This window comes from Streptomyces sp. NPDC004051 (assembly GCF_053604275.1).
The window spans coordinates 1-46,556 of the sequence record NZ_JBSGHG010000049.1 but is presented as its reverse complement, the minus strand read 5'-3'; the positions used below and the strand labels follow the sequence as shown (position 1 = coordinate 46,556).

The 46,556-nt window shown below is 71.5% G+C and carries 35 protein-coding genes; 20 read left to right on the top strand and 15 right to left on the bottom strand.

From position 1 onward, the window contains the following. Window positions 1-279: 279 nt before the first annotated feature. Window positions 280-1,740, top strand: coding sequence for a metallophosphoesterase family protein (locus ACWEQO_RS31870; protein ID WP_452986105.1), 1,461 nt, complete (start codon window positions 280-282; stop codon window positions 1,738-1,740). 169 nt (window positions 1,741-1,909) lie between these two features. Next, window positions 1,910-5,284, top strand: a complete 3,375-nt coding sequence (locus ACWEQO_RS31865) for a pyruvate carboxylase (RefSeq protein ID WP_452986104.1) — start codon at window positions 1,910-1,912, stop codon at window positions 5,282-5,284. Between the two features lie 80 nt (window positions 5,285-5,364). Here the strand turns inward: ACWEQO_RS31865 and ACWEQO_RS31860 are convergent, their stop codons facing one another. Next, window positions 5,365-5,862: a carboxymuconolactone decarboxylase family protein gene (locus ACWEQO_RS31860; RefSeq protein WP_361459208.1), complete on the bottom strand. Its 498-nt coding sequence runs from the start codon at window positions 5,860-5,862 to the stop codon at window positions 5,365-5,367. 69 nt (window positions 5,863-5,931) lie between these two features. Then, the gene (locus tag ACWEQO_RS31855; protein ID WP_361459210.1) at window positions 5,932-7,560 is read right to left on the bottom strand and encodes a PucR family transcriptional regulator; all 1,629 of its coding nucleotides are present in this window, start codon (window positions 7,558-7,560) and stop codon (window positions 5,932-5,934) included. A gap of 181 nt (window positions 7,561-7,741) precedes the next feature. Here ACWEQO_RS31855 and ACWEQO_RS31850 point away from each other — a divergent pair, with 181 nt between their 5' ends. Next, window positions 7,742-9,010, top strand: a complete 1,269-nt coding sequence (locus ACWEQO_RS31850; protein ID WP_361459212.1) for an NAD(P)/FAD-dependent oxidoreductase — start codon at window positions 7,742-7,744, stop codon at window positions 9,008-9,010. 42 nt (window positions 9,011-9,052) lie between these two features. Here ACWEQO_RS31850 and ACWEQO_RS31845 read toward each other — a convergent pair whose 3' ends face one another. Beyond that, a complete protein-coding gene (locus tag ACWEQO_RS31845; RefSeq protein WP_452986103.1) occupies window positions 9,053-9,967 on the bottom strand; it encodes a YceI family protein in 915 nt (304 codons plus the stop codon). A 420-nt stretch (window positions 9,968-10,387) separates the two neighbouring features. Here ACWEQO_RS31845 and ACWEQO_RS31840 point away from each other — a divergent pair, with 420 nt between their 5' ends. Beyond that, window positions 10,388-10,645, top strand: a complete 258-nt coding sequence (locus tag ACWEQO_RS31840; protein WP_361459216.1) for a hypothetical protein — start codon at window positions 10,388-10,390, stop codon at window positions 10,643-10,645. A 394-nt stretch (window positions 10,646-11,039) separates the two neighbouring features. Here the strand turns inward: ACWEQO_RS31840 and ACWEQO_RS31835 are convergent, their stop codons facing one another. Then, window positions 11,040-12,536 (bottom strand): glucose/sorbosone family PQQ-dependent dehydrogenase, encoded by a 1,497-nt coding sequence (locus ACWEQO_RS31835; RefSeq protein ID WP_452986102.1) that lies wholly within the window; start codon window positions 12,534-12,536, stop codon window positions 11,040-11,042. Between the two features lie 820 nt (window positions 12,537-13,356). Here ACWEQO_RS31835 and ACWEQO_RS31830 point away from each other — a divergent pair. The 14 genes from ACWEQO_RS31830 to ACWEQO_RS31765 all read left to right on the top strand — a co-directional run bounded on the left by ACWEQO_RS31830 (window position 13,357) and on the right by ACWEQO_RS31765 (window position 31,140). Continuing rightward, the gene (locus ACWEQO_RS31830; RefSeq protein WP_452986101.1) at window positions 13,357-14,553 is read left to right on the top strand and encodes a 4-hydroxybenzoate 3-monooxygenase; all 1,197 of its coding nucleotides are present in this window, start codon (window positions 13,357-13,359) and stop codon (window positions 14,551-14,553) included. Between the two features lie 14 nt (window positions 14,554-14,567). After that, window positions 14,568-15,281 (top strand): HD domain-containing protein, encoded by a 714-nt coding sequence (locus tag ACWEQO_RS31825; RefSeq protein WP_452986100.1) that lies wholly within the window; start codon window positions 14,568-14,570, stop codon window positions 15,279-15,281. A gap of 139 nt (window positions 15,282-15,420) precedes the next feature. Next, window positions 15,421-16,206, top strand: a complete 786-nt coding sequence (locus ACWEQO_RS31820; RefSeq protein WP_361459224.1) for an IclR family transcriptional regulator — start codon at window positions 15,421-15,423, stop codon at window positions 16,204-16,206. A gap of 127 nt (window positions 16,207-16,333) precedes the next feature. Then, a complete protein-coding gene (locus tag ACWEQO_RS31815; RefSeq protein ID WP_361459226.1) occupies window positions 16,334-17,593 on the top strand; it encodes a cytochrome P450 in 1,260 nt (419 codons plus the stop codon). Window positions 17,594-17,596: 3 nt separating this feature from the next. After that, the gene (locus ACWEQO_RS31810) at window positions 17,597-18,667 is read left to right on the top strand and encodes a PEP/pyruvate-binding domain-containing protein (protein WP_452986099.1); all 1,071 of its coding nucleotides are present in this window, start codon (window positions 17,597-17,599) and stop codon (window positions 18,665-18,667) included. A 23-nt stretch (window positions 18,668-18,690) separates the two neighbouring features. After that, window positions 18,691-20,511, top strand: a complete 1,821-nt coding sequence (locus ACWEQO_RS31805; RefSeq protein ID WP_452986098.1) for a PEP-utilizing enzyme — start codon at window positions 18,691-18,693, stop codon at window positions 20,509-20,511. A gap of 6 nt (window positions 20,512-20,517) precedes the next feature. Beyond that, entirely contained in the window at window positions 20,518-21,282 is a 765-nt protein-coding gene (locus ACWEQO_RS31800; RefSeq protein WP_452986097.1) for an SDR family NAD(P)-dependent oxidoreductase, read from the top strand. 21 nt (window positions 21,283-21,303) lie between these two features. Then, window positions 21,304-21,624, top strand: a complete 321-nt coding sequence (locus ACWEQO_RS31795) for a 2Fe-2S iron-sulfur cluster-binding protein (RefSeq protein WP_361459234.1) — start codon at window positions 21,304-21,306, stop codon at window positions 21,622-21,624. Between the two features lie 6 nt (window positions 21,625-21,630). Further along, window positions 21,631-22,899, top strand: coding sequence for an NAD(P)/FAD-dependent oxidoreductase (locus ACWEQO_RS31790; protein WP_452986096.1), 1,269 nt, complete (start codon window positions 21,631-21,633; stop codon window positions 22,897-22,899). A gap of 12 nt (window positions 22,900-22,911) precedes the next feature. Beyond that, window positions 22,912-23,583, top strand: a complete 672-nt coding sequence (locus tag ACWEQO_RS31785; RefSeq protein ID WP_361459238.1) for an HD domain-containing protein — start codon at window positions 22,912-22,914, stop codon at window positions 23,581-23,583. After that, the gene (locus ACWEQO_RS31780; RefSeq protein ID WP_361459240.1) at window positions 23,580-25,082 is read left to right on the top strand and encodes an aldehyde dehydrogenase family protein; all 1,503 of its coding nucleotides are present in this window, start codon (window positions 23,580-23,582) and stop codon (window positions 25,080-25,082) included. Before ACWEQO_RS31785 ends, ACWEQO_RS31780 begins: the two co-directional genes overlap by 4 nt. A 162-nt stretch (window positions 25,083-25,244) precedes the next feature. Continuing rightward, window positions 25,245-26,873 (top strand): hypothetical protein, encoded by a 1,629-nt coding sequence (locus ACWEQO_RS31775; RefSeq protein ID WP_452986095.1) that lies wholly within the window; start codon window positions 25,245-25,247, stop codon window positions 26,871-26,873. A 71-nt stretch (window positions 26,874-26,944) separates the two neighbouring features. After that, entirely contained in the window at window positions 26,945-27,589 is a 645-nt protein-coding gene (locus ACWEQO_RS31770) for a DinB family protein (RefSeq protein ID WP_452986094.1), read from the top strand. Window positions 27,590-27,864: 275 nt separating this feature from the next. Continuing rightward, window positions 27,865-31,140 (top strand): LamG-like jellyroll fold domain-containing protein, encoded by a 3,276-nt coding sequence (locus ACWEQO_RS31765; protein WP_452986093.1) that lies wholly within the window; start codon window positions 27,865-27,867, stop codon window positions 31,138-31,140. 162 nt (window positions 31,141-31,302) lie between these two features. Here ACWEQO_RS31765 and ACWEQO_RS31760 read toward each other — a convergent pair whose 3' ends face one another. The 9 genes from ACWEQO_RS31760 to ACWEQO_RS31720 form a co-directional block, all read right to left on the bottom strand. Then, entirely contained in the window at window positions 31,303-33,666 is a 2,364-nt protein-coding gene (locus tag ACWEQO_RS31760; protein WP_452986092.1) for an AbfB domain-containing protein, read from the bottom strand. Between the two features lie 147 nt (window positions 33,667-33,813). Then, window positions 33,814-34,848 (bottom strand): ABC transporter permease, encoded by a 1,035-nt coding sequence (locus ACWEQO_RS31755; protein ID WP_361459248.1) that lies wholly within the window; start codon window positions 34,846-34,848, stop codon window positions 33,814-33,816. After that, entirely contained in the window at window positions 34,845-35,807 is a 963-nt protein-coding gene (locus tag ACWEQO_RS31750; RefSeq protein ID WP_361459250.1) for an ABC transporter permease, read from the bottom strand. Before ACWEQO_RS31750 ends, ACWEQO_RS31755 begins: the two co-directional genes overlap by 4 nt. Continuing rightward, window positions 35,800-37,371 (bottom strand): sugar ABC transporter ATP-binding protein, encoded by a 1,572-nt coding sequence (locus tag ACWEQO_RS31745; protein WP_452986091.1) that lies wholly within the window; start codon window positions 37,369-37,371, stop codon window positions 35,800-35,802. The genes ACWEQO_RS31750 and ACWEQO_RS31745 overlap by 8 nt, the downstream gene beginning before the upstream one ends. Before the next feature lie 65 nt (window positions 37,372-37,436). Then, entirely contained in the window at window positions 37,437-38,534 is a 1,098-nt protein-coding gene (locus ACWEQO_RS31740) for an ABC transporter substrate-binding protein (protein WP_452986090.1), read from the bottom strand. Between the two features lie 277 nt (window positions 38,535-38,811). Beyond that, window positions 38,812-39,843, bottom strand: coding sequence for a LacI family DNA-binding transcriptional regulator (locus tag ACWEQO_RS31735; RefSeq protein WP_452986089.1), 1,032 nt, complete (start codon window positions 39,841-39,843; stop codon window positions 38,812-38,814). Between the two features lie 217 nt (window positions 39,844-40,060). Further along, on the bottom strand, window positions 40,061-40,876 hold the full coding sequence (locus ACWEQO_RS31730; protein WP_361459258.1) for an ABC transporter ATP-binding protein: 816 nt from the start codon (window positions 40,874-40,876) through the stop codon (window positions 40,061-40,063). Continuing rightward, the gene (locus tag ACWEQO_RS31725) at window positions 40,873-41,976 is read right to left on the bottom strand and encodes a FecCD family ABC transporter permease (RefSeq protein WP_361459260.1); all 1,104 of its coding nucleotides are present in this window, start codon (window positions 41,974-41,976) and stop codon (window positions 40,873-40,875) included. The genes ACWEQO_RS31730 and ACWEQO_RS31725 overlap by 4 nt, the downstream gene beginning before the upstream one ends. Next, window positions 41,973-42,971, bottom strand: coding sequence for a FecCD family ABC transporter permease (locus ACWEQO_RS31720; RefSeq protein ID WP_452986088.1), 999 nt, complete (start codon window positions 42,969-42,971; stop codon window positions 41,973-41,975). The genes ACWEQO_RS31725 and ACWEQO_RS31720 overlap by 4 nt, the downstream gene beginning before the upstream one ends. Before the next feature lie 85 nt (window positions 42,972-43,056). Here ACWEQO_RS31720 and ACWEQO_RS31715 point away from each other — a divergent pair, with 85 nt between their 5' ends. Beyond that, complete coding sequence (locus tag ACWEQO_RS31715) at window positions 43,057-44,016, top strand: ABC transporter substrate-binding protein (RefSeq protein ID WP_361459264.1); 960 nt, start codon at window positions 43,057-43,059, stop codon at window positions 44,014-44,016. 39 nt (window positions 44,017-44,055) lie between these two features. Here the strand turns inward: ACWEQO_RS31715 and ACWEQO_RS31710 are convergent, their stop codons facing one another. Beyond that, window positions 44,056-44,871 (bottom strand): SAM-dependent methyltransferase, encoded by an 816-nt coding sequence (locus tag ACWEQO_RS31710; protein WP_452986087.1) that lies wholly within the window; start codon window positions 44,869-44,871, stop codon window positions 44,056-44,058. Window positions 44,872-44,993: 122 nt separating this feature from the next. On the opposite strand from ACWEQO_RS31710, the gene ACWEQO_RS31705 reads away from it, so the two are divergent. Then, window positions 44,994-45,881, top strand: a complete 888-nt coding sequence (locus ACWEQO_RS31705; protein ID WP_452986086.1) for an endonuclease/exonuclease/phosphatase family protein — start codon at window positions 44,994-44,996, stop codon at window positions 45,879-45,881. Between the two features lie 78 nt (window positions 45,882-45,959). Here the strand turns inward: ACWEQO_RS31705 and ACWEQO_RS31700 are convergent, their stop codons facing one another. Next, window positions 45,960-46,292, bottom strand: a complete 333-nt coding sequence (locus ACWEQO_RS31700; RefSeq protein ID WP_361459270.1) for a putative quinol monooxygenase — start codon at window positions 46,290-46,292, stop codon at window positions 45,960-45,962. Between the last annotated feature and the right edge of the window lie 264 nt (window positions 46,293-46,556).

The window sequence follows — 46,556 nt, the reverse complement described above, 5'->3', positions numbered from 1 at the left end:
AGCCGACGTGCTCTTCGCGATGCTCCGCGACGGCACCTTCTACGAACCCCAACCCGCCCCCACGGGTTGACGAAACCCATAGGGGCACCCCCCCCGCGTTCCGGCGCCGCGCCCCGCGCCGACCGTGCCGGCGAGGAAGCGGCGGCGCCACGGGTACGCCGTTCGCTTCGGTCACCGTGCGCCGGCCGAAGGCCTCGGTGAGCATCTCCGGTATGACGGTATGACCCTCGGCCACGGGGCGGGCCGGCGTCCAGGGCTCTCGAACGGAGAAACGCGAACATGATGCACCGGACGGTCGTCCTCGCCCTGATGAGCGTGCTGACCGCAGCGCTCTCGGCCGGGGCGGCCCTCGCGGGGACCGCACCCCACGACGGAGGGCCGAAGCCGCCCCCTCCACCGGGGGCCGGCCCCAGCGGCGAGGCATGGGCATGGACCCAACTGACCAGTCGCGGCACCCAGATCCGCTACGTGACCACCGACACCACCCTCACCTGCCCCACCGTGCGCTACACCGTGGGCACGGTCAGGGGGCCCTTCCCGATGCACCGGGTGAGCACCCCGGGGTCGTCGCAGTTCCCCACCACCGTGTGCGAGTTGGGCGTGCCCCTCGGAGCCTTTGACGCGGTGCTCCAGCAGTCGACGGTCCAGGCGGCCGTGGTGCACCCCGCCAACCGTCGGCTCCCCCTGCCGAACTGGACCGACACCACACGCCCCGGCACCATCGGCGTCATCGGCGACACCGGCTGCCGGGTCACGACGGCGGGTCCCGACCAGGACTGCGCGAACCACCAGACCGGCTGGCCGTTCCCGCAGATCGCGGACAGCGCCGCCACGGTGACGCGACCGGACCTCGTGATCCATGTCGGCGACTACCTCTACCGTGAGGACCCGAGCCGGGCGAACGACACGGCGGCCAATCCGGGCTGCACCACGCAGGCGGACAGATTCAGCTGGCCGTGCGTCGTCGCCGACTTCTTCCGGCCGGCGGAAACGCTGCTGGCCACGGCACCGGTCGCACTGACCCGAGGCAACCACGAGGACTGCAACCCCGCGCAGCAGGGCGGCGCGGGCGGCGCGTGGTTCCGCTACCTCGCCGACGACCTCCGCGCCGACGGATCGTGCAGTCCCTACACCGCCCCCGTGGAGATCCGCGCGGGCACTCTGAACCTCCTCTCCGTGGACTCCTCCTTCGCGGACCCGGCCGACAACGGAAGCACGGCGCAGCGGGCGGTCTACACCGCGCAGTTCGACACCGTGAACCAGGCCGCGCGGCAGCACCCCACCCACGATTACTTCGTGTTCACCCACAAGCCGCTGTGGATGGTGCGATCGGCCGGCCCCCCGGCCCGATCGGTGACCCGGGTCCTCGACGAAGCCGTCGCCGACACGGCCCTGGGCCGGCTGGAGGACAACATCCGCATGGTGCTCTCGGGCCACGTCCACCTCTACCAGATGATCGATTTCGACACCGTCCGCCCGCCCCAGGTGACCGTGGGCTTCTCGGGCGGAACACCACTGGACCAGGGCCCGAACGACGCAGGTGTCGTCGGACAGCCGGTCGGTACGCCGCCGCAGCCCGTCCACCAGTCGATCACCCAGGGAGGAGTCTTCGGGTACGGGCTCCTGCGCGACAACGGCGCGACCTGGGACCTCACCTCCCACGACACGGCCGGCGCCGTCCGCGGTCAGACCTGCACGCTGAGCACGAGCACCACCAACAAGGCCTTCACCTGCCACTGAGGGCGCGAACGATGGCGGAGATGCCTCACGGCACCTCCGCCATCGGCGCGACGTCCCTCTCGGTTCCGGGGGCGCCGGAGGCGCCGGGGAGTGGCCCGGCTCACATGGCGTAGTGGGCGCGGCACCGACACCATGGTCTTCGTCACCCGGCAGGCTGAAGGGATCAAGAATGTTCCGCAAGGTGCTGGTAGCCAACCGTGGTGAGATCGCGATCCGGGCGTTTCGCGCAGGCTACGAGCTGGGCGCCCGAACCGTCGCGGTCTTTCCGCACGAGGACCGCAACTCGCTGCACCGGCTCAAGGCGGACGAGGCGTACGAGATCGGGCAGCAGGGGCATCCGGTGCGCGCCTACCTCTCCGTAGAGGAGATCATCGGCGCGGCGCGCCGGGCGGGAGCCGACGCCGTCTACCCGGGGTACGGATTCCTGTCCGAGAATCCCGAGCTGGCCCGCGCCTGCGAGGACGCGGGCATCACGTTCGTCGGACCGAACGCACAGATCCTCGAACTGACCGGGAACAAGGCCCGCGCGGTGGCCGCGGCCCGTGAGGCGGGCGTACCTGTACTGGGATCCTCGGCGCCCTCCACCGACGTGGACGAGCTCGTCCGTGCCGCCGACGACATCGGCTTCCCCGTGTTCGTCAAGGCGGTCGCCGGGGGCGGCGGGCGCGGAATGCGCCGCGTGGAGGACCCCGCCCAGCTGCGGGAGGCCGTCGAGGCCGCCTCCCGGGAGGCGGAGTCCGCGTTCGGCGACCCCACGGTCTTCCTGGAGAAGGCCGTCGTCGAACCCCGCCACATCGAGGTGCAGATCCTCGCCGACGGCGAGGGCAACGTCATCCACCTGTACGAGCGCGACTGCTCGGTGCAGCGCCGCCACCAGAAGGTGATCGAACTCGCGCCCGCGCCGAACCTCGACCCGGAGCTGCGGGACCGGATCTGCGCCGACGCCGTGCGCTTCGCCCGCCGGATCGGCTACCGCAACGCCGGGACCGTGGAGTTCCTCGTCGACCGCGACGGGAACCACGTCTTCATCGAGATGAACCCGCGCATCCAGGTCGAACACACCGTGACCGAAGAGGTCACCGACGTCGACCTGGTGCAGGCGCAACTGCGCATCGCCGCCGGTGCGACGCTGGCCGACCTCGGTCTCGCCCAGGAGAACATCACCCTGCGGGGCGCCGCGCTGCAGTGCCGCATCACCACCGAGGACCCGGCCAACGGCTTCCGCCCCGACACCGGGCGGATCAGCGCCTACCGCTCACCCGGCGGCTCCGGCATCCGACTGGACGGCGGCACCACCCACGCCGGCACCGAGATCAGCGCCCACTTCGACTCGATGCTGGTCAAACTGACCTGCCGGGGCCGGGACTTCACCACCGCGGTCAACCGGGCCCGGCGCGCCGTGGCCGAGTTCCGCATCCGCGGCGTCGCCACGAACATCCCCTTCCTGCAGGCCGTGCTGGACGATCCGGAGTTCCAGGCCGGACAGGTCACCACGTCGTTCATCGAACAGCGCCCGCACCTGCTCACCGCACGCCACTCCGCCGACCGCGGCACGAAACTGCTGACCTACCTCGCCGACGTCACGGTGAACAAGCCGCACGGCGAACGGCCCGAGCTGATCGACCCGCTGACCAAGCTGCCCCGGCTGCCCGCCGGCGAGCCGACGGCCGGGTCCCGGCAGCGGCTCACCGAACTCGGCCCCGAGGGCTTCGCCCGATGGCTGCGCGCGTCACCGACCGTCGGCGTCACCGACACCACCTTCCGCGACGCCCACCAGTCGCTGCTCGCCACCCGGGTCCGCACCAAGGACCTGCTCGCCGTCGCCCCGGTGGTGGCGCGCACCCTGCCCGAACTGCTCTCCCTGGAGTGCTGGGGCGGCGCCACCTACGACGTCGCCCTGCGGTTCCTCGCCGAGGACCCGTGGGAGCGCCTGGCCGCCCTGCGGGAAGCCGTGCCGAACATCTGCCTGCAGATGCTGCTGCGCGGCCGCAACACCGTGGGCTACACGCCGTACCCGACCGAGGTGACCGACGCCTTCGTCCAGGAGGCGGCGGCCACCGGCATCGACGTCTTCCGCATCTTCGACGCGCTGAACGACGTCTCCCAGATGCGGCCCGCCATCGACGCCGTACGCGAGACCGGGACGGCCGTCGCGGAGGTCGCCCTGTGCTACACCGCCGACCTGTCCGACCCGTCCGAGCGGCTCTACACCCTGGACTACTACCTGCGCCTGGCCGAGCAGATCGTCGAGGCGGGCGCGCACGTCCTGGCCGTCAAGGACATGGCCGGCCTGCTCCGGGCGCCCGCCGCGGCGACCCTGGTGTCGGCCCTGCGCCGGGAGTTCGACCTGCCGGTCCACCTGCACACCCACGACACCTCCGGCGGTCAGCTCGCCACCTACCTCGCCGCGATCCAGGCCGGAGCGGACGCGGTCGACGGGGCGGTGGCGTCCATGGCCGGCACCACCTCGCAGCCGTCCCTGTCGGCGATCGTCGCGGCGACCGACCACTCGGAGCGGCCCACCGGTCTCGACCTCCAGGCCGTCGGCGACCTCGAGCCGTACTGGGAGAGCGTCCGCAAGGTCTACGCACCCTTCGAGGCGGGCCTGGCCTCACCCACCGGCCGGGTCTACCACCACGAGATCCCCGGCGGGCAGCTCTCCAACCTGCGCACCCAGGCCATCGCCCTGGGCCTGGGCGACCGCTTCGAGGACATCGAGGCGATGTACGCCGCCGCCGACCGGATGCTCGGCCGCCTGGTGAAGGTCACCCCCTCGTCGAAGGTGGTCGGTGACCTGGCACTGCACCTGGTGGGCGCCGGGGTGTCCCCGCGGGACTTCGAGCAGGATCCGGACCGGTTCGACATCCCCGACTCCGTCATCGGCTTCCTGCGCGGCGAACTGGGCACCCCGCCCGGCGGCTGGCCGGAGCCCTTCCGGACCAAGGCACTGCGGGGCCGCGCCGACGCCAAGCCCGTGCGGGAACTGACCGCCGACGACCGTACCGGACTGACGAAGGACCGGCGGGCCACGCTCAACCGGCTGCTGTTCGCCGGTCCGGCCCGCGAGTTCGAGACCCACCGCCAGTCCTTCGGCGACACCAGCGTCCTGGACAGCAAGGACTTCTTCTACGGGCTGCGTCCCGGCAAGGAGTACACCGTCGACCTCGACCCCGGGGTGCGGCTGCTCATCGAACTCCAGGCCGTGGGCGACGCCGACGAGCGCGGCATGCGCACGGTGATGTCCACCCTGAACGGCCAGCTGCGACCGATCCGGGTCCGCGACCGGGCGGCGGCCTCCGACGTCCCGGCCACCGAGAAGGCCGACCGGACCGACCCCGGCCATGTCGCGGCGCCGTTCGCCGGAGTGGTGACCCTCGCGGTCGCCGAGGGCGACGAGGTGGAGGCGGGGGCCACGGTGGCCACCATCGAGGCGATGAAGATGGAAGCCGCGATCACCGCCCCGAAGTCCGGCACGGTGAGCCGGCTGGCCATCAACCGCATCCAGCAGGTGGAAGGCGGCGACCTCCTGGTGGAACTCGCCTGACCCGGCCGCGGACCGCGGACGTCCCCGCTCGGCAGAGGCGTGAGCGGGGACGTCCGCCGTCGCCGTCCCCCCGGGGGTGTTCAGCCGGCCGGTGTCGCGGTGCGGCTGCGCACCGGGTGCTTGCTCAGGACGGAGACCCGGTTGAAGGCGTTCATGGTGATCGCCACCCAGATCACGGCGGAGATCTCGTCCTCCGACAGCACGGAGCGCGCGAGCGCGTACGCGGAGCTCTGCGCGTCGGCGTCCGTGGGCAGGGTGGTGACCTCGGCGAGTGCCAGCGCGGCGCGCTCGCGCGGATGGAACAGTTCGGTGTCGCGCCAGGCGGCCAGCACGCCCAGGCGCTGCGTGGTCTCGCCGGCGCGCAGCGCCCGCGTGGTGTGCAGGCTGAGGCAGAACGCGCAGGCGTTGAGCTGGGAGACCCGGATGTTGATCAGCTCGACGAGGACACGGTCCAGACCGGCGTCGGCCGCGACCTTGCCCACCGCCTCGGCCGTGGCCGCCAGCGCGCGATAGGCGTCCGGACTCTGCTTGTCGACGAACACCCGCTGGTCCGTGGTCTCCGCTGCCGTCTGGGTCACGTGAACTCCTTCGTCGCGCGGTGTCTGAACCCCTGTTCCTATCATCCATGATTGTTGAAGGCTGTAGTTTCAGCGGCCGGTCGGAGGCGGCTCCTCGCCCATCGCCGTGAGCTGAAGCCGCAGCGCCAGCCGTACCCGGGGCGAGGACAGGTCCACCGGGGCCACCTCCTCCAGCTTGCGCAGCCGGTAGCGCAGCGTGTTGGGGTGGATCCGCAACAGCCGCGCGGCGCTCTGCGGGTCGCCGAAGTGGTCCAGCCAGGCCGCGAGCGTCGCACGGTACGGCGTGCCGTGCTCCTCGTCGTGCGCGCGCAGCGCGGCGAGCGGCCCGCCGAGCAGGCCCGCGTCGATCCCGACGGCCGCCGTGGCACGCTCCACGACGACGGCGTCCCAGGCGTCCTCCATCAGGACGAGCCCCGTCCGGCCGGGGAGCGGGAGCCGGCCGGCGCCGACCAGCCGGTGGAGCTCGCCGGCCTCCGCGGTGGCACGGGGCAACTGGTCGGGGGAGCGGACGGTACAGCCCGTCGCGGCGTACAGACCCGGGTCATGGGCGTGGACCTCACGCAGTACGTGCCGAAGCCAGTCCAGGGTGCCCGCACCGGCATCGGCCATGCCCCCGGCGGTGACGGGGCGCCTGCCCCGCGGCCGCTCGACGACCAGGCCGAACAGCAACCCGTCGAGGTCGGTCAGCAGGGGTTGGTGCCAGCCGAAACGGAGCGCGACCGACTCCCACAGATCCAGCTGCCTGCGCACGTCGGTCCCGTCGGGGGAACCGAAGGCCACCACCCGCCAAGGCCCCGCCGGCAGCGCGGACGCGGAGCCCGGACCGGTGCCGGCGGCGGCACCCTCACGCAGGGTCACCCGCAGCTGCCCCGTCGAGACCCGTCGTGCGATGCCGGCCTCGGCACGCAGCCGCAGCAGGTGCAGGGCGAGGACCGAGGCCACGTCGCTGAGCTCCCGGATGCGTTCCGGGGGGACCGGAGAACTGACCACCGCCCAGATCGAACCGAGCCACTCGCCGCCGGCCCGTACCGGGATGATCAGCCGGGGCAGGGTGCCGTCGGGGCCGGCCGGGGTCCAGATGGGGTCGCTGGAGCGGGCGAGCCTGCGGAAGACACCGCCGGCCCGGAAATGGGTGAGGGTCTCCGGGGGCACACGCCGACCCACGATGGTGGAAACACGCGCCGGATCGGTCGTGTCCTGCCGCGCGGAGTAGGCGAGAACCCGGGACTGCGCGTCCTCCACCGTCACCGGCGCATCGATGATCTCGGCCGCCGCATCGGCCAGCGCGAACAGGTCGACGTGCGGTCCGGGACTGCCGAGGCGACTGGTGTCGGGCGCGGAGGCCCGGTCGATGACGCCCCGCAGCAGCCAGACGACATGCGCCCACGACGTGTGCGGCTGCAGCTCTACCAGCGCGGGGCCCGCCAGTTCGCGGGCGGCACGGGCCACCTGCGGATCACCGGCGAAGGGACCCTTGAGCACGACGCCCCCGGCCGCCGCCCGGGCGGCACGTTCCAGCAGGGCGAGGGCCCCGGCCCGGTCGGCCACGCCCACCCCCAGGACGAGCTCTCCGGGCCGGCCCACGGCCTCCCCGGGCTCGGCCAGGGCGACATCGTGCACTTCGGCGTCCCGGGCCGCCACGACGGTGCGGAGGAACCCGGCGCCCAGGGAATCCACCAGATCGGTGACCGTGATCATCCTCGGCCCCCAGCGGCACGACGGCAGCAGCTCATGAACAGGGTCATGCCCCCATTGTGACCCGGAGGCATGGTTCCCGGTGCACCACGTGCAAGGCCCCCATTGGCCGTACAGCACAAAGACAACGGCGCGGCCCGGGCTCACCATCGAAGACACCACCGCCTTGGAGAAGAGGTTCCGCATGACCCGCCCCGCCTCGCCCGCGCACTCCGGCCCCCGCTCCGTCGCCGTCGTCGGCGCCGGCATGGTCGGACTGTCCACCGCCTGGTTCCTTCAGGAGCGAGGCGTCGACGTCACCGTGTACGACCGCGACGGGGTGGCCGCCGGCTCCTCCTGGGGCAACGCCGGATGGCTGACCCCCGGCCTGGCGACGCCGCTGCCCGAGCCCGCGGTCCTCAGCTACGGCGTACGCGCGGTCCTCAGCCCGTCCTCCCCGGTCTACGTCCCGCCCAGCGCCAACCCCGGCCTGCTCAGGTTCCTCGCGGGATTCACCCGGAACAGCACCGCGACACGGTGGCTGCGGGCGATGCGCGCGCTCGTCCCCATCAACAGCCTGTCGCTGTCCAGCTTCGACACGCTGGCCGAAGGCGGCGTCGAGGCGCGGACCCTCGACGCCAAGTCCTTCCTCGCGGCCTACCGCACGGCAGCGGAACGCCGGGTCCTGCTGGAGGAACTGGAACAGATCCACGCCGCCGGACAGCGCATGGAGTTCGACATCCTCGACGGCGACGAGGCCCGGGGGGTCGAGCCGTCCCTCTCGGACGAGATCGGCGCGGCGATCCGTCTGCACGGCCAGCGCTACATCGACCCCGGACACTTCGTGCACGCCCTGGGTGACGCGGTCCGCGCCCGGGGCGGCGAGATCCGGGAGAGGACGGAGGTCACCGACGTGCGGGACGCGGCCACCGGTGCCGTCGTCCGCACCGGTGACGGCCAGGACCGGCGCTTCGACGCGGTGGTCCTGGCCACCGGAGCCTGGCTCGGCCGCCACGCCAGGAAGTTCGGGGTCCGCTCCGTGGTGCAGGCCGGACGGGGGTACAGCTTCAGCGTCCCGATCGAGCACGTGCCGACCGGACCCGTCTACTTCCCCGGCCAGCGCGTCGCCTGCACCCCGCTCGGCGACCGGCTGCGCGTGGCCGGAATGATGGAGTTCCGCAAGCCGGAAGCGCCCCTGGACGCGCGCCGGATCAAGGCCATCGCCGAGGCGGCCCGCCCGCTGCTGCGCGGCGCCGACCTGGACGCCCGCAAGGACGAGTGGGTCGGATCGCGTCCCTGCACGACCGACGGACTGCCCCTGATCGGGGCCACCCGCTCCCCCCGGGTCTTCGCCGCCGGCGGACACGGAATGTGGGGCATCACCCTCGGCCCGGCCACCGGACAGCTGCTCGCCGAGACCATGGTCACCGGCGCGCGCCCCGCACCGCTCGCGCCGTTCGACCCGCTGCGCTGACCGGCCGCCGACGGTGGGGCGGGAACACCCGCCCCACCGTTCCTAGTGGGGCGGGGTCGGTGTGTCGTGGGTCCGGTACATGGCCTGCACGTCGAGCGCCAGCTGGACCGTCGGCCCCACGACGGCGATGCCGCGGGCGAGCATGGAACGCCAGTTGAGGGTGAAGTCCTCGCGATGCAGCTCGGCCTCGGCGAGGGCGGCACAGCGCAGCTCCTGCTCGTAGCCGCCGTTCACGGTGCCGAGATACTCGGTGTCGAGGCCCACCGAGCGGGTGGTGCCGTGCATCGTGAGGGTGCCGTGCACGGTCCACCTGGAGCCCCCGTGGTAGGCGAACCGCGTGCTGGTGAAGTCGATGTGCGGGTAGTTCTCGACGTCGAGGAAGTCGGCCGACCGCAGGTGGTTGTCGCGGGTCTGGTTGCCCGTCGAGATGCTGGAGGCGTCGATGCGCACCGAGACCTGGGAGTCGCCCATGTTCTCCGCGACCCGGATGCCGCCCTCGAACCGCGTGAAACGGCCGTGGACATGAGCCATGCCCACGTGCTTGGCGATGAACCGGATCGCGGTGTGCGGAGGGTCGAACACCCAGGTCCCGGCGGGCGGCAGCTCCAGCCGGCGGCCGGGCTCCAGCACGACGCGTGCGGGGGTGAGAGCCACCCCGGCGACGATGTCGACGGTCTCGCGGGCGGGTGACAGACCCTCCGCCGCCAGCATCACGCTGTACCTGCCCGGGGGCAGGGCCGCCATGTAGTAGCCGTACGGGTCGGTGGTGCCGCGGGCCGCGACGCGGTGGCTGTCCAGCTCGGTCACCGTGACCTCGGTCGCGCCCAGCGGCTGCCCCAGGGCATCGACGGCCTCGCAGCCGAACGCCCCCGCGCCCGCCGGCAGGGGGACCGAGAGGCCCGGCGCGGCGCCGGAGGCGCCCTGCGGGCGCAGACGCCGCAGCAGTCCGAGGACCATGGTGTTCACCTTTCTTCGCGCGTGTTTCCGCCGGGCCCGCACGGCACGCAGTGTTCGCGGATGCCAAGAGCCAGGGGAGTGGGACATCGGTACGAGGGGCGGCCCGTCATTGATCCTAAAGCCGTCGGAAGGGGAGAGTGACTGCTCCCGACGTCGGCGCGGACGCCGTACGGTGCCGGGTGAGCCATCGGGGACGCGATGCTTGAAGGGGAATGTGCCGGTTTGCGGGAGTCTTTCTTTGCGGTTCCGCTCCAGCAAATGATGGGAACGTGTCAGGGTGTTCATGCATCACTCGCGATTTCGGTGCACAGTGCACACGATCCGCACACGCCGCCGGGGTCGTCCGGACCGATGAGTCCTCGTGCGTCCCGTGGTCCAAGGAGGAGACGAGGGGGAAGGCGTTCCCCGCGCGGCAGAGCGGTGCGGACGACGAAGCTCACGCTGACGCGGTTTCTGGCACTGGGCGGTGTCTGTCAGGGCCCGGGGTCTTCGGAGGAGTACACCGGTGGCGGATTCACCCGGGACGGCTGGTTCGTGCCGTACCCGGACGAGGCGTTCGAGCAACCGGCCGCCACCTGGCTCGGCCAGGCGGACGCGTTGCTGCTGGGCCGCCGCACCTGTGTGAGTTTCGCGCGGGACCGGCCGAAGCCGACCGAGCCCCCCTCGGCCCGCTCGTGAACAGCCTGCCGAAGTACGCGGCCTCCCACAGCCCGACCGAGGCCGGGTGGAGTCCGACCACGATCCTCTCCGGCGACGTTCCCGCCCGGGTCGCCGGCCTGGAACGGCAGCCCGGCCGCGAGCTGCAACTCCACGGCAGCGCCCGGCCGGCCCGGCCCCTGCCGGCCTGCGCCTCGTCCGCCACGAGGCGACACCGCGCGGACCGGCGGTCCACGTCTGCGCATCAACCGGACAACCCGAGTACGGGACTTACGGAGCCGGCGCACAGGTGGCCACCGGACGCGCGGCACGGCGAAGGTCCTCGCCCCGGGGCCGGCCTGTGACGGGGTGTGACCGGGCGGGGCGAGGACGGCTGCGTGCCGCAGGACGCACCGGGCAGATGAGGGGCGCCGATTCAGCCCTGCAGGCGGTACTCGATGATCGCACCCGGGTTCTCCAGGGGGTCGCTCACCGGACTGCCCTGCGCGTCTCGGACGGGGCCCGCGGAGTCGGTCGCGACGAAGAGGGACCTGCCGTCGGCGCTGAACTCCGTGTCACGGAAGCGGTTGTGCTCCATGATGAGCTCGGTGACCTTGCTGACGCCCTGGCCTCCCGGTGCGAGGTCGACGCGGTAGACGGTGCCGTCCTTGAGGGTGGTCATCACCAGGGAGTTCTTCCAGCCCGGGATGCCCTCACCGGTGGCTTCGGCGGACTTCCTGGACATCCCGTAGTGCTCGAAGCTGGAGGGCGCGACGGTGGGCCAGCACAACGACCACTCCTCGCCCTGCGCGCACCTGGGATCCTGGAAGTTGAAGTCCGAGCCCACGGTGCCGAAGGTGTGGATCGGCTGCACGAAGGGCTGCTTGAAGTCGGTCTCCTGCTGGACGGGGACCGTCTTGGGGATCTCGAAGTTGCTGAAGGTCAGCTCGTCGCACGGTGTCGGCCACGAGGCGGACCAGTTGGCGTACACGTAGGCCTTGTCGTCGCGGTAGCCCGAGACGTTCGGCCAGCCGTAGTTGCCGCCCTTCTTCAGGATGTTGATCTCGTCGTCGGTCTTCGGGCCCTGCTCGTTCGAGTAGAGCGTGCCGTCGGGGCCGAAGGCCAGGCCCTGCGCGTTGCGGTGCCCGTAGGTGTAGACGTGGCTGCGCACGCCGCCCAGGACCGGGTTGTCCGAGGGGACCGAGCCGTCGGTGTTCAGCCGCAGGGTCTTCCCCTGGTAGGCGATCCAGTCCCTGCCCTCGACTTCGTGTGCGGTGGGCAGCCGCATGGCGTAGCTGGGCTTGCAGAAGTGCCCGAACTGATTCACGCCCTGGTCACCGATGGTGTAGTACAGCTTGCCGTCGGGACCCAGGCGCAGCCGCGCCGACTGGTGATCGTTGCTGGACGGCAGGCCGGCGATGACGGCCTTCGGGCTGTGCAGCCGCTTCCGGCCGGGGTCGTAGGTGTACCGCTCGATCTTGGTGCGGGCCTGCACGGCCGGGGTGGGGTCGATGTCGTTGGTGTAGGAGATGTACGCGTACACCTCGCCGGTCCCGCGCCGTTCCTCGATGGCGAGGCCGAGCACGCCGTCCTGCCCGCCCTCGGTGTGGACGGCCTGCGGCAGGCTGAGCAGGGTGGTCTTGGCGCCGGTCTTCGGATCGACCCGGGTGACCTTCTTGCCGCTCTTCTCGGTGACCCACAGGGATCCGTCGGGAGCCCGTACGACCTCGTAGGGGTTGTTCAGCCCGGTGGCCACGACGCGCTTGGCGAACATGCCCGAGGCGGGCGGTGTGCCCGTACGGGCGGGAGGGGAGACGGCATCGGAGTCGGAGTTCCCCGATGGGTCCCCGCCGGTGACGGCGGCGCCGGTGAGGGAGGCGCCGAGGGCCAGGACGAGTGCGGTCGTCACCGGCCCGCGCAGTATGTGGTGCATGCAGTTCCTTCCGGAGGTGTGCCCCCCGTTCAGAGCATTGCTCTAAGTGAGCGATCCGGCGCTCCGGGTGAGATGGCGCTGTGCCGTTCGGGTGACGAGAGGTCGTGACCAGGAGGCGGGAAACGTGCGAAAACCCGCCCGGCCGGAGTGGAGGAACACCTGAAGTTCCCCTCGGGAGTGAGGAGTTCGAGGGCGGAGTGCGACGTTCCGGTGGGGAAGCGCCCAGGCCGTCCACACGGCCGTGTGTCTGCGGCCCGCGGTCTTGCCGCACTTCGTACGGTGCGCCCGGTCACGCCGTGGGGCCGCTGCGCGCGGCCGACCCGGCGCCGGCGCGCAGCTTCGTCGGCCTCGGCGAAGCGGCCCCACATCTGCGACCGCGCCGGCTCGGGCGGCGGCTCGTGCGCGGACAACGGTACGGCGAACAGATCGTTGCGCAACTGCCTCATCATCGCCTCGTGCTCGTAGCCGAGGCCCGAAAGCGCCATGCCGGTCCCGGGTACCGGCTCCCGCCAGGGCTTTCACGGCGCCCGGGTCCATACCTGAAGCCGCACCGGTGGCGACCGCGATCCTGCCGTCGAGTTCCCTTGTCGATCCCCTCGCCGTTGAGGTGTGACCTGTCGCCTTCGGCACGAGTCGCGACTTCTCGGACGGTGAAGTGCGGTCGACCCGACCAGGAATCCGACACCTGTCCGGGCTTGGCTCCCCAGGATGTCCGGGCGCCGAAAGCCGACGGGTCGCGCCAGGGAGGTGCCCTGGTCCGATTCCACTGGACGGAAGAGGAGCCTGGCCGGGCGGCTCGGGCGGACGCAGAATGTCGCCCATGTCCTCCTCGCGCATTCACAGCCGTACACAGATCGGCATCGTCGGAGCCGGCCCAGCCGGCCTGATGCTCTCCCACCTGCTCGCCCGGGCCGGAATCGATTCCGTCGCGATCGACCTGCGCGGCCGCCGGGAGATCGAGGAGACCCACCGCGCCGGGATCCTCGAGCAGGACTCGGTCGACCTGCTGGTCGACACCGGCGTCTCGGACCGGGTGCACCGCGACGGTTACCGCCACGACGGCATCGAGCTGGCGTTCGGCGGGAGCGGCCACCGCATCGACTTCCAGGGGCTGGTCGGCGCCTCGACCCAGCTCTACCCCCAGACCGACGTCTTCATCGATCTCGCCGACGCCCGCGAACGCGACGGCGGCGACGTCCGGTTCGGCGTCACCGACGTCACGGTCGACGGTCTCACCTCCGACTCACCGGTCATGCGGTTCACCGACGCCGACGGCACCCGCCACGAGGTGCGCGCCGACTTCCTCGTGGGCGCCGACGGGTCACGCAGTCTGTGTCGCCGCGAGGTGCCGGAGGCGCGGCGCACGCAGTACTTCCGCGAGTACCCCTTCGCCTGGTTCGGCATCCTGACCGAGGCGGCGCCCAGCGCGCCGGAACTGATCTACAACCACTCGCCACGGGGTTTCGCGCTGATCAGCCAGCGCACCGAGACCCTCCAGCGGATGTACTTCCAGTGCGACCCCGCGGAGGACGCCGCCACCTGGTCCGACGACCGGATCTGGGAGGAGCTCCAGTCACGCGTCGGGGCCAACGGCCACACGCTCAAGGAGGGGCCCATCACCTCCAGGACCGTGCTGCCGTTCCGCAGCTTCGTCCAGGAGCCGATGCACCACGGCCGGCTGGTGCTCGCCGGCGACGCCGCGCACACCGTGCCGCCGACCGGCGCCAAGGGCCTCAACCTGGCCCTGGCCGACGTACGGGTACTGGCCGAGGAACTCGAGCGGGCGGTCGCGAGCGGTGACACCGCCCCGCTGACGACCTACAGCGAGCGGGCCCTCGGCCGGGTCTGGAAGGCCCAGCACTTCTCCTACTGGATGACCACGATGCTGCACACGCCGCCGGGGGCCGACCCGTTCGACGTCCGGCGCCAGGAGGGCGAACTGGCCGCGGTGACCGGCTCGACCGCGGGCTCGACCTACCTCGCCGAGGCCTACACCGGCTGGCCGGAAGGACGGTGAACACGGTGAACACGATGAACACGATGAACCCGATGAACACGGCACCACCCCGGCAGAGCCCGGCCGCCAACCAGCTCGGCACGGACGTCACCGGTCACCTGCCCGACCGCGCCGGCGTGCCCGGCACCGCGGGTTTCCGGCCCGAGGACGACGCCGTGTGGCGCCTGGCCGTCGACCACCTCCACGTGCGGAGCAACGACGGCCACACCGCCTACTCCTACGGTCTCGCCGCGGCCCTGTGCGACCTGCACCCCGAGGCCGACCGCGATGTGGTGCTGCCCGCGATCATCCTCCACGACACCGGCTGGTCGAGGGTGCCCGAGGACGAGGTGCTCGAGGCCATCCGCCCCGGCGGGGGCCGCCGCGACCTCGTCCTGCGCCACGAGAAGGAGGGCGCCGCGATCGCCGCGGACATCCTCGCCCGGCTCGGCCACGATCCCGAGCGGACGGCCGAGATCGTCGAGATCATCGACGGCCACGACACCCGGCTCACCGCGCTCTCCCTCAACGACTCGCTGGTCAAGGACGCCGACAAGCTCTGGCGGCTCACCCCGCACGGCGTGGACACCGTCATGGACTGGTTCGGGCTGACCCGTGAGCAGGCGCACACGCTGATCGGCAGCCGGGTCCACGACCACCTGTTCACCGACGCCGCCCGCACCATGGCCCGCGCCCTCGCCGCGGTCGCGACGATCGACAGCACGCCCCAGCGGATCGCGCTCGGCTGAGACGGGTGAGCGCCCACGGCCGGCGGGTCACGCCCCGTAGGGGGCGCGGCCCGCCGGCCCGCGCGGGCGGCCCGCCCACGTGCTCGACGGGCCGCCCGCCGTGCGCGACGATGGCACCCCGACGATCTCTGGAGGTCTCATGCGCGGTGACGGCCGCACGGTGACCTCGAAGGCGTTCGCACTGCTCAGCGCCTTCGAGAGCGGTCCCAACGCGCAGTCCCTGAGCGACCTCGCCGAGCACGCCGACCTGCCCCTGCCCACCGCGCACCGCCTGGTGAGGGAACTCGTCGAGTGGGGCGCGCTGGAACGTGACGAGCAGGGCCGCTACACCGTGGGCCTGCGACTGTGGGAGGTCGCCCAGAACGCCGGCCGCCATCTGCGCGACACCGCGCGGCCCTACCTCCAGGACCTGTTCTCCCTCACCCACGAGACCGCGCACATCGCGATCAGGGACGGCGACGAGGCCCTCTACATCGACCGGATCTACGGCTCCACCCGGGTCCCCCGCGCCTCCCGCGTCGGCGGGCGCCTGCCGCTGCACGCCACCGCGGTCGGCAAGGTGCTGCTGGCCTACGAGGAGGAGTGGGTGCGCGACGCGTACCTCGCCCACCGGCTCGAGGCGGCCACCCGGCACACCCACGTCAACCCCGGACGGCTGGCCGCGGAGCTGCGCAGGGTCCGCGACGAGGGCTACGCGACCACCCAGGAGGAGGTGCGCGCCGGATCGTGCTCGATCGCCGTCCCGGTCCGCATCGAACCCCACCCGGCCGCCATCGGCCTGGTCATGCTGTCGAGCGACGGAAGCACCATGACCCGCCACCTGCCGGCCCTGCGGGGCATCGCGCGCCGCATCGAGGCGGCCGCCGTCCGCCCCCAGCCCAGCCTCGCCCGCATCCCGCGGCGGTCGGGCCGCGGCCGCTCCTGACCCCGCGCCGCCCGCCTCCCGGAGCACGAACCACTTCCGTCCAACGGAAGTCACACATGGACCTTCCAGGTGCCCGGGGTCACGATGAGGTGGTCGTCACACGGCGACGTGATGAACAGGAGGCGGGATGACGTCGACCCAGACCCCGGCCGGCACGGCTCCGGGCTGTCCGATCCATCACGGCTACGAGCCGTTCGCCCAGGACGACCCGTTCCCGTCGTACGCCGCCCTCCGCGCGGAGGAGCCGGTGATGTACGACGAGCGGATCGGCTGCTGGGTGGTGAGCCGCTACGACGACATCAAGGCGGTCTTCGAGGACTGGGAGACCTTCTCCTCCGAGAACGCCCAGGCGCCGGTGCGCGAGCGCGGTCCGCAGGCGAAGCGGATCATGGAGGAGGGCGGCTTCACCGCCTACTCCGGCCTCTCCGCCCGGGTTCCCCCGGAGCACACCCGGATCCGCAAGGTCGCCGCCAAGGCGTTCACCCCGCGCCGGTTCAAGGTGCTCGAGCCCGACATCCGCGCCAACGTGGTACGGCTGCTCGAGGCGATGCTGGCCCGCTCCGAGCGCCACGGCGACCTGGTCCGGGACCTGGCCTACGACGTACCGACGATCACGATCCTCACCCTGATCGGCGCCGACGTCTCGCAGATCGACACCTTCAAGCGCTGGTCGGACTCCCGCTCGGCCATGACGTGGGGCGACCTCTCCGACGAGGAGCAGGTGCCGCACGCCCGCAACCTCGTCGAGTACTGGGCGGAATGCCGCCGGCTGGTCGCCGAGGCCCACGAGACGGAGCGGGACAGTCTGGTCGGCGACATGGTCCGGATGCAGGCCGAGGGCGACCCGATCAGCGACCACGAGATCGCCTCCGTCTGCTACTCGCTGCTCTTCGCCGGACACGAGACCACCACCACACTGATCTCCAACGCCCTGCGGGTGCTGCTCTCCCACCCCGACCAGTGGCGGCAGATCGTCGAGGACCCCCGCCGCATCCCCGGCGCGGTCGACGAGGTGCTGCGCTACAGCCCCTCCATCGTCGGCTGGCGCCGAAAGGCCCTGCGCGACGCCGAGATCGGCGGTGTGACGGTCCCGAAGGGCGCCGACATCCTGCTGCTGATGGGTTCGGCCAACCGCGACGCGTCCCGCTTCGAGGACGGCGAGTCCTTCGACATCGGCCGGGCCAACGCCCGTGAACACCTGTCCTTCGGATTCGGCATCCACTACTGCCTCGGCAACATGCTGGCCAAGCTCCAGGCGAGGATCACGCTCGAGGAGACCGCCCGCCTCGCGCCCGGCCTCCGCCTCGCCGACGACTCCGACATCCACTTCGGTGACAACCTCTCCTTCCGCGCGCCCGCCGCGGTCAGGGTGACTTGGGAGGACTGATCCGTGAACGACTCCATCGTCTTCTTCGACAGCGGCCACGCGCCGGCACTCGAACTGCTCGGCGGCAAGTGCGCCTCGCTGCTCTCCATGACCACCGCCGGCATGCCCGTACCGCCCGGCTTCGCCGTGACCACGGCCGCCTTCGACCGCTTCGTCGACGGCAGCGGCCTGCGCGAGGAGATCCAGGCCGCCCTCGCCGAGATCGACCCCGACGACGTCGCGTGCGTCGACCGGGTGTCGGCGAGGATCCGGGCCGCGATCGAGTCCCGGGAGGTCCCCGACGACATGCACGGCATGCTGCGGGACGCCTACCACACCCTGATGGCGCGCTTCCCCGAGGAGGTGCCGGTCGCGGTCCGCTCGTCCGCGACCGCCGAGGACCTCCCCGACGCCAGCTTCGCCGGCCAGCAGGACACCTACCTCTGGCTCACCGGCTACCCCGCTGTGAGTGAGCACGTACGACGGTGCTGGGCCTCGCTCTACACCAGCAGGGCGATCACCTACCGGCTGCGCAACAACATCCCCGAGCAGGACCTGTCGATGGCCGTCGCGGTGCAGAAGATGGTCAACGCCCGCTCCTCGGGCGTCGCGATGACCCTCGACCCCGCCAACGGCGACCGCTCCAAGATCGTGATCGACGCCTCGTGGGGGGTCGGCGAGATGGTGGTCTCCGGACAGGTCACTCCCGACAACATCCTGCTCGACAAGGTCATGCTCACCGTGGTCGGCGAGCACCTCGGCGACAAGCACGCCGAACTCGTCCCCGACCCGCGGACCGGCTCGCTCGTCGAACGCGAGGTCGAGCCGGACCGCCGCGCGGTGCGCTGCCTGACCGACGACGAACTGCTCGCCGTCGCAACCCTGGCCAAACGGGCCGAGAAGCACTACGGCTGCCCGCAGGACGTCGAGTGGGCACTCGACGCCGACCTGCCCGGCGGCGAGAACCTCCTGCTCCTGCAGTCCCGCCCGGAGACGGTGCACTCCGCCGCTCCGGCCGCCCCGGCCGCTCCCAGGGCCTCGGGCCCGGCCGGCTTCTCCATGACCGGTCTCACCTCCTCCCTCATTGGCCGCTGAGCCCGAACCGCAGAGGAACCCGCATGACCACCGAACAGACGATGAAGTCTTTCCCGAAGCCCTCGGAGATCGAGGTGCCCGCCGGTGCCGAGGGGTGGGAGCGGCTCTACCCCTACCACCTCGTCTTCGACAACGCCCCCGGCGGCGACGAGAAGTTCTGGTTCTGCGACAGCCAGCACTGGCCCACGGTGTTCAAGCCGTTCGAGACCATCGGCGGTGAGTTCGCGGTCAAGTGTCTCGGCCAGTACAACACCCGCCACCTGCTGATCCCGCCGGCGAACGGCATCGAGTTCAAGATCCACCTCGGCTATCTGTACATGAGCCCGGTGCCGGTGCCGGAGGGCGAGATCGCCGCCCGCGTACCGGAGTTCGAGCGTCGCGCCGGCCACTACTTCCAGAACTGGGACAGCCTGCTGGAGGCCTGGCACTCCAAGGTCCGCGCCACGATCGACGAGATGGAGGAACTCGAGTTCACCGCGCTGCCCGACGCCGTGCCGTTCGACGACATCGTCTCCGGCAAGGCCATGGACGGCTCCCAGGTGCTGATGGAGAACTACGACCGCCTGATCGCCCTGCTCTACCGCAACTGGCAGTACCACTTCGAGTTCCTCAACCTCGGCTACCTCGCCTACCTCGACTTCTTCGGCTACTGCAAGGAGGTGTTCCCGGGCATCCCCGACCAGGCCATCGCGAAGATGGTGCAGGGCGTCGACATGGAACTGTTCCGGCCCGACGACGAGTTGAAGAAGCTCGCCGTCAAGGCCGTGGAGATGAAGCTCCAGGCGGCGTTCGCCGACCCCGACGACGTCGAGGGCACCCTGCGGGCGGTCCGCGACGCGGGCGGCGAGGAGTGGCTCGCGGCGTACGGGGCCGCGCAGGACCCGTGGTTCAACTTCACCGTCGGCAACGGCTTCTACGGCCACGACAAGTACTGGCTGGAGCACCAGGAGATCCCGCTCGGCTACATCAAGGACTACATCCGGCGCGTCGAGGAGGGGCAGGACATCATGCGGCCCGTCGACGCGCTGATCGCCGAGAAGGAGCGGATCGTCGGCGAGTACCGCGACCTCCTCCAGGGCGGGGCACAGGAGCAGTTCGACGCCAAGCGAGGTCTGGCCGCCACCGCCTACCCCTACGTGGAGAACCACAACTTCTACATCGAGCACTGGACCATGGGCGTCTTCTGGCGCAAGGTCCGCGAGCTCGCCCGCGTGTTCACCGACGCCGGCTTCTGGGCCGAGCCCGCCGACATGCTCTACCTCAACCGCAACGAGGTGCGCGACGCGCTCTTCGACCTCGTCACCGGCTGGGCGGTCGGCGCCGAGTCGGCCGGGCCGCACTACTGGCCGGCCGAGATCGAGCGGCGCCGCGGCATCATCGACGCGCTCTCCACCCGCCGTCCGCAGCCGGCGCTCAACACCCCGCCCGCCCAGATCACCGAACCCTTCACGATGATGCTCTACGGCATCACCACCGACCAGGTCCAGCAGTGGCTGGCCGGGGACGAGGGCGGTGACGACGGCGCCATCACCGGCATGGCCGCCTCACCGGGAGTGGTCGAGGGCACGGCCCGCCTGATCACCTCCGCCGACCAGCTCAGCGAGGTCCAGGACGGCGAGATCCTCGTGGCCACGATCACCGCACCGTCCTGGGGCCCGATCTTCGGCAAGATCAAGGCGACCGTCACCGACATCGGCGGCATGATGAGCCACGCCGCCATCGTCTGCCGCGAGTACGGCCTGCCCGCCGTGACCGGCACCGGCTCGGCCTCGACCACCATCCGCACCGGCCAGCGCATCCGCGTCGACGGCACCGCCGGCCGTGTCGAGATCCTGGAGAGCTGAGCCACCATGTCGCTCCCCCACCCTCAGGCGCCCGCCCGCACCGTCCTCGTGACCGGTGCCGCGGGCGGCCTGGGCCGGGCCTTCGCCCTCGGCTTCGCCGGCCGAGGCTACCGCGTCGCCGTCGCCGACCTCGACATCGACGGCGTCAAGGAGACGGCCCGCCAGGTCCAGAACGCCGGGGCCGACGCCTGGCACGGACGCGTCGACGTCACGGACCCCGCCTCCACCGAGGAACTCGCCACCCGGGTCGCGGCCTTCGGCGGCGGCCGGATCGACGTCCTCGTCAACAACGCCGCCGTGTACGGCACCGTCACCCGCTCGCCGCTCGAGGACATCGACCCCGCGGAATGGGACCTCGTGATGGCGGTCAACCTCAAGGGCCCCTGGCTGATGACCCGCGCCGTCAGCCCGCACCTGCCCGAGGGCGGCCGGGTCGTCAACCTCTCCTCGGCCACCGTCTACAGCGGCTCGGAGAACTGGGCGCACTACGTCGCCTCCAAGGGCGGCGTCATCGCGCTCACCCGGGTGATGGCCAAGGAACTCGGCCGCCGCTCGATCACCGTCAACGCGATCGCACCGGGCTTCACACTCACCGAGGCGAGCCGCGGACTGCTCGAGGACGCCGAGTCCTACGGCGTCGACCGCGGCTCCCTGCGGCGGGCCAGCCGGCCCGAGGACATCGTCGGCGCCGCGCTCTACCTCGCCGGCCCCGACAGCGACTTCGTCACCGGCCAGACCCTGGTCGTCGACGGCGGCCGCCAGTTCATCTGACCTCGAACCAGGAGGAAAGTCATGCCCCAGGTCACCTATACCGACCACACCGGCGCGTCCCGCACGGTGGCGGCCAACGTCGGCGACTCGGTCATGGAGACCGCGGTCCGCAACGGCGTACCCGGCATCGTCGCCGAGTGCGGCGGCTCCCTGTCCTGCGCCACCTGCCACGTGTACGTCGACCAGGACGCCCTCGACTCGCTCCCGCCGATGGAGGAGATGGAGGACGAGATGCTCTGGGGCGCCGCCGAGGACCGGCAGGACAACTCCCGCCTCTCCTGCCAGCTCAAGGTCACCGAAGGCTGCGACCTGCACGTGACCACCCCGACCACCCAGGTGTGAACGACCATGGCTGACGGACTGCTGATCATCGGCTCCTCGCAGGCCGGCGTCTCGCTCGCCACCTCCCTGCGCGCGCTCGGGTACGACGACCCGATCACCCTGCTCGGCGACGAGAACCACCGCCCCTACCAGCGGCCCGCCCTGTCGAAGGAATGGCTGCAGGGAGACATCACCAACGAGTCGCTGATGTTCCGCTCCCAGGAGTACTGGGACGAACACCGCATCGACGTGGTGAAGAACGAACGCGTCATCCGCATCGCCAAGAACGACGACGGCTCGGGCATCGCCCACTCCATGTCGGGCGCCGACTTCCCCTTCGACCGGCTGGCGCTGGCCGTCGGCGCGCGGGCCCGGCGGCTGCTGCTCGACGGCGTCGACCTGCCCGGCGTCCTCTACCTCCGCAACGCCGACGACGCCCTCGAACTCAAGGCCCGGGTACCCGACGTGCGCGACGTGGTCGTGATCGGCGGCGGCTTCATCGGCATCGAGGCGGCCGCCTCCCTGACCAGGATGGGCCGCTCGGTCACCCTGCTCGAGGCGGCGCCCCGGCTGGTCCCGCGGGCCGTCGGCGAGGAGACCTCGGCCTACCTCCTCGACCACCACCGGGCCACCGGCATGGACATCGTGCTCGGCGCCTCGGTCCGCCGCATCGTGCCCCGCGGCGACCGGGTCGGCGGCGTCGAGCTCGCCGACGGCCGGACGGTCCCCGCCGACCTGGTGCTGGTCGGCGTCGGCGTCATCCCCAACACCGAACTGGCCGAATCGATCGGCCTGGTGTGCGACAACGGTGTGCGGGTCGACGAGTCCGCCCTCGCCTCCGACGGGGTCACCGTCGCCGTCGGCGACTGCGCGAACCTGCCCAACCCCGTCCCCGGCGCCCCCGCCGGCGACCGGGTGCGCTTCGAGAGCGTCAACAACGCCATCGAACAGGCCAAGGTGGCGGCCTACGCCATCACCGGCCGCCACGAGGAGTACGCGGGCATCCCGTGGTTCTGGTCCAACCAGGGCGACATCAAGCTCCAGATCGCGGGGCTGTCCACCGGGTACGACCGCACGCTGGTCCGCGCCGACCCGGAGCGGGGAAAGCACTCGGTCCTCTACTACCGCGGTGACCGCATCCTGGCCGCCGACTGCGTCAACCACCCGCTGGACTTCATGGCGGTCCGGGGCGCGCTGGCCAAGGGCCTGTCCATCCCCCACGACGCCGCCGCCGACCCGTTCGTCCAGCTCAAGTCAGTGACCGTCGACCCGGCCGCCCTGGTCGCGGCCGACTGAGAAGGGAACCCCATGCCCACCGCGCTGCCCACCGAGCGCCCCATACCGGCGCCCGGACCGGTCGACACCTCGCCCATCTCGTTGACCCCGGCCCCCGGTGACGACCTCGACCCCCTATGGAAGGCGGTCGTCCCCGAGACCCGCACGCGCGCCAACGACATCCACCTGCCGATCTCGCTGGCCTACGCCGAGCGGCTGTGCGACTCCTTCCCCCACGCCGACCGGCTGCTGGTGCGCGTGGCGATCCAGTTGCACGACACCGGGTGGGGGAGGGTCGACGAGGAGCGCATCCTCTCCGAGGGCTTCTCCGGCGACTGGCGCAAGGCCGAGATCCGGTTCGAGCACGAGAGGCAGGGCTGCGCGATCGCCCGTGAGGTGCTGCCCCCACTCGGCTACGACGACACGTTCGTCCAGCAGGTCTGCGACATCATCGACGGGCACGACACCCGGAAGGAGGCGTACTCACTGGAGGACGCGCTGGTCCGCGACGCCGACCGGCTGTGGCGCTTCGACCACGCCGGGATCGCGCTGGCCTCCGGCTGGTTCCGCATGGACCCCGCGGCCTACAGCGACCGGCTCGAGACGGAGATCATTCCCGAACTGCTCACCGTCCCCGCCGTCGCCATGGCCACCGCCACCCTCAACCGCTCGCGCGCCCTGCTCAAGACGGCCGTGATCCGATGAGTGCCACCGACGCCCGGCCGGCGACCGGACGGACGGCGCCCACCCGGCCGGAGCCCCGCTGGACCCACGTGGACGATCTCTACGTCGACGGCGCCTGGACCCGCTCGACCGCCGCCGCCCGGCTGCCGCTGGTCGACCCGGCCACCGGCCAGGAGTGGGGATCGGTCCCGGACTGCTCGGCCGACGACGTCGACGCCGCACTGTCCGCCGCCGACCGGGCCTTTCGCACCGGCCCGTGGCCGCGGACCACACCGTCGCAGCGGGCCGCGCTGCTGCTGCGGATCGCCGACGAGGTCGAGGCCCGCGCCGCCGACACGGCGCTGACCAACACCCTGGAGAACGGCTCGCCGATCAGCGAGACCCGCGGCGCCGCCGCGAACGCGGCGGGCATCCTGCGGCACGTCGCCGGACTGGCGTCCTGGCTCGAGGACGAGGACGTACGGCCGTTCCCGGCGGGGGGCGCCGAGACCGTCGTACGCAGGGACCCGGTGGGCCCGTGCGTGCTGATCGCGCCCTGGAACTTCCCGATCAACCTCATGGTGGTCAAGCTGGCGCCGGCCCTGCTCGCAGGCTGCACGGTCGTCATGAAGCCCGCGCCCGGCACATCGCTGTCGATCCGGTTCGTGGTCGAGGCGTGCGAGGCCGCAGGTGTCCCGCCCGGGGTGGTCAACCTGGTCACCGGCGGCGGTGAGGCCGGCGACCGGCTGGTGCGCCATCCGCTCACGGCCAAGGTCGCCTTCACCGGGTCGACCCCGGTCGGCCGCCGGATCGCGGCCGCGTGCGGTGAACTGCTGCGGCCGGTCACCCTCGAACTCGGCGGCAAGTCCTCGGCGATCGTGCTCCCCGACGCGGACCTCGAGCAGATGTCCGCGGCGCTGATCCGCACCTGTCTGCGCAACACCGGGCAGACCTGCTACATCTCCACCCGCATCCTGGCCCCCTCGGAGCGCTACGAGGAGGTGGTCGACATGGTCACCCGCACGGTCGAGGCCGCTCCACAGGGCGACCCCTTCGACGAGCGCACCGTGTTCGGGCCCATGGCCTCGCGGGCGCAGTACGAGGCGGTGTGCGACCACCTCGAGTCGGCCCACGAGGAAGGGGCGCGAGCGACCGTCGGCGGACGCCCCGCCGACACGGAACGGGGCTGGTTCATCGAGCCGACGGTCTTCGCCGACGTCACCCCCGGCATGCGGATCGCACGCGAGGAGGTGTTCGGGCCGGTGGTGAGCGTCCTGCGCTACGACGACGTCGACGAGGCCGTCGCCCTCGCCAACGACACGTCGTTCGGGCTGGGCGGCGTGGTGTTCTCCGCCGACCGCGAGGCCGCGCAGGCGGTCGCCGAACGCATGGACACCGGATCCGTCGGCGTGAACTTCTTCGGCTCCAACCACAACGCCCCCTTCGGCGGGCGGCACGACTCGGGGCTGGGTGTCGAGTACGGGATCGAGGGCCTGTCCCAGTACGTCACCTTCAAGTCGATCCACCGCCGTACCGGCTGAGCCACTGGAGAAGGAGGCGGTGAAGGGGATACCTGGGGCAACCGGTGTTCCGCAAAAGCCGGTTGATGGCTGTTCAGTGCGGTCGCAGGGGTGCTGATCAACGCTGGAACGCGGTGGAATGGAGGTGCCGGGGAGGGAGAGGTCGCCTCGTGGAGCAGGCCTGTGGAGCAGGTGGGAGCCGGTGCGCACCCGCCCGCCCGCCGTACGAACCGTCTCCCGTCCGGTACGACGCTCGTCACCTGGGGGACCTCGATGACCATTCCGCCGCCCACCGGACCGGACGACGACCGGTCCGCGCCACCGAAGCCGACCGGACCGCCTGCGCCGCCGCTCCCGGCCCGGCCGCCCGTAGCCCCGTACGGGCCGTACGACCCGTACGGCCCACAGGATCCGCCGGGCCCGCCCGCCCACGACCCGCCGCTGCCGGGGCCGGCGTTCCAGGACCCGGTGCGGCACGACCCGCCGGCGGTCGCCCTCGGCAACGCCTCCCTTTTGGGAGTGGGCTATCTGCTGATGCGCCGCCACGGACTGTTCTGGACCGCCGCGGTGATCACCGTCGCGCTGGTCTGGACGACGGCCGCGACCGCCGAGACCTGGAGCGAGGTACTCCTGCTGCTGTGGTGGGCGGCGGTCGTGGTGCACGGATGGCTGCTCGCCCGGCGCCGGCCGGGCGGTCCGCGGACGGCGCAGCGCCTGGTGGCGCTCGGCCTCGCCGTCGCGGTGCTGCTGGGTGTGGGACTGCTGCGGTTCGACGCCCACGGCATCGAGGACGACATCGCCGAGGCACGCGCGGACGGCGACTGCACAGCGGTGGTGAAGGCTCAGGAACGGGTGTGGGCGGGGCACAGGGTCGCCGCGGCCCCGGTGGCCGCACGCGGTGACACCGCGGTCGACGCCTGTGAACGACTGGAGACGGCGGAAGCCCGGCTGGCCGCCGGACTCAACGGCGACCAGGACGATTTGACCGCGGGCTTCCGCCTGCTCGCCTCGGTGCTGGAGGAGGACCCCCGCAACGACGCCACGGTCGGGACGTCCCTGGACCGTTTCCTGGGCGGGCTGCCCACCGACGACGCCTGCGAGACCGTGCGGATCACGGACTGGCTGAACGACCGGGAGTCCGAGCCGGGCCAGCAGGTTCTGGACCGCTCCTCCCAGACCGCCGAACGGCTCGCCCCGGCCGCGCTGATGGGCTGCGGCGACGCCCTGATGGGCACCCAGGAGTGGTCGCAGGCGGAGTCCCGCTACCAGCGGCTGCTGGACGAGTACCCCGACGACAGCCGTGCGGACCAGGCCCGCAAGGCGGTCAGGAAGGCCGTGCTGGCCCTGCAACTGGACGAGGTCCGGCAGTCGGTGCGGGAGAACCGCTACTGCGAGGCGCCGGCGAAGTACGAGGGGGCTCCCGCCCGCCGCGCGGGCTCCGGCCGGTCCCTGTTCCTGGGCGACAGCGAGCACTCGGGCAAGCTTCCCGGGGCCTGGCGGACCACCGACCCCGCCCAGGCGGCACTGGTGGTGTGCGTGGGGCAGCAGGGCTTCGGGAGCGCCGTGCGGACCTGCGCCTACCGGAGCGAGACCACCGGGCAGACCGGCAACGTCACGTTCCGCAAGGTCTCGCTCCCGGTGAAGGTGTACGCCCTGCGGACCGGCAAGCGCGTGGCCGACCGCACGCTCCAGATCAGCGGTTCCACCTGCCCGTCGCTCTTCTTCAGCTACGGCGTCATCCCCTCGGACAAGTACGTCACCCCCTCGAAGTCCGACATCCGCAGCGCGTTCTCCCCCGTCCTCGGACGATGATCCCCGGGCGCCCTCGACGCAGGCCGTCGTGCGGCGCCCGGTTGTCAGTACCCGGTGCGAGACTGCGGGGCATGACGAACCCGGAATCGAACCCGAACCCGAACCTGGAACAGGACCCGAAAGCGGACCTGACCCGATATCTGCAGGACGCCAGGGAAGCCCTGGTGTGGAAGCTCGAAGGGCTCTCGGAGTACGACGTCCGCCGCCCGCTGACACCCACCGGCACCAATCTGCTGGGGCTGGTCAAGCACGCCGCCGGAGTGGAACTGGGGTACTTCGGCGATGTGTTCGGTCGGCCCTTCTTCCGGCAGGACCCGCCCTCCTGGTGGTACACGCAGGACGCCGAACCCAACGCGGACATGTGGGCCACCGCGGACGAGTCGCGCGAGGAGATCGTCGGGCTCTACCACCGGGCGTGGGAGCACGCGGACAGTACGTTCGCCGCGCTCCCGCTCGACACCGTCGGTCATGTGCCGTGGTGGCGGGAGGGACGGAGGGAGACCACGCTGCACCACCTCCTGGTGCGGGTGATCGCCGACACCCACCGGCACGCCGGCCACGCGGACATCGTGCGGGAGCTCATCGACGGGTCCGTCGGCTGGGGGAAGGGGGCGAGCGATCTGCCGTCCGGTGACGCGGCCTGGTGGGAGGCCCACCGGGCCCGGCTGGAGCACGCGGCGAGGGAGGCGGGCAGCCGCCGGCCGGCCGAGGCGTAGCAAGCCCGGCAAATCCTCGCGGAGGCACGGTTCCTGACGGTCAGTCGACTGTGCGGAAGGTCTGGACAGCCGACTGCCGACGTGTTGTCATTCCGCTGCACAGTGAATTTCCAACGTTGGAATAGCGTCCGGCCGTCGCGGCTCCGGCTCCGGTGCCGTGCCGTACCGGTGGGTCCGCGTGGGCCACCGGTGAACACCCCCTGGCGGCCCGGCCGTCGACCTGACGCAGTCCCGTTTCGTCCTGTCCCCATGCCCCCTGCGCGAGGAAAGGTTCGATGACAAGACAACACACCCGCCCGAGAGCCCGGTGGTGGGCTCTGCTGACCGCCGCGGCCCTGCTCCTGCCCACGAGCGCGGCGGTCCCCGCCGCGGCGGCCGCGGAGTCCGTGAGCGCCGGCACGTCCGCGCGTACCGCCGGTGCAGCGGCCGATGCCGCCGTCGAGCAGCACGGACTGAAGGGCGAGTACTTCAGCATGTCGGCGCCGGGAGCACGGGACTTCGCCGTGCTCGGCGGCACCCTCCTGGAGCCGCAGATCAACTTCTCCGGCCTGACGAGCACGTTCGAGGAGCTGACCGGGAAGACGGAGCACACGACCGCCCGCTGGACGGGGCAGATCGAGGCGCCGAGGACCGACGACTACACGTTCCACGCCATCGGGGACAACGGATTCCGCCTCTTCATCGACGACAAGCCGGTCATCGACCACTGGGAACCGGACTGGGACAAGGAGCAGACCAGCAAGCCGATCAGGCTCACCGCCGGTGAACGGCTCACCTTCCGGCTGGAGATGTTCCAGGACTTCGGCGGGGCGAACATGTTCCTGCGCTGGTCGAGCCCGACGACGCCCAGGCAACTCGTCCCCGAATCGGCGTTCACACCGCCCGCCGGCTTCGAGGTCTTCCCGGTGGACCTGTCGGTCGCCGAGGACGGGAAGCGGCTGCGCGCCCGGTTCGAGGACCGGGTCGGCGACCTCGACGAGGTCGCCGAGCACCTGAAGATCGAGGCCGACACCACCGCCATGCCGGTCACGTCGGCGAAGGCGGCGCCCGGCGACCGCAGCGCTCTCCTCGTCACGCTCGCGAAGCCGATCCAGAAGAACCAGCAGGTCCGGTTCACCTACGACGGAGAGGGCGGCCTGACGGCCGGCGGCAAGGCCGTCCCCCGGATCGTCCGCTACGCGACGAACGCCTCCGGGCACCGTCTCACCACGAAGTGGGGCGACCAGCTGGACAGGAAGAACCCGCTGCCGGAGCACCCCCGTCCGCAGCAGGTGCGGTCCCAGTGGAAGAACCTCAACGGAACCTGGCAGTTCAGCGGTGCCGAGGCGGGCGAGCAGCCGGTCTTCGGCAAGAACCTGGACGAGCGGATCACCGTGCCGTTCCCCGTCGAGTCCCAGCTGTCCGGGCTCGAGCGGCACGAGGACCACATGTTCTACCGCAGGCTCGTCGAGGTGCCGAAGAACTGGAAGATCGGTGCGGGAAAGCGGCTGAAGCTCCACTTCGGCGCCGTGGACTACCAGGCCCGCGTCTGGGTCAACGGCCGGAAGGTCGCCGAACACACCGGCGGCTACACCGCGTTCAGCGCCGACATCACCGACGCGCTCAAGGGCAGGGGAGCGCAGGAGGTCGTGGTCGCGGTCACCGACACCGGCGGCGCCGACCAGCCGACGGGCAAGCAGCACACCCGTCCCAGCGGCATCTTCTACACCCAGTCGTCCGGCATCTGGCAGACGGTCTGGATGGAACCCGTCGCCGAGCGGGCCGTTGACAACGTCGTCACCACACCGGACATCGACACCGGCAGCCTGGCGGTGACCGTCGAGTCCGAGAGCGCCTCCTCGAAGGCGCGCGTGGAGGCCGTCGCCCGTGACGCCCGCGGCAAGGTCGTGGGCAGGGTCAGCGGTCCGGCCAACCGCGAGCTCCGGCTCCCCGTGGCGAAGCAACGCCTGTGGAGCCCCGACGACCCCTACCTCTACGACCTCGACGTCAGGCTGACCGACGGCCGGTCGGTGGACGAGGTCACCGGCTACTTCGGCATGCGCGAGATCGGGATCGAGGAGGTCGGCGGCTACCGGAAGCTGGTGCTCAACGGAGAGCCCGTCTTCTCCCTCGCCACCCTCGACCAGGGTTTCTGGCCCGACGGCCTCTACACCGCCCCCAGCGACAAGGCGCTGGCCTTCGACCTCGAGGCGCACAAGAAGCTCGGCTTCAACGCCGTCCGCAAGCACATCAAGGTGGAGCCGGCGCGCTGGTTCTACCACGCGGACAAGCTCGGCCTGCTGGTCTGGCAGGACTTCGTCTCCGGGAACATCACCGACGAGACCGGGCAGAAGGCCTTCGTCGACCAGGGCCGCGCGATGATGCGCCAGCACCACAACTCGCCCTCGGTCATCGGCTGGATCGTCTTCAACGAGGGCTGGGGCGAGTGGGACCGCGAGGAGAGCGGCCGCATCGCCGAGTCGGTCAAGGCCGCCGACCCCTCCCGCATCGTCAACGCCCACAGCGGCGTCAACTGCTGCAACTCCAAGGGCGACTCGGGCAAGGGCGACATCATCGACCACCACGACTACAACAACGAGGACCCGCCCTTCCCCGACCACCGGGCGGCCATGGACGGGGAGCACGGCGGCTTCACCCTGCGCACCCCGGGCCACATGTGGCCGGGCGCGCCGACGGTGATCTACAGCGGCGTCGCCGACAAGGAGGCACTGACCCGCAAGTACGTGGAGAACACCGAGCAGTTCTACCTCGACCAGGCCGCCGCCGAACTCTCCGGTTCGGTGTACACACAGATCACCGACCTGGAGAACGAACTGAACGGCCTCTACACCTACGACCGCCGGGAGATCAAGGTCGACCCGGTCAGGGTGCGCGAGGTCAACCGCAAGGTCATCGCGGCCGGCGCCGCCGCGGGCGAGCGGGCGCAGCTGAAGGGCGGCGGCCACTGGACCCTCGACGAGGGCACCGGCACCACCGCGAAGGACGACGGCCCGAACGGCAGGCCCCTGACCCTCACCGACGGCACCGCCTGGACCTCCGGTGTCAGCGGCAGCGCGCTGAAGTTCGACGGACGGGGGCAGCACGCGCGAACCGCCGGCCCCGTGCTCGACACGACCGGCAGCTACTCGGTCTCCGCCTGGGTCAGGCTCGACTCGCTGCCCGGCAACTACGCCACCGCGGTGAGCCAGGACGGACGGCGCCAGGCGAGTCCCTTCTACCTGCAGTACGGGCAGGGCGCCTTCGCCTTCAGCACACCCGACGGGAAGCGCGCACGGCTGGAGACGAAGCCGGACACGGGCCGCTGGTACCACCTCGTCGGTGTGCGTGACGCCGCGCGGGGCGAGATCGACCTCTACGTCGACGGCGTTCCGGCGGCGACCGCCACCGCCGGCCCCGCCTACGTCGGCTCGGGGCCGCTCGCCGTGGGCCGTGCCCAGTGGAACGGCACCGACACGGACTTCTGGGACGGCGCGGTGGACGAGGTCCACGCGTTCGACAGGGCCCTCACCGCCAAGGAGGTGAAGGCCCTGCACGACCGGGAGAAGCCGTGACAGGCCGGGCCGGCACGGCCGCCTGTGCCTGCCGGCAGTAGCGGGAAGGTGCGGGTGCCGGACGGCACCCGCACCTTCCCGCACGCCGGGGAGCGCCGGCCCGGGAAGGCGGTGACGGCCCCGCGGCCGTCACCGCCTCTCACCCGGGGGACCGCACACCGCTCACGGTGCCCAGGGCGCCGCCACGGTCCAGGTGGTGTCCTCCGCGAACAGAGCGGGGTTGTCCCAGATGTGCGTACCGCCAGGGGTGGCCAGCCACAACTGGGCCTCGTAGTGGCGCAGATACTGCTCGGGGAAGTTGTAGGCGGACAGCCGCACCGCCCCGTTCGCGCCGCGCACGGGGCAGAAGGTGGCGTCCGCCCGGAACAGGCCACCGCTGCCGGCCTCCTTGTACACGCGGTAGTCGCGGTGGCGCAGATACTCGCCGGGGTAGTTCCGCGACTCGAACGAGTAGCAGGAGCCGTCGGCGAGGCCCGGCACGATCCTCCAGGTGGCGTCGTTCTTCAACAGCGTGCTGCTGCCGCCGTCCACGGTCTCGGTGAACACCGCGCCGTCCCGGTGCCGCACGTAGCGGTTCGTCAGCCCCGGGGTCGTCACACCGAGAGACCGGTACTGGCCGGTCGGCAGGGTGACGGGGACCGACGGCGAGCGGGACGCGTCGATCAGGGCACGGTTGGCGGCCCTCACCCGTGCCTCGTCGACCTTGACGACCTGACGGTCGTAGGTGAGCAGGCCGTTGGCCTCGTTCTCCACATCGGTGATCTCGGTGTAGACCGCGCCGGACAGGCCCCGCGGAAGCCGCACCTCGCGGATCGCGTCCAGCAGACCGACGAACCGGTTGCCGAGACGGGCCGCGTCCGGCTGGTCCTCGTAGCTGAACCCGCCGCCGGGGTACCACTCGTGACCGGACACCTTCAGACCCAGGCCGCCGTACTCGCCGAGGACGGCCGCGCGGGTGGCGTCGGGCACCGTGGTGCCGGGACCGACGTAGACGTGGTGGTCGACGACGTCCCCGTTGCCGCCGTCGACGCTTCCGCAGCAGTTGACGCCGCTCATGTTGTTCACCAGACGGGACGGGTCGTACGCCTTGACCTCGTTCGCGATGCGGGCCTGGTCGTACTGGCCCCAGCCCTCGTTCTGGTTGACCCACATCACCACCGAAGGCGAACTGCGGTGCTGGTCGATGACGCGGTCGTACTCGGCCTCCCACTGGGTACGGGCGGCCGCGTCCGGCGTGCGCAGGTCCATGGACGGCATGTCCTGCCAGACCAGCAGACCGAGCCGGTCCGCGTGGTAGAACCAGCGCTGCGGCTCCACCTTGATGTGCTTGCGGACCATGTTGAAGCCGAGGTCCTTGTGCTTCTGCAGGTCGTACCGGAGCGCGGCGTCGCTGGGCGCGGTGTAGATGCCGTCCGGCCAGTAGCCCTGGTCCAGGGTGCCGGTCTGGAAGACGAACTCGCCGTTGAGGACGGGGCGCAGGACCCCGTCGACGCGGGCGACGCCGACGGAGCGCATTCCGGTGTAGCTGCCGACGGAGTCGGCGATCGTGCCGCCGGAGAGCAGATCCGCCCGTACGTCGTAGAGGAAGGGGTCGTCCGGGGTCCACCGCCGGGCGGAGGGCACCGGCACGGTGAACTCGCTGCCGACGGGGCCGGTGGCGGCGCCCACCGCGGTACCGCCGGCGGAGACCGTGACCCGGGTCTGGTGGCCGTTCGTGCCGGCGCCCCGCACCGTGACCCTGAGCCGGTTGTTCACCAGGTCGGGAACCATGTCGAGGCGGGTGATGTGCGCGGGCGCCGTGGGTTCGAGCCACACCGTCTGCCAGATGCCGGACGCGGCGGTGTAGAAGATGCCGCCGCCCGGATGCGGTGTCACGTCGTTGATCCGCTGCTTGCCGACGGCCTGGCCGCCGGTCTGGGTCGGGTCCCACACGGAGACGACGACGGTGTTGGCGCCGCTGCCGAGCAGATCGGTGATGTCGTAGGAGAACGCGTCGAAGCCGCCGCTGTGCGGCGCGCCGGCCTGCCGGTCGTTGACCCACACGGTCGTGCGCCAGTCACTCGCGCCGAAGTGGAGCTGCACACGCCGGCCGTTCCAGCCGGACGGCACGGTGAAGGTGCGCTTGTACCAGAGCTTGTCGTTCTGCGTGATCCGGCGCTGGATGCCGGACAGTGCGGACTCGGCCACGAACGGCACCCGGATCTGCTCGGGGAACGACGCGGGCCGGCTGGCGTCGGCCGAGGTGACGGCGAAGTCCCAGATGCCGTTGAGATTGGCCCAGTCGGGGCGGGTGAGCTGGGGGCGGGGATACTCGGGCAGGGGCGTGTCGACGGGGACCCGGTCGGTCCAGGGGGTGGTCATCGGCGCGGGTTTGGGCGTCCACGCCCGGGGTGCGGCGGCAGCGGTGGCGGACCCGGTGAGGGCCGTACCGCCGAGCAGGACCAGCACCATCAGCGCGGTGGTGACCCACCACCGCCGGTGTCCGATCCCGTGAACCGGTGAACGCGGTGCGGGTGGTCGACGCATCGTGCCTCCTCGGAGAGTGGGGGGCGGTACACGTGCGCGTGCGCGGGACGGCCGGCCTCCGCTCCCGTACGGGAACCGGGAGCCGACTGCCCCGAAAGCCGGACGCGGCAGCCGGTCCGGGGAGGGAGGGCCGCCGCGTCCGGGGCTTCACAGCAACTGGCGTCTGCGGCCCAGCCAGGTCTGGGCGACGACCACGACGGCCAGGAAGGCGCCGCTGACGACCTGCTGGTAGGAGGAGTCCAGGGAGCCGATCTGGTTGATGACGTTCTGGATCACCTTGAGCAGGAGGACACCGACCAGCGAGCCGCTGACATGACCGAGGCCGCCGGTGAGCAGCGTGCCGCCGATCACGACCGCGGAGATGGCCTCCAGCTCCATGCCGTTGCCGAGAATGGTCACACCGGACGCGAGCCAGGCCGCGTTGAGCGCGCCGGCCAGCCCGGCCAGCACCCCGGACAACGTGTAGACGAGGATCTTGGTCCGGGCCACCGGAGCACCCATCAGGGCCGCCGCGTCCTCGTTGCCGCCGACCGCGTACACATGTTGTCCGAAACGGGTGCGGCGCAGGACGACCGCTCCGGCGACGAACAGCGCCAGGGTGACCCACACGGGGTTGCCGATGCCGAGCGTGGTGCCCTGGCCGAGTTCGGAGAGGAAGGAGCCCTTGCCGATCAGGTAGGTCTCGGCGCCCTCGTCGGTGAGGGCCAGCATCAGACCGCGCGCCCCCAGCATGGCCGCCAGGGTGACGATGAACGGCGCCAGCCGGGAACGCGCCACCAGCAGGCCGTTGACGACACCGATCCCGCCGCACACCACGAGGGGCAACAGCAGCGCCACCAGGGTCCCGTGCCGGGACCCCCAGGCCGCCAGGACACCCCCCAGGGCGAACAGGGAACCGACCGACAGATCGATGCCCCCGGTGATGATGACGAAGGTCATCCCGAGGGCGACGATCGCCAGGAACGCCGAACTCGTCGCCATGTTGCCGACGTTGTCCCCGGTGGCGAAGGAGTCGAAGCTGAACGACGCCACCAGCGAGACGATCACCAGCACGGCCAGCGCCCCGTGCTGCTGGACCAGGGAGCTGAGGCGCTCCGAGCGTACGGAGCCCTCGGGGCCCGCGGCCTTCGGCGGTCGCCCGCCCGCCGTGGCCACGGGCACGTCCGTCTTCGTGGCGGTCATCGCTTCCCCCGTCCCCGTGCCGCGTAGACCGCGCACACGATCACTATGGCCTGCGCGATCTGGGTCCACGACGGCGGCAGATCGTGCTTGATGAGGGTGGCGGTGAGCAACTGGATGAGGACCGCTCCCGCCACGGTGCCGGCGATGTTGACACGGCCGCCGGTCAGCGGGGTCCCGCCGACCACGACGGCGGTGATGGCGGACAGCTCCATCAGATTGCCCAGCGAGGTCGGGTCGCTGGCCTGGAGCCGGGCGGTGGCCAGCACGCCCGCCACGGCCGCCAGCAGCGCGCACAGCACGTACACGACGATCAGCACGCGCCGCACCGGCAGACCCGCCAGCTGCGCCGCGGGGCGGCTGTCCCCGATGGCCAGCAGCTGGCGCCCGAACGTGGTGCGGCGGACCACGAACGCGGCCAGCAGCGCCAGGACGGCGGCGATGAGGATCAGGTACGGCACGCCCAGGACGTCGCCGGAACCCAGGGAGGCGAGCGCGGGATTGCGCAGATCCTCCAGCTGCGGCAGCAGGACCAGGGCGAGGCCCCGGCCGCCGACCATGAGCGCCAGGGTGGCCACGATCGGCTGCACCCCGACGAAGGCGACCAGCGCCCCGTTGGCCGCTCCGACCGCGGCGGCGAACACCGCCACCACCAGCAGCGCCGGCAGCAGACCGTAGCCGAGGTACAGGGCGGTCACGGAGGCTGCCAGGGCCATCACGGCGCCGACCGACAGATCGATGCCCTCGGTGCCGATGACCAGGGCCATGCCGAGCGCGACGATGATGACGGGGGCGACCTGCACGGCCTGGGTGCGGAAGTTCTCCGCGGACAGGAAGTGCGGGGTGATGACGGTGTTGACGACCAGCAGCAGCGCCACGCCGGCGTAGACGCCGTACGTCTGCAGCCACTGCAGGACGCGGGTCCGGTCCAGCGGCGCGGTGCGCAGAGCGGCTTCAGCCATCGCCGGCCTCCTTCGCGGCCGTGACGCCGGCCGTGCCCCCGACCGGGGCGTGCCCGGCGATGGTCCGCATCAGTGTGTCCTCGGTGACGTCCTCGCCGTCCAGTTCGCCGACGACCGCCCCGTCCTTCAGCACGACCACGCGGTCGGACCCTTCGATGAGTTCCTCCAGATCGGAGGAGATGAGCAGAACGGCCAGGCCGTCCGCGGCCAGTTCGTCCACGAGTCTTTGCACCTCGGCCTTGGCCCCGACGTCGATGCCCCGGGTGGGCTCGTCCAGCAGCAGCACCTTGGGGTTCATCGCCAGCCAGCGGGCGAGGAGCACCTTCTGCTGGTTGCCGCCGGACAGTTCACCGACCTTCTGGTGCGGTGAGGACGCCTTGATGCGCAGCCGTTCGACGAAGGTGTCCACGACGCTGTCGACGCGCGCCTCGGAGACCAGACCGAAACGGGAGAGCCGGGGCAGCACGGCCAGCGAGATGTTCTCGCGGACCGAGAGCCCGGGAACGATGCCCTCGCTCTTGCGGTCCTCGGGCAGCAGACTGACGCCCGCCCGGATGGCGGCGGGGGTGGAGCCGCCGCGCAACGGGACACCGGCCACCAGGACCTGCCCGGAACTCGTGGCCAGCGCACCGGAGATGGCTTTGGCCGTCTCGGTCCGCCCGGATCCGAGGAGCCCGCCGAGTCCCACGACCTCGCCGGGCCGGATCGTCACGGACACGTCGTGCAGCTTGTGCGGCACCGTCAGCTCCCGTGCCTCCAGCACGGGTCGGGTGCCGAGGGCATGGTGGTCGCCGGTGAACCGGGTCAGGCCCTCCGTGCGGACCTCGCCCAGCTCCCGGCCCAGCATGGTCGACACCAGGGACAGCCGGTCGAGGTCGGCGAGACGGCCGTGATGGACACGCCGCCCGTCGCGCAGCACGGTGACCGTGTCGCACACGGCGTACAGCTCGTCCAGCCGGTGACTGACGTAGACGACCGCGATGCCCTCGTCACGCAGCCGCCGGATCACCGAGAACAGGGTCTCGACCTCCCGCGGCTCGAGCGAGGAGGTCGGCTCGTCCATGACGACGACGCGCGCCTCGGTCGCCACCGCGCGGGCCAGGGCGACCATCTGCTGAGCGCCGACGCCGAGGGCACGCAGCGGCAGACGGACGTCCACCCGGACACCGTAGGCGCGCAGGGTCTCCTCGGCCTCCCTGTGCATACGGGCGAAGTCCAGCAGGCCGAGACGGGTGCGCGGCTCGCGGCCCAGGAAGAGGTTGCGGGCCACGCTCAGCAGCGGGATGAGGTTGACCTCTTGGTAGATGGTCGAGATCCCGGCCTTCTGCGCCTCCAGCGGCGTGGCGAAGGAGACCTCGCGGCCCTGGAAAACGATGTCACCCGCGTCGGGCCGGTGGACACCGGTGAGGAGCTTGATGAGGGTCGACTTGCCGGCGCCGTTCTCGCCGATCAGGGCGTGGACCTCGCCCGGATGCAGGGTCAGGTCCACGTCGTCCAGGGCCCGGACGCCCGGGAAGGTCTTGCTCAGTCCGCGGACGGCGAGGACTGCGGCGGGGGGAGCCACCTGTGCCTCCAGGAAGTGAGTGGTGACGGGACGGCGGGGCCCGGAGGGAGCGGGCCCCGCGGGGGTCAGTAGGCCTTGCCCAGGTCCTGCTCGGCGTTGCCGGCGTCGTAGGCGCTGTCCTGGATGACGACGTCCTGGGGCACTTCCTTGCCCTGGGTGAAGGCGTCCAGCGTCTCGAACGCCAGCGGACCGAACCGCGGGTTGGACTCGATGACGCCGGTGATCCAGCCGTCGACGATGCCCTGTACGGCGTTGCGTGTGCCGTCGACCGTGACGATCTCGACGTTGCCGGCCTTCTTGCCCGCGCCCTTGAGCGCGGCCACCGCGCCCAGGCCCATCTCGTCGTTCTCCGCGTAGATCCCCTTGATGCCCGGCTTGGACTGGATGAGCTGCTCGGTGACCTGCTGCCCCTTCTCCCGGGTGAAGTCCCCGGTCTGCTCGAAGACGACCTTCAGACCGGGGGCCTTCTCCGCGACCCGCTCCTTGAACCCCTTGGTGCGTTCGGTGGTGACGTTGTTCCCGGCCGCGCCCAGCAGGATCGCGACCTCGCCCTTGCCGCCCGTGGCCTCGATCATCTGGTCGGCGGCCCGCCGGCCCTGCTCGACGAAGTCCGAGGCGATGAAGGAGACGTAGTCCTTGCAGGCGGTGGCGTTGATCTTGCGGTCGATCGTGACGATCGGAACCTTCCTGGCGGCGGCGGCCTGCAGCACCGGGTCCCAGCCGTCGGAGTTGAGCGGCGCGATGACCAGCAGGTCGGCGCCCTTGGCGAGCAGGTCCTGGACGTCGCTGATCTGCTTGGAGAACTGTGACTGGGCGTTGGCCGTCAGCAGTTCGACGCCCCGCTTCGCCGCCTCGTCCTTGATGGACTGCGTCTCGGCGATGCGGAACGGGTTGGCCTCCTTCTCCGACTGCGAGAAACCGACGGTGGCGCCCTTGAGGTCGAGCTTCTTGCCGCCGTACGCGTCGATGGTGCAGGTCTTGCCGCCCGGCTTCGGCGTGACGACCTTCTGGCCGGCGTCGGCCGCGGCTGCCGGGGACTTCTTGCTGTCCGACGCGTCGTCCTCCGATTTCGCGCAGGAGGTGGCGGTCAGGGCCACCGTGGCCGCCAAGGCCACGAGCACGGGACGGGCGAGGAGGTGAGGGCGATGAATGGTGCGCTGCATGGTGACCCCGATCCGGGTGACGCTGAAAGGGAACTGGGGAGCTGGAGAGCGCGGAACCGGTGCTGCTCCCGGTGTGCGATACGGCGTCCGGTTCGCCGCCAACAGGTTTTTACATCGTTGGAAGAACGCTGTAAACCCCCTGTGCACGAGGTGAGCGCGGAGCGCGGCGGGGGAGGGGGTGAGCGGGGCGGCTCCGGCAAGCGCTTGCCGGACGGGGCCGGTTCAGGGCCCGGAAAGGAGCCCGTACGGCCGGTGGGCCGGGAGTCGAAACCCTTGGTCAGGTGTTCGCGGTGCCGGTGCCGGCGGACCGGCCCAGGGTGCTCTCCCGTTCGACCAGGCGGTAGTCGGCCCGGATACGACGCGGCTCGGGAGCCGTGTCGTGCAGCCGGGCCAGCACCGACTCCACCGCGAGTCTGCCGATGGCGGCCTTGTCCGGTGACACGGAGGTGAGGGTCACCGCGCCGAACCGCCCTTCGAGCACGTCGTCGAATCCGACGACGGCGATGTCGTCGGGGATCCGCAGACCACGCTCGTGCAGGACCCGCATCGCCCCGATGGCCATCGGATCGTTGTAGGCGAACACCGCGTCGGGCCGCTGCCCGCTGTCCAGGATGTGGGCCATCGCCGCCGCACCGTCCGCGTGCCCCCAGCCGTCGGTGGCGGCGACGAGGCCCTCGTCGGCGGGGAGGCCGACGGCGGTGAGCTCCTCGCGCCAGCCCCGTACGCGCAGTTGCGCGGGCTCGCTGCGGGCGCGCCGGGCCCCGATGAACGCCACCTTGCGGCGTCCCAGTGAGACCAGGTGCCGGACGGCGGCGCGGGCCGCGGCCACGTTGTCGATGGCGATGTGGTCGTACGGCAGGTCGTACTCCCGCTCGCCGAGCAGGACCAGCGGCACCTGCTCCGTACGCTCGCGGAAGTCCTTGGCCTCCAGCTCGATGGGGCTGAGGATGAGTCCGTCGATGACCCTGGCCCGGAACCCCTGGCTGACCAGGATCTCCTGCTCGCGACGGCCCCCGGTGTGGTCCAGCAGCACGATGTAGTCGTGCTCGGCCGCGGTGTCGATGACGGCGGCGGCGAGTTCGGCGAAGTAGGGGTTGCCGAGTTCGGGCAGGGCGAGCGCGATGATGCCGGTGCGCCCTTTGCGCAGGTGCCGGGCGGTCAGGTTGGGCCGGTAGCCGAGGGCGTCGATGGACCTCTGGACGCGCTCGCGCATGGCGGGGGTGACGTGCTGGTAGTTGTTCACCACGTTGGAGACGGTCTTGATGGAGACCCCAGCGTGCGCGGCGACGTCCTTGAGGCTGACCCGCACGGCAATCCCTTCGTGGACGGCCCGGCCGGGGACCGGTGGCGAGACGGGCGCCGTCACCGTGAGCCGGGCATCGAGCCGCCGGATGAGAGTTTTACAACGTTATACACGCGCTTCCGCGCCACTGACAAGGCCAGGGGACAGGGCGGGGGAGGCGGATCCTGACCGGCTGCCCCCGGCCGCCCCTGCCGTCCCGCCCGGACCGGGCCGTCGCACCGGTTCAGGCGCCTGGCGCGGAGGTGGCGATGTGCAGGGGGCAGATCACCGGGGTGCCGTGGACCGGGTCGGTGAGGATGGCGCTCTCGACTCCGTAGAGCTCCCGGACGAGGTCGGGGGAGACGATGGCCGACGGGGCGCCCTGGGCGACCACCGCTCCGTCCTTGAGGGCGATCATATGGTCGGCGTAGCGGCACGCGGTGGTCAGGTCGTGCAGGACCAGGACCGGGGTGCGGCCCTGTGCGGCCAGCGAGCGGACCAGCTCGAGCACTTCGAGGGCGTGGCCCATGTCGAGGGCCGAGGTGGGTTCGTCGAGGAGGAGGATCTCGGTCTCCTGGGCGACGGCCATGGCGATCCAGGCACGCTGGCGCTGACCGCCGGAGAGCGTCTCGAGCGGACGGTCGGCGAGGCCGTGCAGGTCGGCGGCGGTGAGCGCCTCCTCGACCGCGCGGGCGTCGGCGGCGGACCACTGACGCAGCAGGCCCTGGTGGGGCTGGCGGCCGTAGCGGACGAGGTCGCGGACGGTGAGGCCGTCGGGGGCGATCGCGGACTGGGGGAGCATGCCGATGGTGCGGGCGATCTCCCGGGTGGGGATCCTGGTGAGTTCCCGGCCGTCGAGGAGGACCGCGCCGCCCCGGGGGCGCAGGGTGCGGGCCAGCCCGCCGAGGAGGGTGGACTTGCCGCACCCGTTGGGGCCGACGATGACAGTGACCCGGCACTGGGGCAGAGCGAGGTCCAGGCCGTCGATGACGAGGTCGGAGCCGTGTCCCAGGGACAGGGCCCGGGTGCTCAGGCGGCTGTCGGCGGCGACCGGGTTCACAGGGACCTCCTGGTACGGGTGGTGAGCAGCAGCCAGATCAGGTACGGACCGCCGACGACGGCGGTGACCAGGCCGACGGGGACCTCCAGCGGAGCGAGCACGGTGCGGCCCACCAGGTCGGCGAGGAGGGTGAAGAGCGCGCCGGTGAGGGCGGAGAGCAGGACGGGAACAGCACGGGGCCCGGCGATGCGGCGGGCGGCCTCGGGGGCGGCGAGCGCGATCATGCCCAGCGGCCCGGCGACGGCGACGGCGAGGCCGCCGAGGACGACCGCGACGGCGATGACGGCCAGGCGCAGGGCCTTGACCCGGACGCCGAGACCGGAGGCGACGGAGTCGGACAGGCGCAGCAGGAGCAGCCGGCGGCCGAGGACCATGCCGAGCGGCAGGGCGAGGAGCAGGGCGACGGCGAGCAGGGACACCGCTTCCTGGTCGCGGCCGTTGAGGGTGCCGACGGTCCAGCCGTAGGCGGCGTTGGCCGCGTCGGCGGCCGAGCGGGCCAGGACCAGACTGGTGATCGCGCCGAAGACGGCGCCGACGCCGAGGCCCACGACGAGGAACCGGTACCCCCCGCGCCCGGCGCCGCCGCTGAGGGCGAGGGTGAGGGCGGCGGCGGTGGCGGCACCGGTGAGGGCGGCGGCGCCGGGCAGCAGACTGGTGCTGATCCCGGTGACCGAGGCGACGGCGAAGGCCGCGGCGCCGTCGTTGAGGCCGACGGTGTCGGGGGTGGCCAGCCGGTTCTGGGCGAGGGTCTGCATCAGACAGCCGGCCGCGCCGAGGGCGGCGCCGACGGCCAGACCGGCCTGCAGGCGCGGCAGCCGCAGGCGTTCGACGACCAGGATGTCGCGGGGGGTGCCCTCACCCGCCAGGGCGCGCAGCGCGTCCAGCGGGTGGACGAAGATCTCGCCGACGGCGAGGTGCACCCCGCTCGCGGCGGTCAGCACGACCAGGACGGCGACGGTGCCCAGCAGCGGCCTGCGCGGAACCAGCACGGCGTAGGGGCCGACGGCCGGGCGCCAGGCGCCGGGGACACCGCGCGGTGCGCGACGGGCCTGAACCGCGGTCCCGGTCGCCGGTCCGGACGGGGTGGGGAGAGTCTTCACAACGAGGGCAACCTGTGGGATCGGACGACGGCGACCAGGACGGGCGCGCCCAGGAGCGCGGTCATGACGCCGAGGGGCATCTCGTAGGGGCGGGCGACGAGCCGGGAGACGACGTCGGCGGTGAGCACGGTGGCGGGGCCGATGAAGACGGAGACGGCCAGCAGCCGCCGCAGGTCCGGACCGACCAGGGCGCGGGCGGCGAACGGCACGACGAGCCCGACGAAGGCCACGGGGCCCGCCAGGGCGGTGGCCCCGCCGACCAGCAGGGCCACGGCCGTCACCGCGAGGGCCCGGACCCGGCCGGGCCGGTGGCCGAGGCCGGTGGCCACGTCGTCACCGAGACTCAGCGCGGTCAGGGAGGGAGCCACGAGGACGGCGAGGAGCAGCCCGAGACCGACGACGGGGAGGATGCTCCACAGATCCGCCAGTTCCCGCCCGGCGACCGACCCGATGGTCCAGAAGCGGATCTCGTCGGCGGCCCGGGCGTCGACGAGGAGCATCACCGAGGAGCCCGCGGCCATCAGCCCGCTGAAGGCCGCACCGGCGAGCACGAGCCGCACGGGGTCGTCCCCGGCCCCGCGCAACCGGGCCGCGGCCAGCGCCAGCAGACACCCCGCGCCCGCCCCCAGAACCGCCACATACGGGCCGAGGGTGGCCGCCGAAGCGCCGAGGACCAGGGCGAGGACCACGGCGAAGGACGCCCCCGCGCTCACCCCCAGCAGGCCCGGTTCGGCCAGGGGATTGCGGGCGGCCGCCTGGAGCAGGGCTCCCGCGACGCCCAGGGCCAGGCCGACGGCGACCGCGACCAGGGTGCGCGGCAGCCGCAGTTCCAGCACGGTGAAACGGGCGTCGTCGTCCGCCCCGCCGAGCAGGGCGGACAGGGCGCGCCCCGGTCCGACCTCCCCCGCTCCCAGGAGCAGGCTTGCGATCACCGCGGCCAGCAGGACGCCGACGCCGGGAAGCAGGCCGCGCACGATGAGGGAACGCAGCGTCACCACCACCCCTCCTTCCATATTCAACAAAGGTGAGGTTAACCTAACTTTGCTTTCGCCGTACATCCACCTCCCCCTGGAGTCCCCCATGCCCGGAAGCCGGTCTTCGCTGCGCTCCGCCGCTCTCACTCTGGCGGCTGCGCCGCTGGTCATCGCCCTCGCCGCCTGTGGCGGGTCCGATTCCGCCAACTCGGATGACAGCAAAGGGAAGACGGCGGCCGAGGGGACCGAACGGAGCGTGCGGACGGCTTTCGGCGAGGTGACGGTCGCCGGCGCACCGAAGAGGGTCGTCACTCTCAGTGACGCTTCCTTGGACACCGCCCTGTCGCTCGGCATCACTCCGGTGGGCACCAGCGCCGCCAGAGGCGCCGAAGGCGCTCCCGCCTATCTGGGCGAACAGGCCGAGGACATTCCGCTGGTCGCCACGGTCAGGGAACCCAACACCGAGGCGATCCTCAAGGCCGAGCCGGACATCATCCTCACCGGCGCCAACCTGGAGAAGTCGCAGTACGAGACGCTCTCCGCCATCGCGCCGACCATCGTCCCGGCCGCCGGTGACTGGCGCTCCAGCCTCGACACCTACGGCGAGGCGCTGGGCAGGGCCGACGAACTCGACAAGAAGATCGACGCCCTGGTCGAGCGCGCGGGGAACGCGGGCGGGGGCGCCAAGGGCACGGGCATCGTGATGCGGTGGATGCCGGGCGGCCCGATCGTGATGAACTCCGCCAACATGCCCACCGCGATGCTGGAGGAGGCCGGCCTGTCCCCGCTGCCCCTCGCCGAGGACCTCGGCAAGCAGCCGCACTCGGACCCGCTGTCCCTGGAGAACCTCACCAAGGCCGACGCCGACCACGTCTTCATCGCCACGCTCAACGCCGAAGGCGACAAGGCGCTGGAGGCCGCCCGCTCCGAGAAGGCCTTCACTCGGATGAAGGCCGTCGAGGCGGGCCGGGACCACGGAGTCGACGGACAGGTCTGGAGCAGCAGCAACGGACCGATCGCCATGGAGCAGGTCATCACCGACATCGAGAAGGCACTCACCGAGTGACCTGAGCCGTCTCGCCCCCACCCGCCCCGGGGCCCGGGGTCATCGCTTGCGTGCCACCCCGCCGTACATGGCGACCTCCGCGCCGAGGGCCACGTCACCGGGGGCGGGACGCCAGTGGTTGCAGGACACCACACCGGGTCCGAGGAGCTGGAGCCCGTCGAAGAACCCGGCGACCGCTTCGGGAGACCGCTGGGTCAGCCTCGGAGTGCCGTGCTCGTTCCAGAAGGCGACGGCCGCGTCGACATCGGGCATGTCCGGTCGCGTGACGGTGTGCGACAGAACCAGATGACTGCCCGCCGGAAGGGCGTCCATGAGGCGCCGCACGATCCCGTGGGCCTGGGCGTCGTCCTCGATGAAGATGACGACGCCCAGCAGGATCAGAGCCACGGGCCGGTCGAGGTCCAGCAGCTGCCCGGCTCGCGCCAGGATGGTGTCGGTGTCGCGCAGGTCCTCGTCGAGGTAGGCCGTGCGGCCCTCGGGTGTACTGGTCAGCAGGGCCGCGGCATGGGCCAGAACGATCGGGTCGTTGTCGACGTAGACGACGCGGGACTCGGGGGCGATCCGCTGGGCGACCTCGTGGGTGTTGTCGGCGGTGGGCAGTCCGGTGCCGATGTCGAGGAACTGGCGTATGCCGCACTCGGCCACCAGGTACCGCACCGCTCGCTGGAGGAACTGCCGGTCCGCGCGGGCGTACTCGCCGATGCCGGGGTGGAGCTTGCGAATCTGCTCTCCCACCTCCTGATCGACCGAGTAGTTGTCCTTGCCGCCCAACCAGTAGTTCCAGATCCGTGCCGTGTGCGGTTGATCGGTCCTGATCCTGTTGCCCAGGGCACCGACGGCGGGGGTCTCGGACATGCGTACGCTCCAGTTCCAACGGCGGCCGGGAAGCAGCAACCTACCCACGGAAGTCGGATCGGGCGAGAGACAATGACGCGGTTGTGACACGAGTTCTGACGTCTGCTCAGTTCGGAGAAGACATGCGGCACCACTCCCGGCGCCCCGCCCGCAACGCCCGTCCGGCCGCCCTGCCGACCGCCGTCATGGCCGTCGTGCTCGCCACGGCGGCACCGGTGACAGCCGCGGAGACCGTCCCCTTCGGGGCGCAGGCCCCTGCCGTACCGCTGCGGGTGGCGACCTACAACATCCACGCCGGAGCCGGTCAGGACGGGGTCTTCGACCTCAACCGCACCGCGGAGGCCATACGCGATCTGGACGCCGACGTGATCGGTCTCCAGGAGGTCGACGTGCACTGGGGCGCCCGGAGCGACTTCGTCGACGAGGCCCGCGCGCTCGCCGACACGCTGGCCATGCGGGTGTTCTTCGCACCGATCTACGATCTGGACCCGGCCACCGCGGAGGGGAAACGCCGACAGTACGGTGTCGCCGTGCTGAGCCGCCACCCGGTGCTCGAGGCCGAGAACCACGAGATCACCCGGCTCTCCACCCAGACCCCCGACCCGGTGCCCGCCCCGGCGCCCGGCTTCGCCGAGGTGACGGTCAACGTCAAGGGCGTGTTCGTACACGTCTACAGCACCCACCTGGACCACCGGGCCGACCCGTCGGTCCGCGCGGCCCAGGTGGCGGACATGCTCGAGGTGCTGGCCGCCGACCGCGGACCGAAGATCCTGGTCGGCGACTTCAACGCCGAGGCGACGGCTCCGGAGTTGGCGCCGCTCCGGCAGCGCTTACGGGACGCCGACCCGGACGGCGGTGGGACGTACCCGGCGGTCGACCCCGTCAAGCGCATCGACCTGGTGACGGTTTCCCCCGGCATCACCGTGACCGGCGCCCACGAGGTCGCCACGGACGCGTCGGACCACCGCCCCGTGGTCACGGACCTGAAACTGCAGCGGCGCGGCCACTGAACCGGCCGGGACCGGGGACGACACCTCACGGGAGCCGTCCCCGAACACCCGACCGGGAGCAGCGCTGGTGACGGAGTGTCAGTCCTGCTCGGGGACGCTCATCTCGCCCAGCAGCGACCAGTCGTCCTGCGGCACCGTCGCGTTCACGATCCGCGGGGTCTCGGCGAGGTGCGGCGGCAGGGTCCGCTGAGCGGTCCTGAAGTGCTCGGACTGCACATGGGCCGCCCCCGCCGCGTCGTCACGGAAGGCCTCGACCAGGACGTACTCCGTCGGGTCGTCGATGCTGCGGGACCAGTCGAACCACAGACAGCCCGGCTCGTCACGGGTCGCGGCGGTGAAGTCGGCGGCGATGTCCGGCCACTGGTCCGCGTACTCGGGGCGGATACGGAATTTGGCGGTGATGAAGATCATCGGTCGCTCTCCCTCATCGGTTCTCTGCGCGCCGTCGCACCGCCCGGAGCGTCGTCCGACGGGCGAACACGGCCGACTGCAAAGATCGTAACCGACACGGGGCAGGCGGGCCTCGGCGGAGCTCACCGCCTGTGCGTACAACGCATACCCGGGCGCCCGGGGGGCTGGATGGCCCCGTCGGGCGCCCGGCGGGTGCGCCGAGCAGTGTTGCGGCCGGGCCGTCAGTCCTTGATCTCGCAGATCACCGCGCCGGAGGTGACCGAC

What these genes read in the sequence shown, in the direction of transcription:
- ACWEQO_RS31870 (WP_452986105.1), top strand. Translation starts at nt 280, where the DNA reads ATGATGCACCGGACGGTCGTCCTCGCCCTGATGAGCGTGCTGACCGCA.
- ACWEQO_RS31865 (WP_452986104.1), top strand. Translation starts at nt 1,910, where the DNA reads ATGTTCCGCAAGGTGCTGGTAGCCAACCGTGGTGAGATCGCGATCCGG.
- ACWEQO_RS31855 (WP_361459210.1), bottom strand. Translation starts at nt 7,560, where the DNA reads ATGATCACGGTCACCGATCTGGTGGATTCCCTGGGCGCCGGGTTCCTC.
- ACWEQO_RS31850 (WP_361459212.1), top strand. Translation starts at nt 7,742, where the DNA reads ATGACCCGCCCCGCCTCGCCCGCGCACTCCGGCCCCCGCTCCGTCGCC.
- ACWEQO_RS31845 (WP_452986103.1), bottom strand. Translation starts at nt 9,967, where the DNA reads ATGGTCCTCGGACTGCTGCGGCGTCTGCGCCCGCAGGGCGCCTCCGGC.
- ACWEQO_RS31835 (WP_452986102.1), bottom strand. Translation starts at nt 12,536, where the DNA reads ATGCACCACATACTGCGCGGGCCGGTGACGACCGCACTCGTCCTGGCC.
- ACWEQO_RS31830 (WP_452986101.1), top strand. Translation starts at nt 13,357, where the DNA reads ATGTCCTCCTCGCGCATTCACAGCCGTACACAGATCGGCATCGTCGGA.
- ACWEQO_RS31825 (WP_452986100.1), top strand. Translation starts at nt 14,568, where the DNA reads ATGAACACGATGAACCCGATGAACACGGCACCACCCCGGCAGAGCCCG.
- ACWEQO_RS31820 (WP_361459224.1), top strand. Translation starts at nt 15,421, where the DNA reads ATGCGCGGTGACGGCCGCACGGTGACCTCGAAGGCGTTCGCACTGCTC.
- ACWEQO_RS31815 (WP_361459226.1), top strand. Translation starts at nt 16,334, where the DNA reads ATGACGTCGACCCAGACCCCGGCCGGCACGGCTCCGGGCTGTCCGATC.
- ACWEQO_RS31805 (WP_452986098.1), top strand. Translation starts at nt 18,691, where the DNA reads ATGACCACCGAACAGACGATGAAGTCTTTCCCGAAGCCCTCGGAGATC.
- ACWEQO_RS31800 (WP_452986097.1), top strand. Translation starts at nt 20,518, where the DNA reads ATGTCGCTCCCCCACCCTCAGGCGCCCGCCCGCACCGTCCTCGTGACC.
- ACWEQO_RS31795 (WP_361459234.1), top strand. Translation starts at nt 21,304, where the DNA reads ATGCCCCAGGTCACCTATACCGACCACACCGGCGCGTCCCGCACGGTG.
- ACWEQO_RS31790 (WP_452986096.1), top strand. Translation starts at nt 21,631, where the DNA reads ATGGCTGACGGACTGCTGATCATCGGCTCCTCGCAGGCCGGCGTCTCG.
- ACWEQO_RS31785 (WP_361459238.1), top strand. Translation starts at nt 22,912, where the DNA reads ATGCCCACCGCGCTGCCCACCGAGCGCCCCATACCGGCGCCCGGACCG.
- ACWEQO_RS31780 (WP_361459240.1), top strand. Translation starts at nt 23,580, where the DNA reads ATGAGTGCCACCGACGCCCGGCCGGCGACCGGACGGACGGCGCCCACC.
- ACWEQO_RS31770 (WP_452986094.1), top strand. Translation starts at nt 26,945, where the DNA reads ATGACGAACCCGGAATCGAACCCGAACCCGAACCTGGAACAGGACCCG.
- ACWEQO_RS31765 (WP_452986093.1), top strand. Translation starts at nt 27,865, where the DNA reads ATGACAAGACAACACACCCGCCCGAGAGCCCGGTGGTGGGCTCTGCTG.
- ACWEQO_RS31760 (WP_452986092.1), bottom strand. Translation starts at nt 33,666, where the DNA reads ATGCGTCGACCACCCGCACCGCGTTCACCGGTTCACGGGATCGGACAC.
- ACWEQO_RS31755 (WP_361459248.1), bottom strand. Translation starts at nt 34,848, where the DNA reads ATGACCGCCACGAAGACGGACGTGCCCGTGGCCACGGCGGGCGGGCGA.
- ACWEQO_RS31750 (WP_361459250.1), bottom strand. Translation starts at nt 35,807, where the DNA reads ATGGCTGAAGCCGCTCTGCGCACCGCGCCGCTGGACCGGACCCGCGTC.
- ACWEQO_RS31740 (WP_452986090.1), bottom strand. Translation starts at nt 38,534, where the DNA reads ATGCAGCGCACCATTCATCGCCCTCACCTCCTCGCCCGTCCCGTGCTC.
- ACWEQO_RS31715 (WP_361459264.1), top strand. Translation starts at nt 43,057, where the DNA reads ATGCCCGGAAGCCGGTCTTCGCTGCGCTCCGCCGCTCTCACTCTGGCG.
- ACWEQO_RS31710 (WP_452986087.1), bottom strand. Translation starts at nt 44,871, where the DNA reads ATGTCCGAGACCCCCGCCGTCGGTGCCCTGGGCAACAGGATCAGGACC.
- ACWEQO_RS31705 (WP_452986086.1), top strand. Translation starts at nt 44,994, where the DNA reads ATGCGGCACCACTCCCGGCGCCCCGCCCGCAACGCCCGTCCGGCCGCC.
- ACWEQO_RS31700 (WP_361459270.1), bottom strand. Translation starts at nt 46,292, where the DNA reads ATGATCTTCATCACCGCCAAATTCCGTATCCGCCCCGAGTACGCGGAC.